This is a genomic window from Pseudonocardia parietis (genome assembly GCF_017876315.1).
Lineage (GTDB): Bacteria > Actinomycetota > Actinomycetes > Mycobacteriales > Pseudonocardiaceae > Pseudonocardia > Pseudonocardia parietis.
In genome coordinates, this window is sequence record NZ_JAGINU010000001.1 from 3354067 (window position 1) to 3411737 (window position 57671).

The 57671-nt window shown below is 70.8% G+C and carries 45 protein-coding genes and 6 pseudogenes (2 of these 51 only partly in view); 27 read left to right on the forward strand and 24 right to left on the reverse strand.

Going from position 1 to position 57671, the window contains the following annotated elements:
* Both JOF36_RS15925 and JOF36_RS15930 read left to right on the forward strand, forming a co-directional pair.
* Positions 1-1348, forward strand: the 3' portion of a protein-coding gene (locus JOF36_RS15925) for a S9 family peptidase (RefSeq protein ID WP_210027648.1). The gene continues 575 nt to the left of window position 1, outside the view; only the last 1348 of its 1923 coding nucleotides appear in the window; its start codon lies beyond the left edge, outside the window; its stop codon occupies positions 1346-1348.
* Positions 1349-1351: 3 nt separating this feature from the next.
* Positions 1352-1675: a DMT family transporter gene (locus JOF36_RS15930; RefSeq protein WP_210027649.1), complete on the forward strand. Its 324-nt coding sequence runs from the start codon at positions 1352-1354 to the stop codon at positions 1673-1675.
* Between the two features lie 662 nt (positions 1676-2337).
* On the opposite strand, the gene JOF36_RS15935 is transcribed toward JOF36_RS15930, so the two are convergent.
* A complete protein-coding gene (locus tag JOF36_RS15935; RefSeq protein WP_245350862.1) occupies positions 2338-3078 on the reverse strand; it encodes a TetR/AcrR family transcriptional regulator in 741 nt (246 codons plus the stop codon).
* Between the two features lie 58 nt (positions 3079-3136).
* On the opposite strand from JOF36_RS15935, the gene JOF36_RS15940 reads away from it, so the two are divergent.
* The gene (locus JOF36_RS15940; RefSeq protein WP_210027650.1) at positions 3137-3871 is read left to right on the forward strand and encodes an SDR family NAD(P)-dependent oxidoreductase; all 735 of its coding nucleotides are present in this window, start codon (positions 3137-3139) and stop codon (positions 3869-3871) included.
* Between the two features lie 854 nt (positions 3872-4725).
* Here JOF36_RS15940 and JOF36_RS15945 read toward each other — a convergent pair.
* The 3 genes and pseudogenes from JOF36_RS15945 to JOF36_RS40895 all read right to left on the reverse strand — a co-directional run bounded on the left by JOF36_RS15945 (position 4726) and on the right by JOF36_RS40895 (position 7129).
* A complete protein-coding gene (locus JOF36_RS15945; RefSeq protein ID WP_245350863.1) occupies positions 4726-5238 on the reverse strand; it encodes a DinB family protein in 513 nt (170 codons plus the stop codon).
* Between the two features lie 527 nt (positions 5239-5765).
* Positions 5766-6524 (reverse strand): annotated as a pseudogene (locus tag JOF36_RS41400) (CPBP family intramembrane glutamic endopeptidase); the annotation flags it as partial.
* The gene (locus tag JOF36_RS40895) at positions 6521-7129 is read right to left on the reverse strand and encodes a DUF3887 domain-containing protein (RefSeq protein WP_307862401.1); all 609 of its coding nucleotides are present in this window, start codon (positions 7127-7129) and stop codon (positions 6521-6523) included. The pseudogene JOF36_RS41400 and the gene JOF36_RS40895, both read right to left, overlap by 4 nt.
* Positions 7130-7403: 274 nt before the next feature.
* Here JOF36_RS40895 and JOF36_RS15960 point away from each other — a divergent pair, with 274 nt between their 5' ends.
* From JOF36_RS15960 to JOF36_RS15975, 3 genes are all read left to right on the forward strand, one after another.
* Positions 7404-9053, forward strand: a complete 1650-nt coding sequence (locus JOF36_RS15960) for a gamma-glutamyltransferase (protein ID WP_245350864.1) — start codon at positions 7404-7406, stop codon at positions 9051-9053.
* Between the two features lie 19 nt (positions 9054-9072).
* Positions 9073-10296, forward strand: coding sequence for a metal-dependent hydrolase family protein (locus JOF36_RS15965; protein ID WP_210027653.1), 1224 nt, complete (start codon positions 9073-9075; stop codon positions 10294-10296).
* A gap of 288 nt (positions 10297-10584) precedes the next feature.
* The gene (locus JOF36_RS15975) at positions 10585-11274 is read left to right on the forward strand and encodes a prolyl oligopeptidase family protein (protein ID WP_307862402.1); all 690 of its coding nucleotides are present in this window, start codon (positions 10585-10587) and stop codon (positions 11272-11274) included.
* 236 nt (positions 11275-11510) lie between these two features.
* On the opposite strand, the gene JOF36_RS39040 is transcribed toward JOF36_RS15975, so the two are convergent.
* From JOF36_RS39040 to JOF36_RS15985, 3 genes and pseudogenes are all read right to left on the reverse strand, one after another.
* Positions 11511-12128 carry a response regulator transcription factor gene (locus tag JOF36_RS39040; protein ID WP_245352023.1) on the reverse strand — a complete coding sequence of 206 codons (618 nt, stop codon included), beginning with the start codon at positions 12126-12128 and terminating at the stop codon, positions 11511-11513.
* Positions 12129-12554: 426 nt separating this feature from the next.
* Positions 12555-13229: pseudogene (locus JOF36_RS40900) on the reverse strand (histidine kinase); the annotation flags it as partial.
* 59 nt (positions 13230-13288) lie between these two features.
* Positions 13289-13531, reverse strand: a complete 243-nt coding sequence (locus tag JOF36_RS15985) for a hypothetical protein (protein WP_210027660.1) — start codon at positions 13529-13531, stop codon at positions 13289-13291.
* Positions 13532-14055: 524 nt separating this feature from the next.
* Here JOF36_RS15985 and JOF36_RS15990 point away from each other — a divergent pair.
* The 3 genes and pseudogenes from JOF36_RS15990 to JOF36_RS40160 all read left to right on the forward strand — a co-directional run.
* A complete protein-coding gene (locus JOF36_RS15990; protein ID WP_307862403.1) occupies positions 14056-15483 on the forward strand; it encodes an alpha/beta hydrolase in 1428 nt (475 codons plus the stop codon).
* A 179-nt stretch (positions 15484-15662) separates the two neighbouring features.
* Positions 15663-16580 (forward strand): annotated as a pseudogene (locus tag JOF36_RS15995) (prolyl oligopeptidase family serine peptidase); the annotation flags it as partial.
* Between the two features lie 137 nt (positions 16581-16717).
* Positions 16718-16906: pseudogene (locus JOF36_RS40160) on the forward strand (prolyl oligopeptidase family serine peptidase); the annotation flags it as partial.
* Between the two features lie 129 nt (positions 16907-17035).
* Here JOF36_RS40160 and JOF36_RS16000 read toward each other — a convergent pair.
* Positions 17036-18361 (reverse strand): MFS transporter, encoded by a 1326-nt coding sequence (locus JOF36_RS16000; RefSeq protein WP_210027663.1) that lies wholly within the window; start codon positions 18359-18361, stop codon positions 17036-17038.
* A gap of 175 nt (positions 18362-18536) precedes the next feature.
* On the opposite strand from JOF36_RS16000, the gene JOF36_RS16005 reads away from it, so the two are divergent.
* On the forward strand, positions 18537-19739 hold the full coding sequence (locus JOF36_RS16005; RefSeq protein ID WP_210027664.1) for a PucR family transcriptional regulator: 1203 nt from the start codon (positions 18537-18539) through the stop codon (positions 19737-19739).
* Positions 19740-19850: 111 nt separating this feature from the next.
* On the opposite strand, the gene JOF36_RS16010 is transcribed toward JOF36_RS16005, so the two are convergent.
* The 4 genes from JOF36_RS16010 to JOF36_RS16025 all read right to left on the reverse strand — a co-directional run bounded on the left by JOF36_RS16010 (position 19851) and on the right by JOF36_RS16025 (position 26892).
* Positions 19851-21848, reverse strand: coding sequence for a S9 family peptidase (locus JOF36_RS16010; RefSeq protein ID WP_210027665.1), 1998 nt, complete (start codon positions 21846-21848; stop codon positions 19851-19853).
* A gap of 90 nt (positions 21849-21938) precedes the next feature.
* Positions 21939-22724: an alpha/beta fold hydrolase gene (locus JOF36_RS16015; protein ID WP_210027666.1), complete on the reverse strand. Its 786-nt coding sequence runs from the start codon at positions 22722-22724 to the stop codon at positions 21939-21941.
* 15 nt (positions 22725-22739) lie between these two features.
* Positions 22740-24797: a prolyl oligopeptidase family serine peptidase gene (locus JOF36_RS40905; protein ID WP_210027667.1), complete on the reverse strand. Its 2058-nt coding sequence runs from the start codon at positions 24795-24797 to the stop codon at positions 22740-22742.
* Between the two features lie 796 nt (positions 24798-25593).
* On the reverse strand, positions 25594-26892 hold the full coding sequence (locus JOF36_RS16025) for an NAD(P)/FAD-dependent oxidoreductase (RefSeq protein ID WP_210027668.1): 1299 nt from the start codon (positions 26890-26892) through the stop codon (positions 25594-25596).
* Between the two features lie 332 nt (positions 26893-27224).
* Between JOF36_RS16025 and JOF36_RS16030 the strand changes: the two genes are divergently transcribed.
* Together JOF36_RS16030 and JOF36_RS16035 are read left to right on the forward strand one after the other, a co-directional pair.
* On the forward strand, positions 27225-27479 hold the full coding sequence (locus JOF36_RS16030) for a hypothetical protein (protein ID WP_210027669.1): 255 nt from the start codon (positions 27225-27227) through the stop codon (positions 27477-27479).
* Positions 27476-27964 (forward strand): cytochrome P450, encoded by a 489-nt coding sequence (locus JOF36_RS16035; protein WP_210027670.1) that lies wholly within the window; start codon positions 27476-27478, stop codon positions 27962-27964. Before JOF36_RS16030 ends, JOF36_RS16035 begins: the two co-directional genes overlap by 4 nt.
* A gap of 401 nt (positions 27965-28365) precedes the next feature.
* Here the strand turns inward: JOF36_RS16035 and JOF36_RS16040 are convergent, their stop codons facing one another.
* Both JOF36_RS16040 and JOF36_RS16045 read right to left on the reverse strand, forming a co-directional pair.
* The gene (locus JOF36_RS16040) at positions 28366-28587 is read right to left on the reverse strand and encodes a hypothetical protein (protein WP_210027671.1); all 222 of its coding nucleotides are present in this window, start codon (positions 28585-28587) and stop codon (positions 28366-28368) included.
* A 375-nt stretch (positions 28588-28962) separates the two neighbouring features.
* Positions 28963-30663 (reverse strand): phytoene desaturase family protein, encoded by a 1701-nt coding sequence (locus tag JOF36_RS16045; RefSeq protein WP_210027672.1) that lies wholly within the window; start codon positions 30661-30663, stop codon positions 28963-28965.
* Positions 30664-30744: 81 nt separating this feature from the next.
* On the opposite strand from JOF36_RS16045, the gene JOF36_RS16050 reads away from it, so the two are divergent.
* Positions 30745-31407, forward strand: a complete 663-nt coding sequence (locus JOF36_RS16050; protein WP_210027673.1) for a helix-turn-helix domain-containing protein — start codon at positions 30745-30747, stop codon at positions 31405-31407.
* 282 nt (positions 31408-31689) lie between these two features.
* On the opposite strand, the gene JOF36_RS40910 is transcribed toward JOF36_RS16050, so the two are convergent.
* The 5 genes from JOF36_RS40910 to JOF36_RS16075 form a co-directional block, all read right to left on the reverse strand.
* Positions 31690-31935 (reverse strand): abortive infection family protein, encoded by a 246-nt coding sequence (locus tag JOF36_RS40910; protein WP_307862404.1) that lies wholly within the window; start codon positions 31933-31935, stop codon positions 31690-31692.
* Between the two features lie 129 nt (positions 31936-32064).
* A complete protein-coding gene (locus tag JOF36_RS16060) occupies positions 32065-32388 on the reverse strand; it encodes a DMT family transporter (RefSeq protein ID WP_210027674.1) in 324 nt (107 codons plus the stop codon).
* Positions 32389-32391: 3 nt separating this feature from the next.
* A complete protein-coding gene (locus JOF36_RS39070; RefSeq protein ID WP_210027675.1) occupies positions 32392-33327 on the reverse strand; it encodes an alpha/beta hydrolase family protein in 936 nt (311 codons plus the stop codon).
* 40 nt (positions 33328-33367) lie between these two features.
* On the reverse strand, positions 33368-35653 hold the full coding sequence (locus JOF36_RS16070; RefSeq protein WP_210027677.1) for a S9 family peptidase: 2286 nt from the start codon (positions 35651-35653) through the stop codon (positions 33368-33370).
* A 62-nt stretch (positions 35654-35715) separates the two neighbouring features.
* Positions 35716-37005, reverse strand: coding sequence for an MFS transporter (locus JOF36_RS16075; protein WP_210027678.1), 1290 nt, complete (start codon positions 37003-37005; stop codon positions 35716-35718).
* A 1875-nt stretch (positions 37006-38880) separates the two neighbouring features.
* On the opposite strand from JOF36_RS16075, the gene JOF36_RS16080 reads away from it, so the two are divergent.
* The 5 genes and pseudogenes from JOF36_RS16080 to JOF36_RS39080 form a co-directional block, all read left to right on the forward strand.
* Positions 38881-39456, forward strand: coding sequence for an alpha/beta hydrolase family protein (locus tag JOF36_RS16080; RefSeq protein ID WP_307862406.1), 576 nt, complete (start codon positions 38881-38883; stop codon positions 39454-39456).
* Complete coding sequence (locus JOF36_RS40165) at positions 39438-39557, forward strand: prolyl oligopeptidase family serine peptidase (protein WP_307862407.1); 120 nt, start codon at positions 39438-39440, stop codon at positions 39555-39557. Before JOF36_RS16080 ends, JOF36_RS40165 begins: the two co-directional genes overlap by 19 nt.
* Before the next feature lie 1030 nt (positions 39558-40587).
* Entirely contained in the window at positions 40588-41640 is a 1053-nt protein-coding gene (locus tag JOF36_RS39075) for an NAD(P)H-dependent amine dehydrogenase family protein (RefSeq protein ID WP_245350867.1), read from the forward strand.
* A gap of 98 nt (positions 41641-41738) precedes the next feature.
* Positions 41739-42066, forward strand: a pseudogene (locus JOF36_RS16090) (helix-turn-helix domain-containing protein); the annotation flags it as partial.
* Positions 42067-42309: 243 nt separating this feature from the next.
* Positions 42310-42366: pseudogene (locus tag JOF36_RS39080) on the forward strand (hypothetical protein); the annotation flags it as partial.
* Between the two features lie 36 nt (positions 42367-42402).
* On the opposite strand, the gene JOF36_RS39085 reads toward JOF36_RS39080, so the two are convergent.
* Positions 42403-43047, reverse strand: coding sequence for a helix-turn-helix domain-containing protein (locus JOF36_RS39085; RefSeq protein ID WP_307862408.1), 645 nt, complete (start codon positions 43045-43047; stop codon positions 42403-42405).
* Here JOF36_RS39085 and JOF36_RS16100 point away from each other — a divergent pair.
* Positions 43041-43343 carry a DUF6506 family protein gene (locus tag JOF36_RS16100; RefSeq protein WP_210027679.1) on the forward strand — a complete coding sequence of 101 codons (303 nt, stop codon included), beginning with the start codon at positions 43041-43043 and terminating at the stop codon, positions 43341-43343. The two genes, JOF36_RS39085 and JOF36_RS16100, sit on opposite strands and share 7 nt — an antisense overlap.
* On the opposite strand, the gene JOF36_RS16105 is transcribed toward JOF36_RS16100, so the two are convergent.
* From JOF36_RS16105 to JOF36_RS16115, 3 genes are all read right to left on the reverse strand, one after another.
* Positions 43298-44794, reverse strand: a complete 1497-nt coding sequence (locus JOF36_RS16105) for an undecaprenyl phosphate translocase family protein (RefSeq protein WP_210027680.1) — start codon at positions 44792-44794, stop codon at positions 43298-43300. The genes JOF36_RS16100 and JOF36_RS16105 overlap by 46 nt on opposite strands.
* An 81-nt stretch (positions 44795-44875) precedes the next feature.
* A complete protein-coding gene (locus JOF36_RS16110) occupies positions 44876-46120 on the reverse strand; it encodes an LCP family protein (RefSeq protein ID WP_210027681.1) in 1245 nt (414 codons plus the stop codon).
* A gap of 44 nt (positions 46121-46164) precedes the next feature.
* Positions 46165-46515 (reverse strand): ArsR/SmtB family transcription factor, encoded by a 351-nt coding sequence (locus JOF36_RS16115; RefSeq protein WP_210027682.1) that lies wholly within the window; start codon positions 46513-46515, stop codon positions 46165-46167.
* 86 nt (positions 46516-46601) lie between these two features.
* On the opposite strand from JOF36_RS16115, the gene mgtA reads away from it, so the two are divergent.
* The gene (gene mgtA, locus JOF36_RS16120; protein WP_245350868.1) at positions 46602-49286 is read left to right on the forward strand and encodes a magnesium-translocating P-type ATPase; all 2685 of its coding nucleotides are present in this window, start codon (positions 46602-46604) and stop codon (positions 49284-49286) included.
* Entirely contained in the window at positions 49286-49522 is a 237-nt protein-coding gene (gene tatA / locus JOF36_RS40170) for a twin-arginine translocase TatA/TatE family subunit (RefSeq protein WP_281071444.1), read from the forward strand. The genes mgtA and tatA overlap by 1 nt, the downstream gene beginning before the upstream one ends.
* A gap of 64 nt (positions 49523-49586) precedes the next feature.
* Here the strand turns inward: tatA and JOF36_RS16130 are convergent, their stop codons facing one another.
* Positions 49587-50492, reverse strand: coding sequence for a LysR family transcriptional regulator (locus JOF36_RS16130; protein ID WP_210027683.1), 906 nt, complete (start codon positions 50490-50492; stop codon positions 49587-49589).
* A 119-nt stretch (positions 50493-50611) separates the two neighbouring features.
* On the opposite strand from JOF36_RS16130, the gene kdgD reads away from it, so the two are divergent.
* The 6 genes from kdgD to JOF36_RS16160 all read left to right on the forward strand — a co-directional run.
* A complete protein-coding gene (kdgD, locus tag JOF36_RS16135) occupies positions 50612-51538 on the forward strand; it encodes a 5-dehydro-4-deoxyglucarate dehydratase (protein ID WP_210027685.1) in 927 nt (308 codons plus the stop codon).
* 36 nt (positions 51539-51574) lie between these two features.
* Entirely contained in the window at positions 51575-53188 is a 1614-nt protein-coding gene (locus JOF36_RS16140; RefSeq protein ID WP_307862409.1) for an aldehyde dehydrogenase (NADP(+)), read from the forward strand.
* Between the two features lie 261 nt (positions 53189-53449).
* Entirely contained in the window at positions 53450-54193 is a 744-nt protein-coding gene (locus tag JOF36_RS16145) for an ABC transporter permease (RefSeq protein ID WP_210027689.1), read from the forward strand.
* Between the two features lie 17 nt (positions 54194-54210).
* The gene (locus tag JOF36_RS16150; RefSeq protein WP_210027690.1) at positions 54211-55227 is read left to right on the forward strand and encodes an ABC transporter substrate-binding protein; all 1017 of its coding nucleotides are present in this window, start codon (positions 54211-54213) and stop codon (positions 55225-55227) included.
* Positions 55228-55247: 20 nt separating this feature from the next.
* Positions 55248-56027, forward strand: coding sequence for an ABC transporter ATP-binding protein (locus tag JOF36_RS16155; RefSeq protein WP_210027692.1), 780 nt, complete (start codon positions 55248-55250; stop codon positions 56025-56027).
* Between the two features lie 25 nt (positions 56028-56052).
* On the forward strand, positions 56053-57671 hold the 5' portion of the coding sequence (locus tag JOF36_RS16160) for a M24 family metallopeptidase (RefSeq protein WP_210027694.1). 40 nt of this gene lie beyond the right edge of the window; the window shows 1619 of its 1659 coding nt (coding positions 1-1619); it begins with the start codon at positions 56053-56055; the stop codon falls past the right edge of the window.

Sequence of the window (57671 nt, forward strand, 5' to 3'; positions counted from 1 at the left end):
CCTGCTGTCGGACTGGAACGACGGCGACCCGCGCCTGATCACCCAGTTCTCCGGGCTCGACCACGTCTACGGCGTCTCACCGTCCGTGCCCACCCCGGACGGGGCGGGGCTGTGGATCGGTTCGTCGCGCGGCTCGGACCGCACCCGTCTGGTACGAGTCGATCTCGACACCGGCGAGCAGGTGGGGGTGGGCAGCCACCCGGTGTTCGATCTGGACACTCCCCGTCCGGAGGCCGATCAGCGGTTCCCGTCGTCGCTGATCGTGCACCCGGGCACCGGGGAGCTGCTCGGCGCCCGCTATCTCGGCGTCCGCCAGGAGATTCACGCCCTCGACCCGCACTTCGCCGAGGTCCTGCCCCGGCTGGCCGAGCTCTCCGACGGCGACCTGGCCCACGTGTCATCCGACGCGACGGCCCAGCGCTGGGTCGTGGACTTCACCCACGACCGCGACCACCGCGCCACCTGGTTCTACGACCACACCACCGGCACCGCCCGCCGGCTGTTCCGGCCCTACCCGCACCTGGACCCGGCGCAGCTCGCCCCGGTCAGCCCGGTCACGATCACCGCCCGCGACGGCATCGCCCTGCCGTGCCACCTCACGCTGCCGATCGGGACCGAGCACCGGGACCTGCCGACCGTGGTGCTGCTGCACGGCGGGCCCTGGTACCGCGACAGCTGGACCTACGACCCGGAGGTGCAGCTGCTGGCCAACCGCGGCTACGCCGTGCTCCAGGTCAACTTCCGCGGCTCCACCGGCTACGGCAAGGCGCACATGCAGGCCGCGATCGGGCAGTTCGCCGGCCGCATGCACGACGACGTCATCGACGCCCTGGACTGGGCGATCGCGCAGGGCTACACCGATCGCGGCCGGGTCGCAATCTACGGCAGCTCCTACGGCGGCTACGCCGCGCTCGTCGGAGCCGCGTTCACGCCCGACCGGTTCGCCGCCGCGATCAGCTATACCGGAATGTCTGACCTCACCGACCTCGCTCGGTCGGTCGTTCCGTTCGCGCGGCGCGCGGTCGTCAACAGCTACGGCCGCTACATGGGTGATCCGGACGACCCGGCGCAGGAGGCCGACATGCTCGCCCGTTCCCCGATCAGCCGGGTCGACGACATCACCGCTCCGATGCTGCTCGTCCACGGCAGCCAGGACGTGCGAGTCGTCCAGCGTCATTCGGACCGGGTCGTCGAGGCGCTGCGCGCTCGCGGCGCCGAGGTGGAGTACCTGCTCAACGAGCGCGAGGGCCACTGGTTCGTCAACCCGGCCAGCAACATCGAGCTCTACCGCACCCTCGAACAGTTCCTTGCCCGCCACATCGGCGGACGGGTCGCGGAAGAGGGCTGACCCGTGGCCTACCTGCTGCTCGCCGGCGCGATCGTCCTCGAGGTGATGGCGACGATCAACCTGCGTCTGTCCGAGGGCTTCACCCGGCTCGTCCCCTCCGTCCTGGTGGTGATCGGTTATCTCGGCGCTTTCGGCCTGCTCTCGCAGGTGCTGGCCGCCGGGGTACCGGTCGGGGTCGCCTACGGGATCTGGGCCGCCGCCGGGGTCGCGCTCGTCGCGATCATCGGCGCGGTTCTGCTCGGCGACACCCTGACCCCGGTGCAGTTCGGCGGCATCGCGCTGGTCGTCGCCGGCGTTCTCACCCTGGAGCTCGGCGCCGCGCACTGACCCGTCACGAGTCGTCCGCAACCGGCGGCACCCGGACAAGGAGAAAGGTCCCCGTCGCAGCGGTTCCGCTGCTCGGGGCCTCTCTCACCCCTGGTGGTGGCCTTGCGCTCAGCCGGTCGTAGCACTTGATCTTGGGGGTTCGGCGGGACAGGATGCCCGCCGTGCGCGAGAACGGCCAACATCGCCTACCTGCACAGATTCGGGTCGCAAGGGTTGTTCGGGTCGCAAGGGTTGGTCGCCCGATGCTTGCGACTGCCTGGCGGTCAACGGATCAAATGCATGCCCTCGCCGGGCGGGCTGGTCTCCGGGATGGGGACAGCCATCCCGGAGACCTCCCTCCGGGCTGCCACACGGACGACCGTGGGCGGAGCGTGGCGAGGTCGGCCGGCGGTTGCGTCGAGGGCCGCCCACGGTCGTCCGCGCGGTCGGCTTGCAGCAGCTGTCGACGGGATGGCACTGGCAGGCGTGGGGGAGTGCCCCTTGGGGCACATCTGGGGCACATGCGGCGCACAACAGCACAACATCCGCCGACACGACGCGGCAGTAGACGGACTGGTCAGCGGGATGCTCAGCGTGAACACGCAGGCTGGTGAGACGTCAGGTTCGCGTTAGGAGAGCGGGTCTCGTGGCGGGCGGGCGTCTGGGGCGCAGTGGGCGCGGTCTCACTCGGCCATACCGCTCCGGCCTCGCTGTGTCGTGGTGCGCAAGCTTTCCAAGGCGTCGTAGACGTGTTGCTGGGTCAGCTCGTGCGCCGGGAATGGACGGTGGGCGGCCTCTGCGCGCAGACCGTCGAGGAGGAAGGCGGCTTGGCGTCGCCAGGCGGTGGGAGCGGCCTTGGCGGTCGCGCGGGCCAGTAGGGCGTTCGCGGCGAAGGTGAATACCAGGTCCGCGTTGGTGAAGTCGGGTCGGAGAGCGCCGGATTCCCGGGCTCGCGTGACGATGCGTTGCGCAGCGTCCTGTGTCCGGCCGCAGGTGGTCATGAGGCGCTCGGCGCCCGGATAGCGACCAGTGACCACGTCGGCGACGGCGGGGTCGGTGGCCTGGAGCTCGCAGAGCGTCTCGACGTAGTAGGCGAATCCCTCCCAGGCGTCCTCGAAGGAGAGGGCCTGCTGTGCGACCTCGCCCAGGATATCCGCCGCCCGGTCGGTCACGACCTCGTCGATGAGGGCCTCACGGGTGCCGAAGAGGTTGTAGAGCGTGCCGTGGCTCACCCCTGCCCGCCGTGCGATCTCTTTCAGCGGTACCTGCAGTCCCCGCTCCCGGAAGAGCTCGGCGGCTGCAGCCCGCAACTTCTCCGCGTTCCGCTGCGCGTCCGCTCGCATCTGTTCATTCCTCTCCTGGTGGTCCGGTCCGGCCTCGTCACGCCTGCCCGCACGGAACTTGACCCTGCGGTCAGCCTGCATGCTACCGTCATGACTGAAGTTGACCGATAGGTCAGGATGACCGTGAGGAGTACCCGGAATGCCCAAGGTGATCGCCGTACTCGGTGCAGGAACCGGACTCGGCACGTCCGTGGCCCGTCGATTCGGTCGCGAAGGCTTCCGCGTCGCCCTGGTGGCCCGTCGCCGTCAACAGCTGGATGCGCTCGTCGAGCAGCTGGCGGCGGACGGCATCGACGCCGCGGGCTTCACCGCCGACCTGTCCCGGCCCGCCGACGTGCCGGCGCTCATCGCGAGCATCCGCGACCGCTTCGGTCGCATCGACGTGATCGAGTACGGGCCGTTCAGCACCGAACAGAACCTTCTACCGGCCGTCGAGGTGGACGCCGAGGTGCTAGAGAAGGGCATGCCGATGTTCGTGCTGACGCCGGTGGAGGTGGTCCGCGCCGTACTACCGGAGTGGACCGAGCGGGGAGACGGTGCATTCCTCCTGACCTCAGGGGTCACAGCAGTCCACCCCGCACCCGGGCTCAGCGGCCTGGCTCCCCTGGGGGCCGCCGCGCGCAACTACCTCTTTTCGCTCCACGACGAGGTGGCCGACGCGGGCATCTACGCCGGGACCCTCTCGGTGGGGGCGGGAATTGAGCGCAGCGAGTTGAGCGCGCTCCTCGCTCGGCTCGGAACCGACGCGGGGGCGACCCCGTATCCGAGCGTCGACCCCGACGAACTTGCCGAGCAGTACTGGGACATGTACACCAAACGCGACCGGATCGAGCAGATCTACCCCAGCTCTGAGATGTCCGGTGCGCGCGAGTGACTATCTGAGTGACAACCACGAGACCACTGGCCGGACGGCCCTGGACTTCATCGGACGTCTAACCAGGAGAAACCGGAGGCTGGCAGCTCGTCACGGCGTCATGCCAGTGCCTGGCAGGCAAAGGGTCAACTACATGCCCTCGCCGGGCGGGCAGATCTCCGGGATGGGTGCACCGTGCCATCCCGTCGACCTCCCGGAGGGCGTACCGCACGGACGCCCCTGAGCGGAGCGTGGCATGGTCGGGTGCGGCTGCGGCGAGGGCCGCTCACGGGCGTCCGCACGGTCGGTCTGGCGACACTGTCGACGGGATGGCACTCGGAAGGCGTGGGGGAGCGGGCTCGCCCCCGGGTTCCCCCCGGAATTCAACGGAAAGAGCCCACGAGGGACCGTCGCCCGTGGAAGACGCGGCAGCCAGTTTATGCAGCGCACGAGGGGCAAAGACGAACGTCGGGCATCGCCGGAAGTAGTGGATCGTGTCTCCGCGGGTTCCGGGTTCGACCCCCGGGAGGCCCACCTTCCTTGCAGGCCAACCGGCCGGGTCAGCATCGCCCCCCAAGATCCACCCCCGGATTACCTTCAGGATTGCTGAACTGCTCCAGGACGCCCGCGGCGCCGGTCCGGGCGACCTTCCGGCCGAACCGACCCACCGGTGGCGAGTCCACGACCACCGACGAGTCCCGGGCGCGTCGCCTGGCTCACTCCCGACGAGGTGCGCGAGCAGATGGACCCTGCCTATGCGGTCCCAGTCCTCGACGCCCTTACTGATGTGTCGCCACTAGCAAGGCGGAGCTGGCGCAGCGAACCGGAGCTCGGGGTGGACCGCGACGTGATCGGCGCGCGCCGTCGCAGTCTGGTCAGACGCCGGTCGTGCCGTCGATGCGCTCGCGGATGAGATCGGCGTGCCCGGCGTGGCGGGCGTACTCGGCGATCATGTGAGTGTAGATCCACCGCAGCGTGACATCGCCGTCCATGAAGGGACTGGTGTCATCGAGGGCGCGGGTGGTGCAGTTGTCCCGAGCGTGGGCCACCTCGGTTTCCCATGTCGCTCGAGCTGTGTCGAATGTGGCGTCATTGGCGAGGTCGAATCCACCGTCGTGACCGTTGGTCGCGGCGTCTTGGTCGTAGATGGGTGCGGCCGGCTCGCCCAGCAGGACACGACGGAACCAGTTCCGCTCGACTTCGGCCATGTGCTGCACCAGCCCGAGCAGCGTCAGTGGGGACGGTGACACCGCGGCGGTCCGCAGCTGTTCGTCCGTGAGTCCGTCGCACTTCATCACCAGCGTGGATCGGAAAAACTCGAGCCAGCTTGCCAGCGTCGTGCGCTCGTCAGCATGGAGCGGCGGCATGGCGCGCTCGGTCATCACCATGGTCAGGGATAGTGTCATACCGCGCTGCGCAGCACTGAGCGCTTCCAGAACCAGGCCCAGCGCGACTCGCCGCGCTGAGCCGCTCTGGGTCCGATGGAGACCCCGCGCTATGGGATTCCGACCGGTTGTAGTTCGTCCCGGTGGGCAGCGTAGAACGCCTGCTCGTACTCGGCCGGCGGCTGGTCCCTGAGGTAGCCGTGCAGGCGCTGCTGGTTGTGCCAGTGCACCCAGCGGTCGCACCCACATGAGCCACCGAAGACGTCCACGTCGTCGACTACGGCCTGGCATGGGCCGACCGCGCCGTAGTCTTCGCCGACGAGGTCCGCGGCCGACCGGAGCTGGCCGACCGGGTGAACCGACCGGTGGCGACGAGCACAACGACCAGCACCAGAGGCAGAATCCAGCCGCTCCAGCCGAGGATGGTTGCCTGCGTGGTGTCGACGGTCGCGCCGGCCTGGGCGAAAAGCAGGTACGACCCGGCCGTGGCGTTGAACGCCGAGTGCCCCAGCGCCGCGGGCCACAGACCCGGACCGCAGCCGTAGCCAGCCCAGGACGGCGCCGACCAGGATGCACATCGCCGACATCGAGGCGACGGCGAGCCAGCCCGGGGCGTGCGGGTAGTTGTAGCCGAGCAGCAGGACCGGGGTGTGCCAGGTCCCCCAGACGACACCGGAGACCAGGATCGCCGGCAGCGGGCCGAGCGGCATCAGCTTCGGCAGCAGCCAGCCCCGCCACCCGATCTCCTCACCGAGCGCGGGCAGGACCCCGACGAACGCCGCCACCGGGATCAACGCGAGCTGCGCGGCGACGAGCACCCCGACCGACCCGGGTACTTGCCCGGGCCCCACCTGGTCCTGTAGCGCCTGGCGGAATCCGGACAGGCCGGTGAAGTCGGCCGGATAGACCCCGAGCAGCGCGCCTACCGGTAGCGCGAGAAGGACCATCGCCATGGACACGGCGATCCCGGCCGCGACCCAGCCGGACAGCCTCCCCAGCGGACGCAGCGGCCACAGGCCGAGTGCCCGCGCCCGGTGCAGGGGTCGCTCCACGAAGAACACAACCAGGACGGCGGCGATCGACGGGGTCGTCATCATCAGCATGGCCGTCGGGGTGAACGCGGGATCGGCGAGACCGTCGCCGATCCACAGCGGCAGCGCGACGAGCCAGGCGAGCCCGAACGCCAGGACGAGGAACGCGGCGATCGACCGCAGGTCGGGGCGATCGATGCGCCCGGTGCGGCCGACGGCCGGGCTCGTGCCCGCCCCGCTGCCCGAGGTGGAGGTCATGACGTCTCCTTCGGGAGAATGAACAGGCCGGCGATGCTGCGGTCGTCGCGGTAGCTGATTCGGGCCGTGTAGTCACCCGCCTCCAGACAGAGTCGGGTGTCGGTGACGGTCACGTCCCCGGCGCGTGCGACCTCGGGCACCCCGTGCGCCTCGAACGCGCCGGACAGGCCGACGATCTGAGCCCACGCGGCGGCGAGCGAGTCCTCGGACAGGCCGTCGCGCATCGTCGCGTCGAACCGGGCGGTGACCTGCGACCAGCGCCCGGCAGCCAGGTCCTCGACGGTCGCGACGGCCAGGTCGGCGGCGTCGGGCAGCGGGACGGTGTTCATGGGTTCTCCTGTTCGGGGGTCGAGCGGCTTGCCGTAGCGCTGGAAGGCCGCCTGCCGGGTCACGCCGAGCGCGTCGCCGATGCTCTGCCACGTCGCGCCCGCCTGTCGGGCCTCGTGCACCACAACGCGCACGACGTCCTCGGCGGCGGACCGGACGTCGAGGGCGTGGGCGATAGGACCCGCCTGGTCCCCGTCCGCGGTCAGGACGCGAGCTGCGAGCAGGGCGTCGGTGCGAGCCCGAAGCTGCCCCACCGCGTTTGTCAATTCTAGCTTCACGTTGTCAACTCTAGCTTGACATAACATCGCTCGCCATCAGTGTCTTAAGTGGCGCACGTCCCGACGGCTTGACCCGCCCGCGACGGCACGGCCTGGACTTCGGCCGCCCCGGGCATGAGAAGGAGCTGAAGTTGCGCTTCCGCAGCACGCGTCGTCAGGGAGAACGGGCGGGGGTGGGGCCAGCTACCCCCTTCGACAGACGTCGCACGAACGCAACGGTCGGCGCTACGGTTGCCCCTGGCCCGACCCGATCTCTGCGGGCATCGTGACCCGCATGGTCATTAGCGGACGGGGCCGCGTCGGCCCCAAGTCTCCGATCACCGGTTCGCACGCGGTCGCGTCCAGTCAACATGCCGTCGTCACCGACACGATGCTGGACACCATGCGGGACGGCGGTAACGCCGTCGACGCCGCGATCGCCGGGTGCATGGTCCAGGCGGTTGTCCAGCAGGACATGACCAATCACGCGGGGACGGTCACCGCGCTGGTGCACGAGGCGGGCAGCGGCCGGACGTTCGAGCTCAACAGCGGTGGAACGATCGTGCCGGGCCTGCCGCGGTTCGCGCCGGTTCCGATGGGCAAGGGCCTCTACGCCCCGGCGCCCGGCGTGCCGATGGCGGTGATCCCGGGATTCATGCCCGGGATCAAGGCGCTCTACGAGCGGTTCGCCACGAAGCCGTGGGCGCAGCTGTGCGAGTCGGCCGTCGACCGGGCGGAGCAGGGGCACGAGGTGACTTCGTTCGAGCACCTGGTGATGGCCCAGACGGTCGAATTCTTCCTCTACACCGAGTCCGGACGCCGCCACTTCACCCCCGACGGGCACCTGCCCCAGGTCGGCGACCGCTGGGCGTCGGCCGAACTCGCCGCCACCATGCGCAAGGTCGCAGCCGAGGGCCCCGACCACTTCATCACCGGTGAGTGGGCCGAGCAGTTCGTCGCCAGGGCCAACGCGCTCGGCTGGGCGATCAAGCCCGAGCACATGAGCGAGATCCCGCCGCGCTGGTCGGACCCCTACACGTGGACGCACAAGGGCCACACGATCGTGCAGCAGTCGCCGCCGGAACGTCAGGGCGTGTTCTGCCAGATCGTGCTCGGCATGCTCGCCGAGCTCGACGTCACCTCGCTCGGACACTGGTCGGAATCGGCGGAGTCGCTCTACTACCTGGCCCATGCGCTGCGCCGGGCCGGCCTGGAGACCGGCCTGCTCAACGACCCGACCGTGTTCGGCGACGCCGGCGCCGCCATGACGACGCCCGAGATGATCGCCGGTTTCGCCCGGATCCTGCGCGACGCACGCTCACACACCGACCTGACCCAGCACATCGCGCTCACCCGCGGGCTCCCTGCCGTGGCGGCCTCCGGTGCGTCCAAGCAGCCCGCCGGCAGCTGTGAGCTGTCCATCGTGGATCAGCACGGCAACTGGGTGCAGATGATGAACACGCTGCAGGGCAGCGGGATCCCGGGCGAGGTGGTCGGCGGCGTCCCGATGGTGGGCAGCCACGCCATGAACGGCCTCACCTCGGGGATCGAGGGCTGGCACGTCGGAGGCGGACGTGTCCGGTCGATTCTGTCCAACACGATGGTGCTGCGCGACGGCGCCCCGCGGCTTGCGCTCGGGTCCCCCGGCAACGTGCACTGCACCGTCCCCCAGGTGCTGTCCAACATCCTGGACTTCGGGATGGATCCCTACGACGCCGATGACGCGCCGCGCTGCCTGCCCTACTCCGACGACCACACGATCTCGATCGAGAGCCGGGTGTCCCCGGAGGTGCCCGACGGGCTGGCCCGGATGGGCGTGCTGCTCAACCCGTTGCCCGCCTACGACTATCACATGGGTACCTACCAGATGAGCTGGCGCTCCGACGACGGTGTCCTGCACGGCTGTACCGGACCGCGCCGCGAGGGCGTGGCGGCCGGGTTCTGAGGAGAGAAGGAGAGCTCACATGTGGTTGATCGGTGCCACCGTCGTCGACGGCACGGGCAGTGACCCGCAGACCGGCCGGGCCGTGCTCGTCGAGGACGGCCGGATCGCGGCCGTCGGCGACGCCCCGCCTTCCGGGGCCGACGCCGTCGACTGTGCCGGGTTGACGCTGACCCCGGGCCTGATCGACGCCCACGTCCATTTCGGATTGTCCAGTCCGATCGATGCCAGCGTCACGCACGGGGTGTCGGTCGCGGAGCTGGCCGCGGACATGTTCGAGAACTGTCGCCGGACCCTGGCGTCCGGGTTCACGACGGTGCGCGACACCGGGGGCATCGACGCCGGCCTCGTGGGGGTCGTGGCCGCCGGGAAGGTCGCCGGGCCGCGGATCTTGTGTGCCGGCCCGGTGCTGTGCCAGTCCGGTGGGCACGGGCACATGGCCCCCGAGTGGGAGCCCACCGCCGACTGGTCCGACCACGACATCCCCGGACTGCGCGCGCTGTCGCTGCTCTGTGACGGGCCCGAGGAGATGCGCAAGGGAGCCCGGGAGGCGTTCCGTCGCGGCGCGGACTTCCTCAAGCTCTGCGTCACCGGCGGGGTGGTCTCCCGCCACGACAAGCTCACCGACACCCAGTTCGGCGTCGACGAGATCGCGGCCGCGGTCGCGGAGGCGAGCGCGCGCGGCACCTACGTGACCGTGCACGCGCACAACAACGACGGCATCCGCAACGCGATCGCCGCCGGCGTCCGCTGCGTCGAGCACGGCTCGCAGATCGACGACGAGACCGCCGCTCTGATGGCCGAGCACGACGTCGCCCACGTGCCGACGCTCGCCGTTGTGGAGGCCCTGCTCGAGGACTCGACCGATGCCGGCCTGCCGGCGAGAATCGCCGACCGGGTGGGCGTCGCGAAGCAGGGCCAGATCGACGCGATCCACGCCTCCCGCCGGGCCGGGGTGCGCATCGGCTCGGGCTCGGACCTGATCGGCCCCGGTCAGGACAACCGCGGCCGGGAGCTGCTGCTGCGCTCCGAGGTCGAGTCGCCGATGGCAGCACTGGTCTCGGCCACCAGCGTCAACGCCGACATCCTCGGCATCGGCGACGAGGTCGGCACGGTCGAGGCCGGCAAGCGCGCCGACCTGGTCGCCTTCCGGGACAACCCGCTGGAGGACCCGAAGGTGTTCGCGGACCCGGGCGCCGTCGCGCTCGTCGTGCAGGGCGGGCGCGTCGTGCGCGACGAGCGCTGACCACGCAGGCGCAGACGCGCGTGTCACCGACGACCTCGACGTGCTGGCCGGCGTCGAGTTCCCCGATCCGTACCGCTGGCTCGAGGGTGACGGGCCCGAGGTGGACCGCTGGCAGGACGAGCAGGGCGAGGCCGCAGCGGTGTACGTGCGGGACTGGCCGCACTTCGAGCGGCTGCGCGAGTCGGTGGCGCGGTTCTCCACCGCGCGCTTCGAGCCACTGCCCCGCGAGGCAGCGGACCACTGGTTCCGCACCAACACCCCGGAGGGCGCCGCCCAGGCCGGGTGGTGGTGGCCGACGAGCCGTACGGGCCGGGGCGGGTGCTGTTCGACCCGGTCACCGAGGACCCGGACCGGCCGCCGTTCGTGTCCTGGATCTCTCCGTCACCGGACGGCTGGACCCTCGCGGTGGGGGTGTGCTCCGGCGGCAGTGAGCAGAACACGATCCGGCTCGTCGACGTCCCGACCGGCGCCGTGCTGCCCGGTGCGCCGCCACAGACGCTGATGGACAACTGGACCGGCGGCGCGCACTGGCTGCCCGACTCCAGCGGCTTCTACTTCGCCGCGATCGAGGGTGCCGCGATCGACCTGTCGAACCGCGTCTGGGTGCACCGCGGGGAATCGACGACCGAGGTCGGAGTCGACTGGCTCCCTGGCAACGACTACCGCATGGTCGTCGTGTCCGGCGACGGTCGGCACGCGGTTGCCGTGCAGCGGATCATGAACCCGGTCCCGGTGGCCGTGGCACGCCTGGACGGCGGCGATCTCGAGTGGCGCCCGTTCGTCACCGGGGTCGATGCCACCGTCGCCGGGCACCTGTGCGGCGACGCGTGGATCGCGGTCACCGACGTCGACGCGCCCCGCGGACGGGTGGTGCGATCCCATTACGCGGGCCCCCGATCCCCGGCCAGGGCGATCACGTCAGCGTTGCGGGGTGCGCACACGACGGCCGCGACTCATCCGCTGAGCGCGGCGTCCTGATTGCAGAATCAGTGCGACAAGCGAGCCTCTTCGTGGTGCGTCTGCGGCCGGCGTGAGCGCGGTCACGCGGGTCGACGAGCAGGCAGCGGTGTGGCCGCGGCCATGAGCTGACTCTCCGGTCCGCTCTTGCAGACCCGAGCCGCGCGTTGCGGTACTCGACCCGTAGTGACCGCCTACGGGGGTGACCGCGGTCGTGTGTACATCGAAAAGGTGACGTGCCGCGCTTGCGCGAGGTATCACAGCCAGCCTCGTTCGCGCGCGAGTCGGGCGGCGTCGTGCCGGGTCCGGGTACCGGTCTTCTGCATCGCGCTGGAGAGGTAGTTGCGCACGGTGCCGGGGGCGAGGTGCAGTCTGCGTGCGATGTGCCTGACCGAGTAGCCCTCGCGGGTCTCGAGCAGCGTGTCGAGCTCGCGGTCGGTGAGCGGGCAGTCGTCGACGACGGAGGCCTCGAGGACCTCGTAGGCGATCCAGCGTCGCCCGGCATGCAGCTCGTGGACGACCCCGACGATCTCCTCGGGATCGGCGCTCTTGCTCATGAACCCCTGCACACCGAGCTTCAGCGCCCGCCGCAGGACACCTGGCCGGGCGTGCCGGGTGAGCATGAGGACGGTCTGGCCGGGGCGCTCGTCGGTGATCGCGGTGACTGCTTCGAGGCCGTTCATGCCGGGCATCTCGAGGTCGATGACGAGCACGTCGGGGCGGTGCCGCAGGGTCACGTCCACCGCGTCGGCACCGTTCTCGGGCTGTGCGACGACCGTGATGGTGCCGTCGAGAGGAAGTAGCGATGCCAGTGCGGCGCGCAGGAGGTTCTCGTCGTCGGCGAGGACGATCCGGATCGGGTCATCGCCGGTCATCACGCCCCCCGTCGTGGTCGGCGGGCGACAGCGATGAGTCAGCGGCGCACCGGGGGGCGAGGTCCGCGGCGACGCGAAGTGTCCCGGCGTTCGTGTGATCCGCAGGGAGCCTCCGGTGGTCTCCACCCGGTCGCGCAGGCGGGCGAGCCCGCGCAGGTCGGGTTCCCCCGCCGGCTCGGCGGTCACTCCGTCGTTGGCGATCTCCAGCCGGGTCGGCGACGTGGTGATCGATACGATCGTCGGGCGGGCGTGGCGGAGCAGGTTCGTGGTGGCCTCGCGCAGCACCTGGGCCAGGAGCGGGTGTGCGACTGCTCGGTTGCCGGGGTCGTGGTGGGCCTCGACGGCGATCCCCGTCGCCTCGCAGATGCGTGTGGCGTTCTCGAGTTCGGTGGCCAGATTCAGCTCGTGGCGCGCGTAGGCGAGCTCTCTCGTCTTGGCGATGGCGTCATCGACGAGCTGCCGGATCTCGACGAGTTCGGCATCGGCACGATCGGGATCGGTGCGGACCATGGTCTGTGCGTGGGCGGTCTTCAGCTTGATCACGTGCAGGGAATGCCCCTGGATGTCGTGCAGGTCGCCGGCGAACCGCACTCGCTCGCGAGCGGTGGCCAACTCCGCTTCCGTTCCCTGCGCGCGTTTCAGGCGTCGCACGATGAGCCACGCCTGCTCGCTCGCGATGATGACGCAGGCGACGAACAGCGTGCCCACGGCCGGGAGGACGACGTAGGCGCTCGCGAGCGACCAGGCCGGCGGGTGGGTGAGCAGCGCTGTGGCACCCATCAGAGCGACACCCAGCGAGAAGGCGACGACGGAGAGCAGCTTGCGGTTCGGCAGCCGTGCCAGTAGGAGCACTCCCACCAGAGCGAACGGCACGAAGTTGATCGGGCTGCTGGTGGTGAGGGCGCCGACGAGCCAGTTGGCGCCGGTGAACATGAGGGCGAAGACGGCGCGACGCGGATACCCGTCCAGATTCCATTCCCTGAGCACACCGAGGGCCAGCAGCAACCCCGTCGCGATGATCAGCCCCTCCCACCAGGAGGTCGCCGTGAGCGCGACGCCGACGATGCACAGTGGAGCGATCGCGGCGACCGCGCTGATCATCGCGATCCGTCGTACGCGCCCGATCTCCGCTGCGCCGTCCGGGCCGTGGTCGTCGACGATCAGACTCGACTCCTTCCGCCCTGCCGCTTGATGGCCCTGCCGACCGGCGCCTTCGCGACCAGCGCCACGACGAGCACGACCAACGCCACGTACAGCAGCGACGGATACTGCAGGAAGAACGAGGTGATCGCCTCGGGCAGGACGGTGAACAGCCCGGTGTCGAAGTGCAGCCCGACGTAGGCGAGAACAACGGCCACGGCGAGGATCGTCACGAGGTTGAGGACCACGTCCAGGAACTTCATGGCGTGAACGATTCCCTATGCCCTCCGGCCGGGGTAGTGACACCACGTCACACATGTGAGTGACCTCTTGCCACTGCGCCGCACACCCGCACTGGGTTGCAATAGACACCACCAGGCCGAACATCAAGCCTGGTCAGGGCCAGGTGCGCTGTCCGAATGCTCCCCAGAACACCATTGGGTGCCGTCCGGGCCGAATCCTTGACCATGCCGTTACGGCACTTGGTGCAATTCGAGCCGGTTAGGCGGAGCTCGTTCCGCCAGCCGCTAGCAGGAGGTGCAGGATCGTGTCTTCAGGCCTGAAGTCGGCCGGCGACGTTCCGACGAGAGGGAGCCGGCCACCCAGCGGTGGCCGGCGGAAAGCCGCATCGAAGGGCATCGCGATTCTCGCCGCATCGGCCATTGCGCTGACCGGTTGCGCGGGTGCAGCGCCCACGGCGTCGGCGCAGCCCGGTCCGCCTGCACCGGCTCCCGCCCCGATCGCCTGGAGCGAGTGCGGGCCGAACCGCGACTGCGCCACCGTCGAGGTGCCGTTGGAGTACACCGAGCCGGAGGGAGAGCAGATCCCGATCGCGGTGATGCGGCACCGGGCCACCGATCCCGCGCAGCGCATCGGGAGCCTGTTCTTCAACCCGGGCGGGCCGGCGGTCCCGGCCGTCCAGCAGGTGACGTCGATCGACGCCGCCACGGGCGCTGGTATGTTCTCACCGGCCGTGCTCGCGCGGTTCGACGTCATCGGCATGGACCCGCGCGGCGTCGGTGAGTCCGGCGAGGTCCGGTGCCTCACCGACGAGCAGCGGGCCGCGCGTGCGAGTGCCGATCTCGACCCGACCGTGCCCGGCGGGAAGCCACTCGCGGAACTGCAGGCGGACGCCACGGAGCTGGCCGAGGGCTGCCTGGCCCACCAGAGTCCCGAGTTCCTGGCGAGCTTGTCCACCGACAACGTTGCCCGCGACATGGACCAGGTCCGTGCCGCGATCGGCGAGGAGAAGATCACCTACTACGGGGTCTCGTACGGCACGGTGCCCGGCCCCATGTACGCCACGCTGTTCCCCGACCGCGTCCGGCAGATGGTCCTGGACGCGCCCGTCGACACCGAGCTCTGGCACAACGACCGGCTCGCCCTGCTCGACGACGTCGACCAGGCCAACGAGACGACCCTCGCCGCGTGGTTCGACACCTGCCGCACCGAGGGGGTGCAGGTGTGCCCCTTCGGCGACGGTAACCCGGAGGCCGCCTTCGACGCGCTGATCGCCCAGCTCGAAGCACATCCGCTCCAGGTCGCGCCGGTCGAGGGCCTGGCACCGGGGGGCACGCTCGACGGCGCCGTGGCGCTCGAGGCCGTCCGGTCCGGTGCCGGCGCGCGGTCCTTCTGGCCGATCCTCACCGCGGGCCTGATGAGTGCGCAGCAGGGCGACGGCACCGCCCTGCACTTTTTGATGTCGATCGTCACCGTCGCGCCTTTCGGCGCTCCACTCGCCATCTATCAGGAGGCCCACAACGCGGTGCGCTGCGTGGACTGGCAGGCACCGACCGACATCGCGGCGCACACCGCGGCCGCCACCGAGATCACCGAACGCGGCGGGCGGATGGGTTACCGCGCTGCCTACAGCGCACTGAACTGCGCCGCGTGGCCGGTACAGAACGACGACCCCGTCACCGGGCCCCTCACCGGCGCAGGCGCCCCGCCCATCCTGGTAGTCGGTGGACGCCTGGACCCTGTGTCCCCCCACCATTGGGCCGAGGCCACGGCGAACGACCTGGAGTCCGCCGTCCTGCTCACCCGTGAGGGCGTCGGCCACGGCTCCTACCGCACCAGCGGCGCGTGCATCGACACGGCCGTGGACGCCACGCTGATCGACGGGGACCTTCCCGCCGACGGCGCCGTGTGCACCCCGGAGGACCCGACCACGACCAAACCCGCCGCGGGCCCCGGCGGGAACACCGGGCAGTAGCCCAGCGCCCCGGTCAGGGAACGTTGGTGCGGGAATCCGCAGCTCGACCGCGGAACTCGTCCGTAGTGAACGTCGCTCGACGGCCGCTCGGCCAGAAGGGCACGATTCAACTACGCAACGACTACCGCATGGTCGTCGTGTCCGGCGACGGTCGGCACGCGGTTGCCGTGCAGCGGATCATGAACCCGGTCCCGGTGGCCGTGGCACGCCTGGACGGCGGCGATCTCGAGTGGCGCCCGTTCGTCACCGGGGTCGATGCCACCGTCGCCGGGCACCTGTGCGGCGACGCGTGGATCGCGGTCACCGACGTCGACGCGCCCCGCGGACGGGTGGTGCGGATCCCGCTCGACAGTCCGGACCCGGACGACCCGTCGGCCTGGGAGGAGATCGTCCCGGAGGCCGAGGCCCTGCTGCGGTCGGTGACACCGGTCGGGGACGTGCTCTACCTCGCCGAGCTCGTCGATACCTACGCCCGGGTCCGGATCGTCGACCGATCCGGGGAACCGTGTGGGGAGGTGCCGTTGCCGGGCCGGGGCGCCCTCGTCGAGCTGCCGTTCCCGATGATGAACATGGCGACCGCGGCCCCGACCGGTGCGTACACGTTCGCGTTCTCGACGCTCGCGTCCTCGGCCGGCACGTATCGGCACCACCCGGGCGCCGATGGCCTGGAGGTCCTCCGCGAACCTGGCGTGTCGATCGAGGACGGCGTGGTCGAGGACCACTGGGCGACGTCGGCGGACGGCACCCGGGTCCCGTTCCACACCGTGCGCAGGGCCGAGGCCACGCTGGACCGACCGCGTCCGGCGATGATCTACGCCTACGGCGGTTCCAACGCTCCCTGGGTGCCGTCGTTCCCCGGGCCGATGGCCGCATTCGTCGCGGCGGGTGGCGTGTTCGTGCACGGCCACCTGCGCGGCGGCGCGGAGTTCGGCCGTGACTGGTGGGAGGGCGGCCGGCTCCGGAACGAGCAGAACAGCTACGCCGACCTCTACGCCATCGCCGAGACACTGATCTCCGACGGCGTCACCGACCCGTCGCTGCTCGCCGTGACCGGAGGCTCGAACGGCGGCCTGATGGCCGAGGTGGCCGCGACCCAGCGCCCCGGCCTGTGGGCGGCGGCGATCCCCCGCGTCCCGCTGCTCGACGTGGTCGGCGCCTGCCGGGACGGCTACGGGCGCGGCGGGTGGTCCAGGCCGAGTTCGGCGATCCGGCCGACCCGGACGAGGCGCGTCGGATGGCGAGCTTCTCCCCGTACCACCTGGTCTCCGACAACATCGCCTACCCTGCCGTGTACCTCGACTCGGGCGACACCGATCCGCGCTACCCGCCGTGGCACGCCCGCAAGTTCACCGCCCGGATGCGGGCCGCGAGCAGGGCCAGCACGCCGATCCTGCTGCACATCTGGCGCAACGTCGGCCACGGCTGGGCCACCGACAAGGACGTGGCGCTCATCGAGAACACCGAGTGGCTGGCCTTCACCATGAAGGTGCCCGGCCTCGAGCTGAGGGGAGGCGCCGACCGGCTCGGTCGGCGCCTCCTCTCCGTGCTGTCCCTACGACGTGACGACACCGGTGCGCAGGTCGCTCCCGCGCGTCTCCGGAATGGCCCGGAAGATCACCGGCAGCGCGATCAGCGCCAGTGCCGTGGCGTAGAAGGCCGGGGCCAGCAGGCTGCCGCTGGCATCGACGAGCGCCTGGCTCACCAGCGGCGCGGTCCCGGCGAACAGGGCGTAGGCCACGTTGTAGGGCAACGCCATCCCGGTGTAGCGCACGTCGGCGGGCAGCATCTCCAACACGGCCATGCCTCCGGCGCCCAGCAGCGACACGACGATGAGCAGGGCGAGCATCGCGAACACGATCGCCACCATGCTTCTCGTCCCGATCAACAGGTAGGCGGGGACGAGCACGACGACCGCACCGACGGCCCCCGCCCGCACGAGGGGACGCCGGCCGACCCGGTCAGCCACCGACCCGAACACCGGCCCCACGAACGCCGCGAACAACGTCAGGCCGGTGATGACCGTCAACGCGGCGCTCGAGCTGATACCGCCCGCCTGCGCGAGGTAGGTGGGCATGTAGCCCAGGAACATGTGCGTGATCACCCCGACCACGCCGAAGAAGCACAGCAGCACCAGCATCGTCCGCCAGCGCTCGCGCAGCATCCGGCCGAGCCCCGGGCGGCGCGCCCCGCCGTCCTCCTTGAGCTCGGTGAACACCGGGGTCTCGTCCACCCCGAGCCGCAGGAGCAGCCCGACCAGCGACAGCAACCCGCCGAACACGAACGTCCAGCGCCACGCGCCGGCGGCGAAGGCGTCGCCCGCCACCGTCTGGAAGACCACGATGGTCAGCGTCGCCCCGGCGGCACCGAGCATCGTCGAGCTGCCGACCACTGCCATCCAGAGCATGCGGCGCCGGGGCGGGGCGTGCTCGAGCCCGAACGTCAGCGCCCCGGTGTACTCGCCGCCGGCGGAGAACCCCTGTGCCAGCCTGCAGACCATGAGCAGGATCGGCGCCGCGATGCCGATGGCCGACCAGCTGGGCAGCAGCCCGATCGCCGCGGTCGCCGCGCCCATCAGCAGCACCGACGCACTCAGCGCGGTGCGCCGGCCCATCCGGTCACCGATGCGGCCGAACACGACCGCGCCGGCCGGACGTGCGACGAACGCGACACCGTAGATCGCGAACGTCGCGAGCAGCCCCGACGAGCCGCTGTCGGCGGGGAAGAACGTCGCGGCGATCACCACGGCGGAGAACCCGTACAACGTGAAGTCGAACCACTCCACGAAGTTCCCCGACGCCCCGGCCAGCATGATTCGTGCCGGCGACTGTCGTCGCCTCGCACGCACCTCGTCACCGTGCTCGGAAACGGTCTCCGTCATCGCAGGCCCTCCTCGGTTCGCACGCCACGGCGCAATCGGTGCACAGAGCATCGCCGTCCGGCCGGCGTGGGCAGAGAGCCGGATGTCACCGATAGCGCGATGTCAGTGCGACACCTGTCGAACGCCGGGCGAGCTGGCACGATGATCGTGCCGACGTGGATGGAGGATCGTGCAAATGGCGGACGACGCCCTGCAGGAGATCGTCGACGAGCTGGCCGAGCGGCTGCAGAGATCGGTCGCGATCGACGATCCGGCGATCCGCCTGCTGGCCGCCAGCCGCCATTTCGGGGACGAGGACCCGGTACGGGTGACGTCGGTCCTCAACCGGTCGGTGAGCTCCGACCTCACCGAGGAGGTACTCGGTCACGGCATCGCGACATGGACGCAGCCAGGAAGCGTGGTCCTGCCCTCCGAGAACACGCTGCCCAGGCTGTGCGCTCCGGTGCGCTGCAGCGGACTGCTGCTGGGCTACCTGTGGCTGATCGACACCGACGACACGCTCGACCTAGAGAAAATCGCGCTGACCGAGGCCGCCGCCGCCAGGGCCGGGGTCGTGCTCTACCGGCGACTGATCCTGCACGAGCGCTCCAAGGCGCGCCACGAGGCAATCCTGCGCGAGCTGGTCTCGTCCGACCACGCCGCTCGCGTCCAGGCCGCCGAGGATCTGCGTGCGGAGAACCTGTTCCCCGCACGGCCCACGTCGTTCGTCGTCGTCGGGGCCCAGGTCGACGGCGGCGACGACGCGGCGGCCGTCGCGCTCGAATCCGCCGTCGAGGAGGGGCTACGCGCCGGCGACGACGTCCACCTCACCGTGGCGAACCGTTCGAGGGCCTGGATCCTCTACGCCGCGCCCCCTGCAGAGGTACCGGTCGACGCCGTCAGCAACCGGATCCTCGCCCGGTTCCGGTCGCTGGCCGGTGACGTGCCACAGGTGGTGATCGGAGTCGGCTCCACGGCCGAGGACCTCGAGTCCGTAGTGGACTCCCATCGCCACGCGTTCCTGGCTGCCCGTGCCGCCCTGCTTGTGCCCGCGATCGGCACCGTGGCCCGGTGGGGCGAGCTGGGCCCCTACGAGGTACTGCTCAAGCTCCCGGTCGACGACCTGCTGCACGCATCACAGGTCCCCGCCCTAGCGGAACTGGAACGGAACGATCCGCACGGCGTGCTGATCGACACGCTCGAGGCCTACTTCGACCACGCGGGCGACGTCCGGAGTACCGCCGATCTACTGTGCGTCCACCGCGCGACGCTCTACCACCGACTCAAGCGCATCGAGACCCACACCGGCTGCCGGCTGAACCGCGGAGACGACTGGCTGACGCTCCACCTCGGACTCAAGCTGCGCACACTCGCTGCGGCCTACCGGCGCCGGGCCTGAGCGCCCGGCGCCAGCCAGCATATCCAGGCTACAAGGATCTGCGCGGCGAGCCGGCAGTTCACGCCATGGGCCGGTCATCGCGCTGTGACCGGCCGCCGGTAATCCACTCGATCAAGAGCGCCGCGCCGGCATGTACCGCCCGAACCAGTCGAGCGTGCGGGTGAGGAAGTCGATCAGAGCGGGGTAGGCGCGTACGCCGTGACCCTCCTCCGGGTAGATGACCAGCGCGGAGTCGACGCCGTGGGCGCGAAGGGCGTGGTGGAACTCCCGCGCCTGTCCCGGGGGTGTGCACCGGTCCAGTGCGCCGGCGACGTTGAGGCATGGGGTGCGAACGTTGCCGGCCTGCAGCGCGGGGCTGCGGGTCTGCGCCTGGGTTCCGGGCGACACGAGGTCTCCGCCGAGCAACGACAGTCCCCACTCACTGATGTTGCTGGTCAGGGACTGGCTGTACCAGTCGGTGACCGGCGAGACCGGTACCGCGGCGGCGAAGCGCCGGTCCTGCGTGACCAGCCATGACGACATGAAGCCGCCGTAGCTGCCGCCGATCAGTCCGACCCGGTCGGGGTCGACGACACCCTGGGCGACGAGCGCGTCGATCCCGGCGAGGTAGTCGTGGGTGTCTGCACCGCCCATGTCGCCGACGACACGGCCGGCGAACTCCTGGCCGCGCCCGCCGCTGCCGCGCGGGTTGGGGTTGAGCACCGCGTAACCGCGCGAGACCAGCAGCGGCACCCACGCGTGGACCATCGACCAGGTGTTGCGGAACGCCCAGACCGGGCCGCCGTGGATGTTGACGACGAGCGGGAACGATCCGTCCCCCGATGGGGTGCACAGCACGCCGTCGATCTCGAGTCCGTCCGGCGCCGACCAGGTCACCGACCGCGCGGTGCCGGCCACGGAGGACAGGAAGTCGGTTCCGGGATGGGCGACCGAGGCCAGCACCCGATGCTCCTCACCGGCGGTGAGCACCACCTGGTGCGGCAGCTCGTAGGAGTCCTCGATCACCACGACGCGCCCGTCCGCGGTGAAGGTCGCGTAGGGGTATCGCGGCCCGCCGCAGGAGTGGGTCCAGTCGAGGACCTCCCGTACCCGGCCGGTGGCGACGTCGACGATGCCGGCCACGGAGTTCAGGCGCCGCTGGCCGACGTAGCCGAGTCTGCCCTCGTCGATCCACTGCAGGCAGGTGACATCGGTGCCGGCGGTCTCGACGGCAGTCCGTTCACCGGAGCCGAGGTCGATGAGCGTGATGTCGCCGGCCACGATCCCGCGGTCGCTGCAGACCGCTTGGACGACGGCGACGTACCTCCCGTCCGGCGACCCGGCGGGCAGGCCGAGCTGGACCTCGCTGCGCAGGAGCTCACGATCGCCCTCGTCGCCGATGCCGCCGCCCACGGCCAGGAGCCGCAGGGCGGCGCCGTACCACAGGTCCTCGCTCGGGCCGTCGGAGGCGACGACCACCACCCGGTCCGGTCCGCACCACTCGGCCTCCCAGCAGTTCGTTCCCTGCGGGGAGAGTCGGGTCAGCTCGCCGGTCCCGACCGTGTACGCCCACAGGCTGCGCCACGCGTCGTCGTCCTCGCCGGTCTCGACCAGAGGCTGCCAGCTCTCCGGTGCGGTCGCCGCCGCCGCCCCGACCGTGCCCGAGCCCTGTGCGCCCGCGAGGTCGGCGCCGAGGCCGGCGACACCGAGAAGTACGCGCCGGCCGTCGGGAGACCAGTGCGCGTACTCGACGGTCCCGAGTACTTCGGGGGCGGCGACGGCCTCACCGAACCGTTCCTCGAGCAGGTAGAGCTGGAACACCCCACTCGTCTGCCGGTCGGACAGGAAGGCCAGGACCGAACCGTCGGGGGAGAACCGGGCGCCGTGCGCCGACGATCCGGGCAGTGACGAGACCGGTTGCAGCTCGCCGTCCACTGCTGTGTACACCGCCGTCCGCGGGAGCCCCTGGAGCGCATCGAGGACCGTGCCGGTGACCACCACCCGCGCGCCGTCGCTCGTCGCGTGCGGTCCGCTCAGCGCGTGCGGGCGGCCGAAGCCAGGCTCGTGGAGCTTGCGCAGGTACTCGGTGACAGCGATGTACTCCGGCGTGTCGCGCAGATCCGCGTTCATGGGCTCTCCTTCGGTGTGGCTCGGCACGGCTGACTCCGACATCGGTTCGAGCGGTGCCCTCCCGGTCGTCATGTGGCGCAGCGGCGGTGGTCAAGACGCCGTTCGCTCACCGACCACTGCTCGGTCCATCCAGTCGCGTAGCAGCGGGACGACGACGTCGGGTTCGACGCCCCCCAGGTGGTCCAGCCCGTCGAGGAGGTGAACCTCCCACCCCAGGTCCTCGAGCTCGGGACGGGTATCGGTGACGATGCCACCGATACGGACGACGACGTCCCCGGCGACGATGACGTCGTCGGTTCCTGCGAAACACAGGCGCGGAAGCTTGAGCTGCTTGTTGGCGTCCCGGTCGTCGAAGTCCTGCAGTGCCTCGTAGTAGATGGCGGACTGGCGCATTTTCTCGATCATGGTGGTCTTCTCGACGGAGATGCCGAGATCGTCGAGATGGCTGGGTTGAGCGCTGCCGAGGGTGATTTGCAGCATCTCGTGGTAGGGGCCGTCGAGAGGCGGGAAGCCGGTCATCGCGAGGCCGGTGAGCCGATCGGTCCGCAGGGCCAGCTGGAGTCCGATCACTCCACCCCAGGAGTAGCCCCACCAGGTGAAGTCGTCCAGGCCGGCCGCGTCTGCGACGGCCAGCAGGTCGCTGGTGACGTTCTCCGGTGTCATGGTCTGGAACGGGTGGGCACCCGGATAGGAGAGCAGAACGATCCGGTGCCTGTCGGTCAGTCCTTCCCGCAGCCCCGTGCACAGGCGCCGCATCAGGTCGGCTGCGGGTGCGTCCACGGGGAGGTTGGGGTCGGCGTAACAGACGAGGGCGGGTCCCTCGCCGTGTACCTCGAAGTAGATGTCATCGCCGTTGTGGGCGCGAGCAGTGGGCATGGGTGAAGTCCTCTCTCAGTGGGGCGGTTCGATCCCGAGCTGTCGGCATACGAAGGCGAGCCACTCGGCCGCCTGCTCCAGGGCGACGTCGGCGGCGGTCGCCCAGCCGTGTCCGACGTTCTCCCAGACGTGGAGCAGGATCGGAGCCTCGCCCTGTTGGGTGTCCTGGAGCGCGGCGGCGAACTTGCGGGCGTGCCACGGGGAGCAGCGCGGGTCGGTGTCGCCTGCGTCGAGGTACACCGCCGGGTACGTCTGCTTCTCGACCAGCTGGTAGGGCGAGAAGGTCAGCATCCGCCGCACGTCGGCGGGATCGTCGATGTCGGCGAGTTCGACGGCCACGGCGTAGCGGCCGTACGGCTCGCGGCACGCTCCGACGAGGTCGATCAGGGGAGCTCTCGGGACCACAGCCGCCCACAGGTCGGGGCGTTGGGTGATCGCGACGCCGGCCATCAGACCTCCGTTGGAGCCGCCGGTGACGCCCAGTTGCCCGGGACTCGTGCGGCCCTTGTCGAGGAGGTCCTCGGCGACCGCGTAGAGGTCGTCGTAACAGTTCTGCTTCGTCTGCTTCCGGCCGCCCAGCCACCACGAGTGGCCGAACTCCGAACCTCCACGGAGATGGGTGTGGACGAAGACGCCCCCCGCGGCGACCAGGGCCGCCTGCCCACCGGGGTACTGCGGGACCCACGGGGCGTTGTAGCCGCCGTAGGCGTAGAGCAGCGAGGGTTGCGGAGCAGTCGGATCGACGTCGCGACGGCGGACCAGGTGGTAGGGGACTTGGGTTCCGTCCCTGCTGGTCGCCCAGTGGTCCTCGACGACGGCATCGGCCACGATCACCGCGGGTGCCTGCAGCTCCTCCACCTCGGTCGCACCGGGCCGGTGCCTGTAGGTGCCCCACGACGACGTGAGGGTGGAGAAGGGGAACCAGAACTCCCCGGGGTGTCCGCGGGGCACCAGGTTCGGATACGGGTAGCCGTGCTCGCCGATCGCGCCGCGGCCGGGCAGCGGTACCTCGCCGAGGTGCGTCCCGGACCGGTCGTAGATCTGGACCCGCGCGTAGGTGTCGACGAACTCGGAGACGTAGAGCAGCTCACCCACCACGGTCAGGGTGCGGAGTACCGCCTCGGACTCCGGCACCAGGGTGGCCCAGTCGGCCGGATCTGGCCGGTCCACGTCGATCGCCACCAGCCGTCCGCGGTCGGCATCCAGATCCGTGACGGCGATGAAACGGTCGCCGACGAGTCGTCCGGCGACCGTGGCGTCCGTGTCGGCCACGAACGGGCGCCAGGTCGCGTTCCCGGCGGCGTCCAGGTCCGCGATCGCCACGGGGCACGGGGTCAGCAGGCGCTCGATCGCCACGGCCCGGGTTCCGGACGCGTCGGGCAGGACCATCCGGTACTCGCTCGCGGCAGCGAGCCACGGGACCTCCTGCCGGGTCGTCGTGGCGTCGATCAGCCGATGGAACCAGACCTGGTAGGACGCGTCGTTCGGGTCACCCTGGAGTGCGGTGAAGAAGAACCCGCTGGAGTCCGGGAGCCAGTGCACACCGCCGCTCCAGGCGTCCATCAGCCGTTGGCGTGGCGGGTTGTCGAGCCACGCCCGGGTGTGCAGGTCGAACAGGTGGATGCCGTTCTGCTCGCTGCCGTCGTCGCACAGTCCCACCGCGAGGATCCGGCCGTCGGGCGAGGGCGCGAACCAGGACAGGAACGGTGCCGTCCCCTCGCCGTCCGGCTCCGGGGAGTACACCGTGTCACCGTCGCCGTAGGGCTCGTCGGCGGCGACGACTCCGGCCTGCGGGTCTCCCTCGGCCGTCACCGACCGGAACCACCGGCCGCCCGCGAAGGTCGGCGCCGATCCGAAGCGCTGGGCCGTGTGACCCTCGACGAGCTCGCGGAGAGCGTCGAAGCCCGGCCACGACCGGACCGTTTCCGACGCCAGCTTCGCCTGCTCGCCCTGCCACTGCCTGACATCGTCAGCCTTGGCGTCCTCCAGCCACCGATACGGGTCGAGGCTACGGACGCCGGCGAGCTCGTCGACATCCTCGCCCTTGCGGGTCGGGGGGTACTCAATGGTCACGGGCTCTTCTCCCTGGTTGGCGGATCCGGTGCGGGCCGCACGTCAGCGTTCGTCCTTGACGATTCGTCCGTTCTGACGCCGAGCGGGCTCCGGTCGGGGTCGAAGGTGCTCGGGTCGTCGAGCGGATTGCCTCCTGAAGAAGGTTTGATGTGCACGTTTGCCGGGTTCGACCGTGCCGACCTCGTCGTCGATGCGGAGCACACGCGGGGTGTTGTCACTGGTCGCCGAGACGGGGGCGGTATCGGGTCCTCGATCCGGGAGCGCGAGGCGAGGTCGTGCCCATTGTCGATCTCCCGGATGCGTCCGTTGCTGACCGGTTCCGAGCGACCGGACAGCGGATCCGGCCCCCGTGCCGTCGACAGGTACGACGCCTGCGATCACACCGGCTTCGTCCTTTCTTCCCGGAGATGTCGGTAGTGGCAGTTTCGTGGTTTCGATTCCGGTCGACCACCGACATGCGTGGCGGTTTCGGCCCGGGCATTGCAGGAGATCGAACGGGACACGATGTATGTGCTCTGATGGCTCGTTTACGGGTACGGGCGCCCGCTGGTCGGGCCCGGCCAGGCCGGCGACGCCCCGATATTTCTCACCTGATGAGCCATCTGCGCGTCGAGCGGGTCGTGCGGACAAGGCCGACTCTGCACGCGCGATTCGGGCCCACCTGCGTGACCGCCACATCGTCGCCGTCATCCCGGAACCGTGCGACCAGCAAGAACATCGGAAACTCGTCCCTGACCTTGCGGCGGGATCGCCCTCAAAGCGGTCGTCACCTGGCTATCCGCATGAGGAGTCATCCCTAGCCCATCACCGTTCCGGAGGACGCCCCGGTGCCGACCTTGCGGCGTCGGGAGAACGCGCCCAGGTCGATCGTCCGACCGGTGTACTCCCCCAGGAACTGCACGGGATCGGCGTCGTGGTCGCGTCCACCCTCGACCTGCTCGATGATCGTGGCCAGGAACTTGCCGGCCAGCGGCGCGTTCTTGAACTGGTTGCCGCTCGTGCCGATCGCGACGTAGAAACCGTCCAGCTCGGTGCGGTCGTAGATCGGGGACCAGTCGTCGGCGACGTCGTAGACGCCCACCACACCGCGGGGTCGGCTCGGGACGGCCAGCTCGGTCAGCCGCCTCGCCGCCCGCGTCACCTGCGCGTCGAACACCGCCGCCGTGGCACGGGGGTGCGCCTCGTCGGGATCGTCGAGCCAGTCCAGGGGGTCGCACTCGGGTTCGGTGCCCCCGATCAACAGGTTACCTCCGACCTCGCCCCGCATGTACGTGCCGAGGTCCATGTCGGCGACGCTGATGCCGGGTGAACCGGCCGGGGCGAACCCGGCCGGCGCGGTGGCGTGCGCAACCTCCTGCCGCAACGGGCGCACGCCGATCGTGAAGTCCGACCCGACACCGGCGAGCCCGTTGAGCGCTCCCGACCACGGCCCGGCCGCGTTGACCACGGTGCGGCACGGGACGGTGCTGCCGTCGTCGAGCCGGACTCCGGTCACCCGCCCGCCTTCGGTGTCGAGCCCGACCACGGCGGTGCGGAGCCGGAACTGCGCGCCGTGGTGAGCCGCTACCGTCGCCAGGTTCTGGGCGGCGAGCTGCGGATCGCCGACGTAGCCCGCGTCGGGCGTGTACACCGCACCGAGTTCGCCGTTCGGCGCGTCCCAGAACCGCTCGTCGTCGATCCGCTTGGGCGGCCAGTAGCGGCCGGCGTCGATGCCCGGGATCCGGCGGCGCAGCGTGTCGCTGTCCCACTCCTCGTAGGGCACGCCGACGTCGTCGAACAGGTGCACGTACCCGGCCCTGGGCGCGAGCTCCACGTCGAGCATCGCGAGCCCGCAACGCACGAACCGGACCGGCTCGCCGACATCGCAGCCGAGGTGATCGCCCCAGTGCTGCCAGCAGTGCTGTGACTCCCACGCCGTGGCGACGCCGGCACGGGTGGAGAAGTTGAACCGCACCACCGCACTCGACGAGCTCGTCGAGCCGTGCCCGACACCGCCCGCCTTGTCGACGACGAGCACCTTTCGGCCCGAACGCGCGAGTTCGAGCGCGATCGACGCTCCGATCACACCGGCTCCGACGACGACATCCACGTTCATGCGCCCAGTCTGGCCAGCTCACCCTGCCCGTACATCCGCCCGACGCCGAACACCGAAACCGTTCGATACGACAGATGTCGTGTGCTGCCGAGCCTGCGCCGCTTCCCGGACCGCGACGCCGCGCAGGCAACGAGGCCGGCGGATGTCGCGCTGTGGTGCCCGCCGCGCGGACCCACTGCCCAGGGTTTATGCGACGGCTGTCGCCGACACGAGGCCTACGTAGCGACGCAATGTCTCGGACGGTGAGTCACGCGCACCGGATTCTCAGGCTCGTCGCGCTACAGCTGCCCCTCGCGGTGCTCACCGAGCTCGTCGGGTTCTCCCCACACATCGTGGAGCAGTTCCGCGAGGTTACTGAGCAGATGTGGTCGGGCCTCACTGCCGAGGGTGAAGCCGTCGACTTCGCCGGCACGTTCGGGCAGCTCTCCGAGCTCATGGCAGCCGAGCTCGCCGCGCACCGCAAGCACGGCGCCGACGATTTCGTGACGACGCTGCTCAGCGCGAAGGTCGACGGCCGCGAACTCGACAGGACGAGCGCACCAGCATCCTCGTCACCTTCGCGGTGGCGGGTCACGAGACGATCATGAACTCGGCGAGCACACTGGTGCACCTGCTGCTCGAGAACCCGGAGCGCCAGGATCGGATCGACCGCAATCCGGGCTTGGCGCCACGCTATGTGGAGGAGCTGCTTCGTCACCGCAGCCCGACGCAGAACTTCGCCCGCCGCGCGACATGCCCGACCGCGATCGCGGGGGCAGCCGGTCGACGAGGGCGACGCCGTGCTGCTGTCGATCGCCGCGGCCAACCGCGACCCGGCGCGGTTCGCCGACCCGGAGCGCTTCGATATCACCGCGCCACGCGCGGCCACCTCGGGTTCGGTTTCGGGGTCCACCAGTGCCTCGGCGCCGCACTGGCCCGCGCCGAGCTCTCGATCCTGCTCGCCGCTCACCCACCCCTGCACGCCGCCGGGGAGATTCGCTGGAGCGGGTTGCAGGGCGGCAATCACCTCGAGCCGAGCGAGCTGCACCGACTGGCCGTCGCGGCCCGTCACGCGCTTGGACGTCTCGCATGAGGAGGGATGTCTGACTGCGGGTTTGCCTCAGTTTGAGTGGCAAGAAGCGGCCAACAACGAGCGGGTGTCGTTGCCACTCGAACTGAGGCACTCGCAGGTCAGAGCAATAGCGATGCCTCATGATCAACGGAGCAGGACAGTCATGCCCAGAACAACTGGTGTTGCAGGGCCCCTCGAGTGGGCGCTCGGTCCATTCGCCGGGGGTTTGCCGTGCGCATCCATCCTCCGGGACACGCGTCGAGCACGGTGCGTGTCCGACCGGTCGGGGCGGGTGGGTCGGCGAGCTCAGGCTCGACCGGTGGGGCGGGCTCGGCGGGGACGAGCTCGGCGTGCACGTCCGCGGCGTCCCATGGCGTGCGCGACCAGGACGCCGAGGATGACGCCGCCGACGATCAGCCGGCTCACTGTGCACCGCCGAGCAGGCGCCGCCACGGCAACAACTCCGCCCGGTGGGGGTGGGCATCGGCCGGTTCAGACCCCGATGCGCTGCCACCAGGGCAGCCGGTGCCACGCGCGGTAGAACCCGTCGTGATGGTGACCGTGTCGTCGTGATCGCCTGCGTCGTCGAGGCTGAGGTTCTGCTCGCGCAGCGTGGCGATCCGCTGGCGCTCGAGCAGCGACAAGTAGCGATTCGCCCGCTCGGTCTCGACCAGCGCCAGCGGCGCCAGCCCGCCGCGCTCGGCGCGCCACCGTAACCGGTCTTACGGCCGACCCCGACCATCCTCGCCGCCTCGACCACTCCGACGCCGGAGAGCACGAGATCCCAGTAGCGAGCTTCGACGTCCAGTTGGCGCTTGCGTTCCTCGACGAGCCATCAAATACCCCGATGATCTTGCAGGTGGGTGTTGCGACAAGGTCTAGAACCCGAGCGGCGCTGACGGGCGCAGACCGAACTCCCGCCCGGCCAGGTCCCAGTGATGTGCTGGTCAGGGCGTTGCCGAGGAGCAGCGGACCGGCCGGTGCGGCCTGGCGGCGCGCTCGACCCTGGTACCGCGGCTCTACCTCCCTGGTCTGTCGGGCAGCGCTGCCACCGCTCGCGACGTGGAGTCGATGAGCGCCTTGGCGACCGCCCGACCGGATACTCCGTTGATTCCGGGGCCGGGCCACGTTGCGGCGCCGATCAGCCACACGCCCGGCACGGCGGTCCGGTAGCCGCCTGCGTGTGCGGGGATCGGACGCTGGGTGAGGGTCTGGGCGAGCGAGTTGTGGCCCGCGCAGCTGTCGCCGGGGCCGGCGTTCGGGCTGGCCTCGGCCAGGTCGGCGGGCGACACCAGGTGCCGTTCCCGTACGAGGCCGGTGAGCCCGGGGGCGTGCAGCTCGGCTTCGGCGAGCACGCGGTCGGCGAAGGCTTCGGTGGTCGCGGTGTCCCATCCGCCGGCGCCGTACCTCGTCCCGGCCGCGTCTGCGCGGGGGGTGTGTGGGACGTCGAGCACCTGCAGTCGAAGGATGGCCTGTCCGTCAGGAGCCCGGGTCGGGTCGACGGCGGTCGGTTCGTGCCACGCCATCGACGGGTGCTCCGGCAGCAGGCCGTCGTCGGCCTGGCGTATGGAGGTCACCAGGGCGTCCAGGCCACGGCTCACGTTGATCGCGCCGCCTGCGTCGAGACGGGTGTCCCGAAAGTGCGGCCGCGCCGACAACGCGAGGTTCATCTGGAAGCAGCCCCGCCTGAACTGGTAGGCGGCCGCCTGTTCCCTTACCCCGGACGAGACTCCCGGCACCTCACGCAACAGCCGCCCGTACAGCTGGTCCGGAGTGGCAGAGACGATCACCGCTTCGCCCGCCTCCACGGTCTGGCCGTCGGTGGTGCGCACACCGACGGCGCCTCCGTCATGCACCACGATCTCATCGACGCTCACACCACAGACCACATCGCCGCCGCGTTCGGTCACGAGGCCGACCAGCGCGTCTGCGAGGCGGCCGCTACCGCCGACCGGAACCGGGATGCCATTACCGAGCGCCGCCAGGGCGAACACCACCCACATGGCGCTGGCCGGGTCCTCGGGCCCGGAGCCTAGATGCATCGGCCACGGCGCCGCGAGCGATCGCAGTTCCTCGGTCGCGAATCGCCGGCGAACGAGATCGGCGGCGTTCCCCGCAATCAGCTGGCTGAACGGCAGCGCGCCGTCACGGCTTCCCTGGACGAGGCCGGCGAGCGACGCCCTGGCCTCGAAGCTGTCAAGGCCTGTGCCGGTCAGCTCGAACAGCGTCGGCAGATACCGGCCGATGTTCTCGAAGAGGCGGTTCCACCTGCTGCTCTCGCCAAGCCGCTCGAGCTCGGCTGCGAACGCCCGCGGATCGACGGGGGCGATGGCCGAGCGGCCGTCGGGCAGCGATGAACCGGTGGCCAGTGGGGCGGTGACGTACTCGAGCCCGTGGCGGCTCAGGTCCGGCCCCAACTCCGCCCAGGCCGGGCCGCCGACGAAGGCCGGGTGCATCGAGGAATAGCGGTCGTAGTGGAAACCGGGGATGCCGAGCTCCACCGTCTGCATCCAGCCGCCGGGCTGCGGCATCTGCTCGAGCAGAACGACGCTGCGCCCGGCGTCGAGCAGGTAGGCGGCGGCGACCAGGGCGTTGTGGCCGGCGCCGACGAGAATGACGTCGGCGCGCTGTGGAAGATCGTTCACGGTTGCCATCGTAGGAACGAAATCGAGGAGACCGTGCGGATCCGACCGCTGAGCGGTCAGCGTCGCCCAGATCATGCTGGGAACCACCGTTCAGAGCGGTCATCTGCACTCTCCGGAGGTGCCGATCCGGCCGTATCCCGGTGGCACACTGCTGTCATGGCCGTGATCGACCCTCGCTACGAGGCAGATGGCCCACGTGCAGTCGTCCGGAGCGCCTTCGGCTTGTTGGGGGCGCTGCGGGCGCTGGGCTCCGCCCGGGTCAGCGAGCTGGAGCGCGCCAGCGGGCTGCCACGAACCACCGTGCATCGACTGCTCAACCAGCTCCAGGAGGTCGGCGCCGTCGAGCGGTCTTCGGGACGCTGGCGCCTCGGTCCGACGCTCGTCGAGCTCGGCGCCGGAGTGCCCGCTGAGCCACGGCTACGGTCGGTCGCCCGTCGCCCGCTCCTGGATCTCGCCAACGAGACCGGCGGGCTCGTCACACTCAGCGTGGAGATGGCCGGACAGGCCCTCGTCATCGAGGTCCTGCCGGGGACCCGCCGCCTCGCGAAGGAACCCGACGCCGGGTCGCCGCTCGCTCCGAAGACCGCCGCGCTGCGCGCGCATGAACAGGCGCGCCGCGGGGACATGCGGCCGGTCATCGAGGCCGGGACCGTCGATCCCAGGATCAGCTGCGTCGCCGCTCCGCTCCGGCTCTCTCCGGTCGATGTGGGCGTCGTCGGGGTAATGGTCCCAGGCAACACAGGGGTCCGGGCGACAGCGGCGGCCGCCACCCGCCACGCCGCCGGCCGTATCGCATCGCAGCTGTCGCTGCTGCCCTGAGCCGTCCCCGCCCGCCGAACCGGCGTGCGGGTTGTTCCCGCACCGGGCTCTCCACGTGTCCCGATGGGCTAACTGACGAGTTCGGAGACCTGTCCGACGAAACCAACATCGTCGTGACCTCTGCGGCGGAAGCGAGCTCCCGCGCGGTCATCCACGAGCCGTCCGACCAGGGGTGTCGGTAAGGAATGTGTCACCGGCCGCCACTCGCGGAGCTCGGTGATGAGTGTTGCTCGTCGTCGGGAGGTGCCTCTCTTACGACGCCGTGTTCGCGGTGCGCGAGCGCTAGGGTGCGTTGGTGTCGGCGAGGGTGTTGAGAATCAACTGACACCAGGTCACGGCTGCGTTGACCGCGAGCTGTGCGTGGCGTGAGTGGAGGCCGACGCGGGCCCTGCCTGCGCCGTGGCCGGTGGCGTAGCCACGGTTGCGCAGCTCGCCCAGCCGACGACCCGGTTGGCGAACGCGTCGCGCACGCTGGCCAGCCACAGCACGCCCACCCTCGATGACCAGGGACGACAGACCCGAGAACACCAGCTTCAGAAGTTGATCAGCCTCGCACGAGGCTCACACTGGCACGGCTCGTCATGGTCGACCGCAACTGACACGCACCGTCACCACCGAATGTGGGGCAGAGCCGTTGATCGGACAGTCCCTCCAGGCTCAGTGTGCGGCCCCGAGTTCCAGGGCGAGGACTCCGGCGATGACGAGGGCGATCCCGCCGAACTGGATCGGGGTCAGGGTGTCGCCGAGGAACACTGCGCCGATGATCGCGACCAGCGCCACCCCGGCCGCGGCCCAGATCCCGTAGGCGAGCCCTACCGGTACACCGGCTTTCAGTACCTGCGAGAGCAGGCCGAACGCCCCCAGGTAGCCGATCACCACCAGGGTGGACGGGACGAGCCGGGTGAAGCCGTCGGACAGGCGCAGGTTGATGGTCGCGAGCACTTCGAGCGCGATCGCGCCGGCTAGGAGCAGGTAAGGCATGGCTCAGTTCCCCTCGGTGATGCGCCCGTCGAGATGGCGGGCCAGGAACCGCACGAGGGTCTGGTAGAGCTCGATGTTGCTGTCGGGGTTGACGAACCAATGCCCTTCGCGCTCGTTGAGCAGGTACTCGACTTCGGCGCCGCGGGCACGCAGTGCCTCGACGACCCGGTCGGAGTTGCTGCGGTGGACCCGCAGGTCGTTCGCCCCGTGCACGAGCAGTACCGGGGCGGTGATGTCGTTGACCCGTGTGATCGGGGACCGGGCGCGCATGTCGGCTTCCTGCTCCGGGTCGTCCGGGTCGCCCATGTAGCGCACGTAGTTGTTCACGAGCGAGCGCCGGGCGAAGGGGACGACTCGTCTACTGAGATCGACGAGGTCGGACATGCCGGTGTAGCTGATCGCTGCGGCGAACCTGCCCGGGGTGAACGCGGCGCCGACAAGTGCGGCGTAGCCACCGTAGGAGCTGCCGTAGATCGCGACCCGGGCCGGGTCGGTGTGGCCCTGGGTGATGGCCCAGTCCAGGGCGTCGATGACGTCGTCGTGCATGCGTCCGGCGAACTGGCCGATCGCGGCCTGGGTGTGGGCCTTGCCGCGGAGGTGACCCGCCGGGCGGCCGGGTCGTCCGCCGCGGCGGTCTGCGGCCAGTCGCCGTCGAGGTCGCGGACGAACACGTTGAGCCGGTTGCGCCATGGGGCGAGGTAGGCGACCTTGAGGCTGTCTGGGGAGATGCGGGCGTCGATGCGGGCGGGCGGGCCGAAGAAGTCCTCGACGCTGATCAGCTCTCGTGCGGTCGTCATGTGTGGCCTTTCGTGCCATTCTGCGGATAGTCGAATCGGTTGATCGGTGTCGCCGGCCGAGTCGTGGTCGGGGTGTGCGTCGAGCGCTGTGCGGATCGGGTGGGGTCGCTGTGCCGTTTCTCGACGCGCGGCGGGGAGCCATCGCTCCCCGGCGATGGCCTCGCCGTCGCTCTGGTGCCGGTTCAGCCGGACGGGTGGACGGCCCAGTCGGGCATCGGGGGGAATGGCGCGAGGCGGTAGGCCGGAGGTTCGGTGCCGCGCAGGTGACGAGCGAGGTAGTCCCAGGTGCGCCGTGTGACGTAGTGGAAGCGGCCGTGGAAGTTGTGCTCGACGCCGGGGATGACGAGCATGTCGACGTCGGCGTCGGCCTCGATGAGCGCGTCGACCAGACGCATGCTCTGGTGGGGCAGGACGTTGTCGTCGAGCTCGCCGTCGATGAGCAGGAGCTTGCCGCGCAGGTTGCCGGCGTGCACTGTGTTGATCAACGCTCCACGGTTCTCTGCGGTGATCTGCCCGTGGTGCTGTTCGACCCAGAACGGCAGGTAGGTCGAGAAGTCGTGTGCGCCGGCCTGGGCGACGCCCACCGAGTAGAAATCCGGGTGGGTGAGCAGGGCCCGGGCGGTGAAGAACCCGCCGCCGGAGTGGCCGGTGATGCCGACCCGGTTGGTATCGAGCCAGGTGTGGCGTCGGCCGAGTTCGCGGATGGCGGCGACGTGGTCGTCGAGCGCCGCTGACATCCCCAGATCACCATAGGAGTGATCGAAGAACGCCTTGCTACGCACCGGGGTACCCCGGCCGTCGAGGGCGACGACCGCGAAGCCGAGCGCGGCCAATGCTTCGGCCTCCCCGGTGAACAGGTCCCCGAACGCCGGTGACGCCCGGTGGATGTTGGGCCCGGGGTAGGTGTGGTCGACCACGGGATAGCGCCGGGCCGGGTCGAAGCCGTGCGGGCGCCACAACAGACCGTAAATCGCGGTGCGCCCGTCGGCGGCGGTCGTTCGGAACCGCTCGGGCGAGCTCCAGCCGGCCGCCTCCAGCGCCGTCGTGTCCGGAGCTTCGAGCTCGACCAGCACCTGGCCGTCGTCGCCGAGAATCCGCGTGCGGGGTGGGAGCGCGACGGTCGATGCGCGGTCGACGACGTAGTCGCCACCTCGAGGTGGGGCGACGGCGTCGTGGTCGAGATCGTCGTCGGTGATCCGCACGAAGCCACCGCCGTCGAGGTCGACCCGGCAAATCTGGCGGACATAGGGATCGTTGTTCAGCCCGCACGCGAGAAGCCACACCTGGCGGCGGTGCTCGTCGACCCGCAGGACTCGGCGGACCAGCCACTGCCCCGCGGTGAGCTGCCGGAGCTGTTCGCCGTCGGCCGAGTAGAGGTACAGGTGGCCCCAGCCGTCGCGTTGGGACCACCACAGGATCTCGCCCGAGTCCAGAACGCGCATCAGTGGTGGGACGTGCAGGTACGGCGAGGGATCCACCCGGGTCTGGCCGGTCTCGGTGATCAGCGTCGTCATCGCACCGGTGCCGGGGTCGAGGCGGCGCAGCTCGAGAGCGCGGCCGTCTCGGGACTGGTGCAGGACGTGCACCGCTTCGCCGTTCTCCCCGGTCCACCACCGCCGGTCGAGGGCGTAGGGGGCCGTCAGCACCTCTGGTCCGCCCGCGACTGTGATGTTCTGCCCGGTGCGGACGTCGAGAACGTGCCACGTCATCGTTGCCTGGGTCTCGTCACCGGGCATCGGGTAACGGATGTGGTGCGCCACGGGCCGGCCGCCGCCCTTCGGGGCGGCCTCCACCAGGACCTGCTCGGGCAGCTCGCGCTGGTCGATCCGGTGGGTGATCAGCCGGGTGGAGTCCGGCGACCACGCCGCCACGAGCAGCGACTCGACTCCCAGCAGGGGCAGCTTCACCTTGGTCGCCGCCTCGAGCACCCCGCCGTAGTCCCAGCCGGGCTCGGCGTCGTCGGTGAGCGCGTACTCCTGCTTCCCGTCCCGGCTGCGGACCCACACGTTGCCGTCGCGCCGGAACGCCACCCACGACCGGTCCGGAGACTCGATCTCCCCGGGGCCCGGTGGGGGACCGTCCTCGACCGTGAGGCACTGCCCGGTCTCATCGGACCACTCCCACCGTGTGTCGAACGCCGAGAAGCGGATCGTGTCCGGGCTCCGGTCGGGAACCTCGAAGTCCACCGAGCCCGGGGGTAGGTCGTCGGCCTCCACCGCCCGCCCGGACGCCTGAGACAGTTCCGCGGCGAGCCGCTCGTGGTCGAACGCGTCGCGCCGGAGACCGGATGCCGGTTCGACCAGGATGTGGCGAGCTCCGGACCGGTACCAGAACCGCGCTCCGTCGCCGGACCACTGCGGTACCACCGTGGCGGTCGGGATCAACCGATCGCGGTACGGCGCGAGCATCCGCTCGGCACGGGCGTAGTCGGTGTCGGTGAGGGGAACGTACTCAGACGAGTGATTCATGGGTTACTTTTCAGTAGGAGTAGGCGGTGGCAGGGTGAAACCGGGCGAGCGTGGGCGCCCGGTCATGGCGCTTGCGCCGGAGGGCGGATCGGTATGTCTCGATCAGTGGCAGACACCTCTCCGAGGGCGCGGAACGCTGGGGCGATCAGGGCGAGCAGCGCGGTGAGCACGGCGGCGCCGGCGAGCAGTGCGCCCGCGGTGCCGAGCCCGGCGGCAGAGGCGACCGCCGCAACCGGTGCGGTGGTCAGCGCCGGCGCAGCGAGCAGCAGGGTGTTCTGCGCGCCGAGCACCCGTCCGCGCATGGCATCCGGCGTCACCTCGATGATCAGCACGCCAAGGACGGCGGACACCGGCGCGTTGGTCAGCCCGACCAGCGCGGCCGCGGCCAGCACCACCCACGGGGCGGCGAGGCTGCCGAGCAGCGCGAACCCGGCCCCGAACCCGGCCATGCCGATGACGAACCAGGTCCGCCGCGACACCCGCCTGATCAGTGCTGCGTAGAGCGCGGATCCGGCGATGCTGCCCGCGGCGAGCGCGCTCAGCGTCAGACCGGTCAGCGCGGGCAGCCCGGCGGCGGTGAAGTACGCGGGCATCAGGGTGGTCTGCACAGCGGCGATGATGGCGACGAGCACCGCCGACACCAGCGTCGCACCGAGCACGAGCCGCGAGCGCGCGAGAAACAACCACGACACCACCAGGTCGCCGACGGCACGGCGGACCGCTCCCCCAACCGGTCCGGGCCCGCGCACCTCGATCGCACCGGCCCGCGGATCGATCGCCAGGGTGGTGAGCGCGGCGAGCAGGCTCGTCGCCGCCGTCACCAACAGCACCGACGACGCCGGGCCGAGCAGCGCGACCAGCAGGCCACCGACGCCGGGACCGGCGAGCACCAGCACGTTGCCGACGTTCTCCCGGGCCGCGACCAGCCGGTCGAGGCGGCCGGGGCGCGGGTCGCCGAGCCGGGCCAGGACCGGCAGCAGGGCCTCCTGCGCGGTCATGCCGGGCAGCCGGGTGACCGCGCCGAGCACGCCCAGGACCAGGAACCACGTCATGTCCAGGCCCCACAGGGCGTCGACCAGTGGGAGCGTCGCCGTCGACGCCGCGCCGAGCACCCCGCAGACCGCGGCGACCGCGCGCCGGTCGACCCGGTCGACCAGCAATCCCGACACCAACCCGGTCGCGACCGACGCCGCCGCGCTCACGGTGGCGAGCAGCCCGGCGGCCAGCACGTCGCCGGTGCGCGCCAGGACCAGCAAGGGCAGGACCGCCGCGGCGATCCCGGAGCCGAGCAGGGACAGCCCGTAGGAGACGAACCACAGCACCGGGCTCGCCCGCAGAGGTGTGCGGGTCATCGGGCCAGCCGCTTCGTGCTCGTGCGGAGCCCGCCCTCATCGGTGTGTGTCGCTTCCTCGCGCAGTCGCTGCCCGGTCATGGTCACGCCGTCCTCGATCAATGATGTGTGCTGTCCTGAGGAGACGCTGTGCCGTTGCGGCAGAGTCAAGCCATGGAGCCGGATCGTGTGATCCACCTCCGCACTGTGTTGACCATCCCGCGACGGCACGGTGTACGTGGCATCGGGGACCGCTGGTGGGTTCCCCAGCCCGGATCTGCGACGGGTGTGGCCGAGTCATCGGGTCGGCATCAGCCCGTTCTGCAGGCCCAGGCAGGGATCCCCACCCGGTTGCGCAGGCCGAGGCGGTCCCGGCTGCGGCCGAGATGGGGCTGCACGGTGCTGACGGCCAGGTCGGTGGAGGGCCTCGCCGGCATCGAAGCCGAGCGGCGCATGCAGTGGCGCCCACCGGAGTGGTGTGTGACCCGGAACAGGATGACACGGCCCGACCGCGTTCGTCCGCCTTCGGATGAGGTGGTCATGCCCTCGCCGGGCGGGCAGGTCTCCGGGATGGCGGCACCGTGCCATCCCGTCGACCTCCCGGAGGGCGTACCGCACGGACGCCCGTACGGTCGGTCTGGCGACAGATCGACGGGATGGCACTCGAAGACGCAGAGGGTCGGGCTCGCCCCCGGGCATCAACGCCAGAAGCCGACGATGGACCGTCGCCCGTGGGATACGCGGCAGCGAGTCCGTGCAGCGCCCGAGGGGTAACGGCGAACATCGCGCATTCCCGGAAGTAGTGGATCTTGTCTCCGCGGGTTGTGGGTTCGATTCCCACGGGGCCCACGTATTCCCAGGTCGCGAAGCTGTTCGTCGTCGCCGCCAAGGTCGGCCCCCGGCGTACCCCCGGCTTGGATGACTACTCCAGCGTGACGATGAGCCGCTCGTCCTCCATCGGGGCTTGCACCGCTGGGAAGCCGAGCGCGACCATCTTGACGGCCACGGCCAGGACCCCCTCATGCGAGTCGTCACGACGACTAGACCGTCGACACCTGGAGCCCCGGCGCCGGCTGGCAGCGCACCGTCGACCGGGCCCCCGTGTCTGGGTTCAGATGATGTGGGACTCGCCTCGGGCATGGGCTTGGGGCCCGAATGTCGTTCACGACAACTGCCGTCTTGACCTCGTCGCCCCGCTCGACGACCGCATCGGGACAGATCACCAGGCCACCTGGCAGCGAATGACCCCAGCCCGGCTGAGCGGAGCGCAATCCCATGAGCGATCCGATGCCCGTCGTACTCGAAGCGGGTCTACAGGACGCCGAGATCACCGTACGAGTCCGCGAGGATCACGACGAACTGCTCGACGATCTCCAGGTCGAGCAGCTCCGCGGGTCACGCGTCATGGAGTTCTCGGCCGCGTCGACGCTCGAGGTGCTCTCAACGAGCCTCCAGACCTACGGCCCAATCGGCGGCGCGGTCGTCGGCGGAGCCATCGGAGTCCGTTCGATACCGAAGGCAGCGTGGGAGGCGTTCGGCTGGCCACTCGCTGCGACAGTTCGCGTTGACCTTCCGCGGCAGAGTCGTACTGGAGGCAATCGTCACCTGGCTACGCGCGTCGGGAGACGCTCCCCAGAGGGGGCCGATCGTCGGCTGGATGTGCTTCTCGATCTTGCTGACATGCCCGGCGTGGGTCTTGCGCTCGACGTAGATGACGTCGAGCCAGCGGTACGCTCCGCCGACGGCCGGGGTCGCACAGACTCCTACCGCGAGACCTTGCGCGTACGACGGCGTCAGCGATCCCCGGCCGGTGCACTCGACCGCCTCTCCCCGGAGGGCCTGAACTGCTGGGAGGCCGGCTGGTGCGGGCCCGAGCACGTCGCGGCCATCGCTGGTCGTGAACATCCACGGAGGCCCGAGCTGGGCGTTCCGCGACCGGTGGTCGATGAAGCACCAGTGGATTCCCCTGCTCGTCTCCCGCGGGTACGCGGTGCTCAACCCCAACCCTCGCGGAAGCAGCGGACGCGGCCAAGATTTCGCGAGCCTGGTGGTGGGGGACATGGGCGGTGCCGACACCGACGACTACCTGTCCGGTATCGATGCGCTCGTCGAGCGCGACGTCGTCGACCCCGACCGGGTCGGCCTGATCGGCGGGAGCTACGGCGGCTTCATGTCGCCGTGGCTGGTGACCCAGGACCGGCGGTTCGCCGCCTCGGTGCCGATCTCCCCGGTCACCGACTGGTACAGCCAGAGCTTCACGAGCAATATCGGCGCCTGGGGCAACCGGTTCCTCGACGGCGATCCGGAGCGGCACGGCACCCGCGTCCTTACCCGCAGTCCTGTCCTGCACGCCAGCAAGGTCCGCACCCCGTGCCTGAACGTCGCCGGAGCGCTGGACAACTGCCCACCACCCGGGCAGGACAGGAGTTCCACCAGGCCCTCCGGGTACGCGGCGTGCCCTCGACACTGGTGATCTACCCGCAGGAGGGCCACGGGGTGCGGGCCTATCGGGCGCAGATCGACTTCCTGGCCCGGATGCTGGACTGGTTCGAGCGCTACATGCCGGCGGGGTAGGCCGGCTCGGCCTTGTCGGCCACACGGCACGAATGCCCTCGCTGAGGATGTCGGCCATGACGGAGTGGTGGCCCTTGCCCGGGAAGATCCGGGTGACGACCGTCAAGGACGGGTACTGGCGGACGAGCAGGGTTTCGGCCATCAGGAGGGCCGAGCTGAGCAACCCGAAGGCGGCCAGGTGAGGTTGCCCGGTCTCCTGCTCGCCGGCCCCGAAGAAGACGTTAGCCTGCATGTCCGTGTTGGCGGCGGCATAGTCCGCCTCCAGTCGGAAGGCCGCCCGGTCCGAGGCGTTGCTCGACGGGCTACCGATGATGTAACGACGAAATGCGCCAGGTCGGGCGAAGAGGGCGTAGTTGGTGAACCCGCCGCCTGCCGAGTGGCCGAACAGGCCGTGGTCGTCCTCCATGCGGTAGTCGCGCTGCAACGCCGGTCGCACGTCATCGACCAGGAAGTCCAACAGGTCGTCGGCCTGGCGCGGTGCATCCTCCTCCAGCGGCATCAGCTGCCGCAGGACGTCACCGCCCGGCCCGTCGAAGAACGGCGTCTCGCCCGGCGGCCAGAGGTCGATCAGCCGGCGGCGCCCCGCTTCGGCCCAGCCCTCTTCGCCTGCGCATCCGACACCGACGATGATCAGCTCAGGTGCCAGACCGCCGATGGTCAGCGTGCTCATGAGGCCGACGGCCAAGTGGAGCAGCTGGGGCCCGTCGGTCAACCAGAGCACCGGGTACTGCGTCTCCGGGTTGCTCCCATAGCCCGCCCGCAGTGCTACCTGGACCTCGTAGTCCCAGTCGAACGCGGTACTGCGCATCGCGATGGCGGGCTCGATCGACATCGTCGATGCCACCCCCGGGGTCCTCGGTCGCGTGCCACGCCGGAACCGATGCTCCACCCGGGGCGTCGAGCCGGCGGACCGGGGAGATCCAGAGGAACCACCAGCGGCGTGCTGCCGGGACCGAGGACCCGATCGCAGGTTCCGACCAGCGGAACCTCTGCATTCGCTGCGGTCATGTCCTGGGTCACGCTGGAAGGTATGACTCCTCTGCGGATCGTCCAGTGGTCGACCGGCAACGTCGGCGGCCGGTCTCTGCGTGCCGTCATCGAGCACCCCGACCTGGATCTCGTCGGCGTCTATGCCCACTCCGCGACCAAGGTCGGCAGGGACGCGGGTGAGCTGTGCGACCTGCCCTCGACGGGGGTGAAGGTCACGGCGGACCATGCCGAGATCGTGGGGTTGAAGGCCGATTGCGTGCTCTACATGCCCTTCCGCGCCGAGTCGGACGTCCTGGTGGCGCTGCTCGAGGCCGGCACCAACGTCGTCACGACGTTAGGGGACTTCCAGAACCCGGACTTCGTCGAGCCCGGCCTCCGTGCACGGATCGAGGAGGCCTGTGCCACCGGTGGCTCCTCGATCTTCTCCACGGGCAGCAGCCCCGGCTTCGTAACCGATGCCCTGCCGATCGTGTTGTCGATGATGTCCCGCCGGATCGACCGGCTGAGCGTCGACGAGTACTCCGACGTCACGACCCGGAACTCCCCGGACATCGTCTTCACCGCGATGGGCTTCGGGCGCCGGCCAGCGGATGCCGACTCGGCCGGTCTCGCAGCGCATCTCAAGCGCAGTCGGGAGCGGTCCTTCCATCTGCTCGCGAACGCGTTCGGACTGCCGCTCGACAGCGTCGAGACCAAGGCCGAGATCGCGTTGACCCGCGAGCGCACCGAGATCGCGGCGGGGGTCGTCGAGGGCGGCACAGTCGGCGGTACCCGGCTGACCGTGTCTGGCATCCGCAACGGCGAGCCACTCCTGCAGTTCCGGGCGAACTGGTACTGCACGCGCGATCTCGAGACGCCGGAGGGGGAGGATTGGGACCTGCTCTACTCGGGCTGGCGGATCGCGTTGCGCGGTGACACCCCGATCGACGCCGTGATCACCTTCCCGGTCGCGGAGGAGGACTACGCCGCGTTCAGTCCCGGCCTGACGGCCCACCCGGCGGTCAACGCTGTGCCCTACGTCTGCGCGGCCCGTCCCGGGATCTTGCGCTCGCTCGATCTCCCACATCTGGTCCCCGCGTTCACCGGCCGGTGACCCACGGGCGGACACGCCTTGGGATGATCTTGATGTGAGGGGAGGGCCTCCGAGTCCGGTGTGGATTGCGACATCGACGCCGTTCCCAGGAGGTCCTCGTGTCCCACGGTAACGCCCCCGCTGACCCCGACCGGCCGACTGCGGCTGGCCCGCTGCGTCGTCGACGATGAGTGGCCGCTGCGCCGCGCCGCGGAACTGTTCCAGGTCGCGGTCACTACCGCCGTCCGTTGGGCCGGCCGCTACCGCGAGGACGGCGAGGCCGGACTGGAGGACCGTTCCGGCCGGCCCCGACACAGCCCGGCCCGTACACCAACCCGTACCGAACGCCGGATCATCAAGATCCGGGTGCCCCGCCGCTGGGGCCCGGACCGGATCGGGTTCCTGCTCGGCGTCGCCGCCTCGACCGTGCACCGAGTCCTGGCTCGCCCACCTGACCCCTGACCCGGACAGCGCCGCGGCGCTGTCGACGGCCCTGGACCGCGTCAGTGCAGGCACCCACCCGACGCGCTGGTCCTGCCCGTGTCCGCGGCGCAGCACCTCGACCTGGGCGGCCCGCGGGTCCCGCTCTACGTGCCCTTCGGCGGGCGTGCGGTGCTGGACCGACTCGCCACGCTCTTCCCGGTGACCACCGTGCTGGATCTCGCGGCGCTCGCCGTCGGAGCGGTCGTGGTGCCGATCTACCCGACGTCGTCGCAGGTTCAGATCGAGCATGTGCTCGCGGACTGCGGGGCCCGGTGGGTGTTCGCAAGTAGCCGGTCCCGCCTATGGCGCGGAGTAGTCGATGATCAGGAAGTAGAGCGCCTGGCTGTCACCGGGGTTCGAGATCCGGTGTGGCAGGTCGCCGACGAAGCTGACGGAGTCACCGGCGTCCAGATCGATCACTTCGGGGCCGACCCTGACACGCAACCGACCGCGTTCCAGGGCCAGCCATTCACGAGATCCCGTGGCGTGCGCCGGGAACTCCGGGCCGTCGCTGCTCGCCGGTGCGACCGCTCTGATGAACTGAGTGGTGCGGTCGGGAAGTGCCGGAGACAGCAGGCGCCACGTCCACTCGTTCTCCGTCTCCACCCGTTGCTCGCCTGCCCGGATCACCACGGCCGGCTCGCTGTGGTGTTCGTCGAGTAGCTGCGCCACCGATGACCGCAGTGCTGCGGCGACGCGGTCGAGCACGAGCACCGTCGGCACTTTCGCGCCCCGTTCGATCTCGGAGAGCATGCTGCGGCTGACCCGCGTGGCGTCGGCGAGGTCCTGCAGGGTCAGACCGAGCCTCTGCCGCCCCTCCCGGACGCGACGGCCCAGCTCGCTGATCGGCAAGCCGTTCGAGAAGCGGTCGACATCAGCGCTCCTCTTTGGTGGAATCACTCCACCATAGTAGAACGAGGAGCAAGGAGAGGTACCACATGGCACTCACTCACTGGGGCTTCCTCTACACGGCATCCGGAGCCGACCCCGAGCGTGATGTCACCGTCGTGGACACCGGCTCCTGTCGCACCGTCCTCGTCGGAATGGAGCGCCCCGAACAGGGCGTCGACGCAGCGAGGGAACTCGTCGAGCAACACGGCGTCCAGCTGATCGAGCTGTGCGGCGGCTTCGGGCCCACCTGGACCGCCCGGATCCTCGACGCGATCGGGCACCGGGTCCCGGTCGGCGCGGTCGCCTACGGCCCGGAGTCGGTCGACGGGGTCCACGAGATCTTCTCCTGACCGCCCACCGATGTCCTCGGCTCCAGGCGGCGTTCCAGCACCATGATCCCGGCGACCAGCGCAGCACCCAGCAGTGCCGGGACCAGCATCGCGTACCAGCCGGGGTCGGGGGCGAGGGCGCCGCGAGCGGCGTCCTGCCACGGCCACAGGGCCCGCAGCGCGCCCGGCAGCACGCCGACCATGACCACCATCAGGGTGCGGCGGTGATGAGCGAGCAGCCACTGGAGTAGCGAGACGAAGGTCCCGAGCCCGAGCACCGCGCCCACTGCGAACGCGGCCAGGTAGGCGAGGTCGAGATCGCGGACCGCCCGCAGGGTCTGCTCGTAGAGGCCCAACACCAGCAGCAGGAACGATCCGGAGAACCCCGGCAGCACCAGGGCGCACACCGCGATCGCGGCCGCGAGGCCGACCAGCAGGTTCGGCGGGCGGCCCTCTCCGGCGGCCGGGGGGAGGCCGCTCACGACGACGGTCCCGGCGAACGCCACGACGACGATCGCCCACTCCTTCGCCCCGCGGATCCTTCCGGTGATGCGCAGTGGAACCGCCACCGAGGCGGTGACCATCCCGAAGAACACCGCCCGTGCGCCGACCGGGTGCGCCTCGATGAGGCCGGGGAGGAACTGCGAGGCCAGCACGACCGCCAGCACCATGCCCGCCGCGACCGGAACCAGGAGCCCCCAGTCGAGCCGGCGCAGCTCTTCCCGAGGGCGGACGCCGCGACCTGCGCCGCCGGGCAGCAGCGCGCGCACCGCGCCGACCAGGTGCCCGGCCTGGGCGATCAGCCGTTCGTAGATCCCGACGACGAGCGCCATCGTCCCGCCACTGACCCCCGGGACGGTCTCGACGACGCCGATCGCCGCGCCCCGAACGAGGTGGAGTCCCGACATGCGCGGCGACAGGGCCGGAATCGCGACGGGCGCCCACGCCACTGCCCCGGCCAGGAGCGCGACCCCGAGCAGCGTCCAGCCCAGAATGCCGAACGCGTACTCGAACTTCTCGGCTGCCTCGCGCAGCAGGTAACCGGCAGTGACGTGCAGCGTTGCCCAGGCCGTCGCGCCGACTGCGACGGCAGGCAGGAACCGGCGCAGCGGCAGCTCGGAGGCCCCCGCAGCGGCAGGTGTCATCGTCCGCACCACCGGCAGGAAGCGGGCGAACAGCACCGCCCACGAGCCATGGCGACGCAGCGTGCGGGCGGCCTCGTCCCACCTGTCCTGGCCCATCCTCCTGATCAGCCTGCCGTCGCGGATCCGCGACCCGAGCCTGCGGCCGATCGTGTAACCGATCATGTCCCCGGCTGCTGCGGCAGCTGCAACGACCCCGATGACCAGCACCGCTGCCGGCGCATCGGGTACGGCCATCGCGGCCGCGATCAACACGGTCTCGCCGGGCAGGACCAGGCCGATCCCGAGTGTGCTCTCACCGAGCGTGATCACACCCGCGACCAGCACCACCACCCACAACGGGACGGAGCTGAGGAACTCGATGATCTCGGGAATGGAAACTCCTCGGTTCGTGGGCGTGCCGAGCCCGGGTCAGTCCACACACGGCACTCCATCGGCGGTCAGGTCGGGTGCGGGGACGATCTGGGATGTCGGGGCCGGGTCCGGAACCGCATCGACAAGGGGGTCGTCATCTCGATCCGCACCGGAATCGTCGGTGGGTGGCGGATCGTTCGGGATGGTGAGTCCGGAAACGAATGCGGTCACCTCTGCCTGGTCCACCTGGACGGCGATTCCCTCACCGTCGGTCCGGAGATCCGGCCGGCCGGTCGGGATCGTGCGGAACTCGACGCGGTCGCCGCGCAGCCGGCCGGCGTGTGCGATCAGTGATGTGAGGTCCCACCCCTGATCGAGGACGACCGCACCGTTGACTGCGCGCAGCAGGCCCGCGACGGCGCTCGGATCGGCCGTCGTCCCGGCCGACAGCAGTCGATGGGTCAGCCCGGCGAGGAACGCCTGCTGACGGCGCATCCGATCGAGGTCGCCCTCGGGGAGGCCGTGCCGTTGGCGCACGAACGACAGCGCTTGCGCGCCCTGCACGGTCTGCGGGCCGGCGGCGAAGTCGGCGCCCGAGTAATGGTCCGCGACCGGCGCCTTCAGGCAGACCGGCACCCCGCCGAGCGCACGGGTGACCTCGACGAAACCTGCGAGGTTGACCTGGGCGTAGTGGTCGACCGAGGCACCGGTGAGCCGCTCGACGGTGCGCACCAGTGTCCGGCTGCCGGCCTCGTTCGCCGCGCGCTCCAGCTCAGGTCCGGTCAGCCCCTGGCGCCGGAGCGCCGGGCGGGCGAGCGCCGCACCTCGGGCCAGCGCGGAATTGATCTTGTGCCGGCCCAGCTCGGGGACCTCGACCCAGGCGTCGCGCGGGATGGACACGGCGGAGGCGCCGAGCGCCGGGTCGTCCGGGATCCGGACCAGCATCAGCGTGTCGGTGTTGGCCTGGCCGTCGGCGTCGCCGGCGTCGAGTGCGTCGAGGATCTCGCGGGGGAGTGGGTCGCCGTGGGCGTCGACCCGGGAGTCGCTTCCGACGAGCAGGATGTCGGTCGCACCGTCGACGACGGTATCGCCCGTCACGTCGGCGGTGACCAGCCCGCCGTCGCTGCCCAGTGTCGCCCAGGCTGCACCGGTGGCCAGGAAGACGGCCGCCGACAACACCGCCGCCCACTGCCGCGCCCGGTATCGGCGGCGTGCGGCGCGTTGCCGGGCGTGCGGCCACGGTGGTACCGCCGCGACCGGGTGCAGTGGCGTCGTGCGCGCCGTGGCGACGGGCTCGCCCACGGCGCCGTTGGCAGCCCAGTGACCGGCGGCTCGGCGGCTCGGTGTCACGCGCTTCCCCGCGCCGCCGGCCCTGTCCCCGGACGGCGACGCGCTTGCTGTGTTCTCACGACCGAACGCACGACCTCGACTACGTCCGGGTCGTCGATGACATAGATCTGGCGGCGTCCCTCGCGGCGTGCCCGGACGAGCCCCGAGAGTTTCAGCTTCGCGAGATGCTGGCTGACCGCGGCGACCGGTTGGTCGAGCGCGGTGGCGATCGTGCCGACGTCGCAGGGGCCGTCGGCGAGCAGCCAGACGATCTGCAACCGCGAGGTGGCGCTGAGGATCCCGAACGCCGCAGCGGTGTCGGCCAGCAGTTCGGGCTCGAGCAGCTGCGGTTCCGGTCGCTCCCGCATTACACCTCCAAGACACTTGCGTCATTCGCGCAACTGTTACGGTACGGGACGGGTCCCCGCCCGGGGCCCGGGACCCGAGGAGCGCGATGGACCGGATGACCGAGGTGACCGCCGCGGCAGGTCACCCGCCGTCCCCGGACCCCGACCCGCCTGCCGCACACGGCGAGCCGGCCCTGCGACACTGGGCCGGCGCGGACGCCTTCGCGCTGCTGCGGGGCCTGGAGACCTCCCGGCGTGGCCTCACCGAGGACGCCGCCGCGGCGCGGCTCGCCGAGTACGGCGAGAACGCCTCCGTCGCCGAGCGCTGTCCGACGGTGTCCGCCCGGATCCGCGGCGCCCTCGCGAGCCCGTTCGCCGGGCTGATGGCGGTGCTCGGCGCGCTGCTCGCCGTGGCCGACGCCCCGGCGAGCGCGGCTGTCGTGCTCGTGATCGCCGGTCTGGGTGTCTCGCTGCGGCTGTGGCACGTGGTCCGCGTCGACCGCGCCGCGCGGGTTCTGCGCGCCCGGGTGGGCACCACCGTCACCGTCCGGCGACGGCCGGCGCCCGGCTCCGCCCCGCAGGAGCACGAGGTGCCGCCCGAGGACCTGGTGCCGGGTGATGTCGTCCTGCTGCACGCCGGCGACCCGGTCCCCGCCGACGCCCGGCTGCTGCGCGCACACGATCTGCTGGTCGACCAGTCGACGCTCTCCGGGCAGCGCCTCCCGGTGCCCAAGGCGTCGCCGGGCACCGGTCACCGGCAGTGCCGGTCGCCGAACGGCCCGCAGTCCGCGCACCCGGTGACCGGGCTGGGATCACTCGTGTTCGCCGGCAGCACCGTCACCCGTGGCGAGGCCACCGCCGTCGTCCTGGCCACCGGTCCGGCGACGCACACCGAGGAGCTCGCCGGCCGGGCGCACCGCCCTCGCCCAGAATCCGCGGTGGACCGCGGCGTGCGGTCGGTGAGCTGGACGTTGGTGCGGTGCATGCTCGTCGCCGCGCCGCTGGTGCTGGTCGTGAACGGGACGGTGTCCGGAGACGTGCGGCAGGCGCTGCTGTTCGCCGTCGCGGTGACCGTCGGGCTGACACCGGAACTGCTCCCGGTGATCGTCGGGACGACGCTGCTGCGTGGGGCGGGCAGGCTGCGCGAGGCCGGCGCGCTGGTGACCCGCCCGGAGGGCATCCACGACCTCGGCGCGATCGACGTCGCCTGCCTGGACAAGACCGGCACGCTGACCGAGGACCGCGTCGTGTTCACGCAGTCGACCGATCTCGACGGTCGTCCCTGTCCCGAGCCGGGCGAGGCCGCTGCGGTCGCGGTGCGGTTCCAGACGGTCCCGCGGGACGGGATCGACGAGGCACTCGCGGACGCGGGCCGGGACGGCTCCGCGGTGCTCGCCAGGGGACTGCTGACCCCGATCGACGAACTGCCGTTCGACCACGTCCGGCGGCGCGCTGCCATCGTACTGCGGGACGGTCACCGGGCCGGGGAGCTGGTGATCGTCCGCGGGGACCCGGACACCGTGCTCCCGCGCTGCACGCACGCGGTTCGCGGTGGCGAGACCGTTGAGCTGACCACGGCACTGCGTACCGCGGCAGCCGATGCGGTCGACCGCCACCGTGCCGGCGGCATGCGGGTCGTCGCGGTCGCGACCCGGCGCACCCCGGCCCACGACCCCGACCCCGAACACGACCTGCTCCTGCTCGGTTTCGTCGGCATGGTCGACCCGGTCCGGGACTCCGCGGCCACCGCGGTCCGGCGGTTCCGGGACCAGGGGATCGCCGTGAAGGTCCTGACCGGCGACGACACGACGGTCGCCGAGCAGGTCTGCGCCCGGGCGGGCATCGAGGTCGAGGGCGTGCTCGACGGGCCGGCCCTGGATGCGCTCGACGATGCCGCGCTGGTCCGTGCCGTGCAGCGCACCACGCTGTTCACCCGTCTCGGCCCGGTGCAGAAGGAGCGGGTGGTCACCGCCCTGCGCGCTCGCGGACACACCGTGGGCTTCCTCGGCGACGGAGTCAACGACGTCGGTGCACTCCGCGTGGCCGACGTCGGCATCAGCGTCGACGGCGCCGTCCCGGCGGCCCGGTCGGCCGCGGACATCGTGCTCGGCGACCGCGGGCCCGACGGCGTCGTGACCGCCGTCGAGGAGGGCCGGCGCACGCTCGGCAACGCCACTCGCTACCTCACGGTGGCCGCGGCGCTCAATGTCGGCAACGCCCTCTCGGTGGTGATCGCCTCTGCGGTGCTGCCGTTCCTGCCGTTGCTGCCGACACAGCTGTTGCTGCAGAGCGTACTGTTCGGCGTGGCCGCGCTCTCGCTTCCGTTCGATCGCGTCGAGCCCGGATGGACCGCCCGGCCGCGGCGCTGGGACTCCCGCGGGATGTTGCGGTTCATGGTGGTCCTCGGGCCACTGTCCTCGGCCTTCGATCTGATCACCTTCTGGGTGGTCTGGCGCCATCTCGGCCTGGACACCCCGGCCGAGCAGGCGATCTTCCAGACCGTCTGGTTCATGGAAGGGGTCCTGTCCCAGGTGCTGGTGCTGCTCCTGCTCCGCACCCACGCCGGTCGCCCCGCTCGGCCCGTGGTGCTCACCGTGGCCGCGGTCGTCGCCGCGGGGCTGGCGCTGCCGTTCACCCCGCTCGCTCCCGTGTTCGGGATGACGGCGCCGCCCGCCGCGGTATGGCTGCTGCTGGCTGCGGTCGTAGCGCCGTTCCTGCTGTGCGCGGCCGCGACCCGATCGCTCTACCTCCGTCACGTGTTGAGCATCCACCCCGCAGACAAGGACCGATGATGACACCGCCTGGGCCGACCCAGCTGCTGATCGTGCTGCTCGTGCTCGTGCTGCTGTTCGGCGCGAAGAAGCTCCCGGACCTGGCCCGTTCGGTCGGCCGGTCGAGCCGGATCCTGAAGTCCGAGCTGAACGCGAACGACCGGGACGACCGGGACGACCGGGACGACCACAGCAATCCGGGCGAGGTCCGACAGCCGTCTCCGGGCGCTCGGGCGCCGCGCGAGCCGGAGCGCTGACCGCCGCTTCCCGGCGGCTCAGGGCCTGGCGAGCCGCTGATCGGACGGGCCGACGCCGGCGCGGTCACGCACGGCGGTCCGGTGCGGCCGTCCCCAGTACGATGTCACGGACCGCGTGCAGGGCGGGGTTCTCGTCGCCCGCGCGCCAGGCGGCGACCAGCTCCACGGGCTCCCCGGTGATCCCGCCGACCGGTCGCAGCACGACGCCGTCGAGGCCGAGCGCGGTCGCTGCCTGCGGGACCAGCGCCAGCCCGAGTCCGGCGCGGACGAGGGCCAGGATCGTGTGCACCTGGCTGAGGTGGTGGACGTAGCGGGGGGCGATCCCGGCGCCGCGGAACACCCCGACGAGCACCTCGTGGAAGTAGCGCGCCTCGGTCGGCGAGTACATGACGAACGGCTCTCCGTCGAGGTCGCGCAGGTGCGGTGCGCGGTCGGGGGCCGCCAGCGGATGGTCGGCCGGGACCGCGACCAGCAGCGCCTCACGGTGCAGCGGCCGGTGCTCCAGGCCGGCGACCGGCACGGGGGGCCGGACCAGGGCCAGGTCCAGCTCTCCGGAGTGGAGCTCCTCCAGCTGCGTGCCCGACACCCGCTCGCGCAGCACCAGATCGACACCCGGTAGCCGCGATCGGATCGCGCCGACCACCGCGTCGAGCACGGAGTGCGCGGAGGAGGCGGTGAAGCCCAGGGCGACCGTCCCGACCTCGCCGGTGGGCACCCGCCGCACCGCGAGAGTCGCCTGGGTGGACAGACCGAGAATGCGGCGGGCGTCGGATAGGAACGCCCGCCCCGCGGCGGTGAGCCGCACGGTCCGTCCGGTTCGGTCGAACAGCTCGACGTCCAGCTCCCGCTCGAGCAGCTGGATCCGCCGGGTCAGGGGCGGTTGGGTCATCGACAGCCGCTCCGCGGCGCGGCCGTAGTGGAGGGTTTCGGCGACCGCGACGAAGCTCTCCAGCTGGCTCAGCGTGAACACCGATCCATTCTAGGCATCGTTCAATGCCAAACTAGTGTTGGACGAGCATCGTTCTGCTTTCTAGTGTCGGTCCCGGTTGCAGCCACCGCCGACCGACATCCCGCAGGAGGAACCCGCCGATGCCCGCCATCGCTCCCACCGAACTCGCAGAGCATCTCGGCTCGGGGCTGCTGTCCTTCCCCGTCACACACTTCACTCGTGACCTCGCGTTCGACGAGACCGCGTACCGGGACAACATCGCCCGACTCGGCAAGTACGAGGTGACCGGTCTGTTCGCGGCCGGCGGGACCGGCGAGTTCTTCTCGCTGACGCCCGACGAGGTCGGCGGTGTCGTCCGCGCCGCGGTGCAGAGCGCCCCGGACGACACCCCGATCCTGGCCCCGGCCGGGCACGGAACCGCCCAGGCGGTGGCGTTCGCCCAGGACGCCGAGGCCGCCGGCGCCGACGGGTTGCTGCTCTTCCCGCCGTACCTGACCGAGGCCTCGACCGACGGCCTGGTCGCACACGTCCGTGCGGTCTGCGCGGCCACCTCGCTGGGCGTCGTGCTGTACAGCAGGGCCAACGCCGTGTACACGCCGGACGCCGTCGTCACACTCGCCGAGGCCTGTCCCAACCTGATCGGTTTCAAAGACGGGGTCGGCGATCTCGAGGCGATCACCCGGATCCACTCGCGGCTCGGTGACCGCCTGGTCTACATCGGCGGCCTGCCGACCGCGGAGACGTTCGCGCTGCCCTACCTCGAACTCGGGGTGACGACCTACAGCTCGGCGATTTTCAACTTCCTGCCGGAGTTCGCGCTGACGTTCTACGGCGCGGTCCGGGCGGGGGACCGCGCGACCGTGCAGCGGCTGCTCGACGACGTCGTGCTGCCCTACACCACGATCCGGGACCGGAAACCGGGCTACGCGGTGAGCATCGTCAAGGCGGGCATGGACCTGTCGGGCCACCCGGCCGGGCCGGTCCGACCGCCCCTGACCGACCTGGACGAGCGGGAACGTGCGCTGCTGACCGACGTGATCGAGGCATCCCGTCCGGCCGCAGCCTGAGCGCCGGCCCCAGCGACGATGCCGAAGGAGACGAACGTGACCGCTCCTCCCACCCATCACCCGACCGGGTCCATGATCATCGGTGCGAAGCCCGTCACCGGAACCGGCGACGAGGTCCGTTCCACCGACCCCCGGTCGGGCGCGGCGCTCGCGCCCGGCTACCCGGCGGCGTCTGCCGAGGAGGTCGACCGGGCCTGCGCGCTGGCCGCGGTGGCGTTCCCGGCGTTCCGGGCGACCACCGCGGAGGGACGTGCCGCGTTCCTCGACCGCATCGCGGACCTGCTCGACGAGCGCCGCGACGCGCTCGTCGAACGTGCCCACGCCGAGACCGCGTTGCCCCGGCCGCGGCTCACCGGCGAGGTCGGCCGCACCAGCGGCCAGCTGCGGCTGTTCGCCGCGGAGCTGCGGGCGGGGGTGTGGCAGGGCGTCCGGATCGACCCGGCCCGTCCGGAACGCACCCCGCTCCCGCGGGCCGACATCCGGCAGCGCCGGATCCCGCTCGGCCCGGTCGCGGTCTTCGGCGCGAGCAACTTCCCGCTCGCGTTCTCCACCGCGGGGGGCGACACCGCGTCCGCTCTCGCGGCGGGCTGCCCGGTCGTGGTCAAGGCGCACCAGGCGCACCTGGGAACCGCGGAGCTCGCGGCGCGGGCGATCGCCGACGCCGCCGCCGACACCGGTATGCCGGAGGGCGTGTTCTCCCAGCTGGTCGCCAACGGGACCGCGATCGGTGCCCGGCTCGTCGCCGACCCGCGGATCCGGGCCGTCGCCTTCACCGGGTCGCGCCGTGGCGGGCTGGCGATCGCCGCGGTCGCCGCGGCCCGCCCGGTGCCGATCCCGGTGTACGCGGAGATGAGCAGCATCAACCCGGTGTTGTTGCTGCCCGCGGCGCTCGACGCCCGTGGCGCCGGGCTCGGGGCCGCCTTCGCCGGGTCGCTCACCCTCGGGGCCGGCCAGTTCTGCACCAATCCCGGGCTGCTGCTCGCGATCGAGGGTCCTGGGCTCGACGCGTTCACCTCCGCCGCCGCCACCGCCGTGGCGGCCGATCCCGGGGCGACCATGCTCACCACCGGGATCGCCGACCACTACGCCGGGACCGGTGACGCGCTGGCGGCCCGGCCCGGGGTCACGGAGCTCGCCCGCGGCACGCGGGAGGGCGGCGCCGCATGCGGCGGTGCCCGGCTGCTGACCGTGGACGGCACCCGGTTCGTCGCCGACCCGTGGCTGCAGGCCGAGGTGTTCGGCGCGACGTCGCTGCTCGTCCGGTGCACCGACACCACCGAGCTGACCGCGGCCCTGGCCGCGCTGGAAGGACAGCTCACCGTGACCGTCCATGCCGACGAGACCGACCACGACCTCGCCGGGGAGCTCCTGCCGATGCTCGAGGAACGGGCCGGGCGCATCCTGTTCGACGGCTGGCCCACCGGTGTCGAGGTGGGCCATGCGATGGTCCACGGTGGTCCCTTCCCGGCGACGACCGACCCGCGCAGCACCTCGGTCGGGACCCTCGCGATCGAGCGGTTCCTGCGGCCCGTCGCCTACCAGGACGTGCCGCAGGCACTGCTGCCCGCCGACCTGCGCGACGACAACCCGCAGAATCTCCTGCGGCGAGTCGACGGCGAGCCCGGCCGGGATCCGCTGCCCGCCGGCTGAGGCCGTCCGTCCCGCCCCTGGGCGGCCACCGGCCGCGCACCTTCCAACGCTGTGAGGACCTCATGACACCGCCCCCGTCACCACCGGCCCGAGCCGGAACCGGCCCCGTTCCCGTCACCGCCCGCCGTCCGCAGGGGAGCGCCCGCCATGGCCACGCCTGACGTCAGGACCACGGACGTACCCGAGGCGTCCCCGGCGCGCCGGGGTCCCGCCGGTTCTGCTGCGGCGCCCCACCGACGGGGCCCCCGCCGGGACACGGTGGTGGCGGGGGTCAAGGCCGTGCTGGGCATCCTGGGCCTGTTCGCCCTGTGGGAGCTCGTGGTCGCCGTGCTCGATCCACCGGAGTACCTGCTGGTCGGCCCGATCTCGGCGTTCGCGGAGTTGCTCGAGCGGCCCGGGTACTTCGCCGAGAACACGTTCATCACGCTGCAGGAGGCGCTCGCCGGGTTCGCGCTCGGCACCGCGCTCGGCGTGCTCTGCGGCGCCGCTCTGCACTACTCACCGACCGTGCGGAGCTTCCTCTACCCGGCCTTGATCGCGATCGACACGATCCCGAAGGTCGCACTGGCCCCGCTGTTCATCGTGTGGTTCGGGTTCGGCTTCGAGTCCAAGGCCTTCGTGGCGATGGCCATCGCGTTCTTCCCCCTCGTCATCAACACCTACGACGGGCTGAGCTCGGTCCCGCACGAACTGCAGGAGCTGGCTCGGATCAACAAGGCCTCGCAGTGGAAGAAGATGACGAAGATCGAGTTCATCTACGCGGTCCCGTCGATCCTGTCCGGTGCCAAGATCTCGATCTCGCTGGCCGTCGGAGGCGCGGTGGTCGGTGAGTTCATCGCGGGGTCCAAGGGCCTCGGGTACGTCATCATGCTCGCGAACAGCCAGGTCGACCTCCCGTCGATGTTCGCGGCGTTCATCGTGCTCGCCGCGATCGCGCTGGCCCTGTTCTTCGTGGTGGATCTCGCGGGGCGCAAGCTCGTGCCGTGGAAGCGGCACGCGAAGTGACCGGCCGGAGGCGCACCATGTTCCGCCGGGCCGTCGCCGCCCTCGGGACCCTCGCACTGCTGGTCCTCGCGGGCTGCGGGAACCCGAGCGGCCGGGAGGAGATGTCGCTGATGCTCGACGTCGGCTGGCTGCCCAAACACGCACTGTTCATCTCGGCGGTGGAGCGGGGCTTCTTCGAGGCCGAGGGCATCGACCTCACGGTCATGCCGGGCTCCGGCTCGACCAACACGGTCACCTCGGTGGACGTCGGCCGGGTCGACGCCGGATGGGCCGACTACGGTGCCACGGTCGTCAGCCAGGGTCGTGGGGCCGAGGTCAAGCAGGTCAACCTGCTGCAGGCCCGCTCGGCCTACGCCGTCGTCGCGCTGGCCGGCACGGGCATCGACGGGTGGGAGGACCTGCCAGGCAAGACCGTCGCGACCGAGGGCGCCGGCGCGATGACCGCCATGTGGCCCTACGCGCTGAGCAAGCTGGGGCTCCCCGAGAACGGCGTGAACGTCGTGCACGCCGCCAGCGCGGCGAAGATCCCCGGGCTGCTGGCCGGCCAGTGGGACGCCAACCTCGCGCTCTACGTCTCCGACCAGCCCGCGATCGACGCGCTCGACCGGGAGGCGACCGTCCTGAAGTGGTCGGACCTGGGCATCGACCTCTACGGCAACGGGATCGTGATGTCCGACGAGAAGCTGCGGACGAACCCCGGCCAGGTCGAACGGTTCAACCGGGCGATGCAGAAGGGCTACCTCTGGGCCTGCGAGCACCCGCAGGACGCTGCGAAGGACTTCCAGGCCGAGGTCGCCGGGTTCGAGGAACGGACCATCGTGCTCGCGATCGACGAGCAGTGCGCCCTGAACTGGGGGGCCGGGCAGGCGGCGGACGACTTCGGCGTCATGGACGACGCGAACGTCCAGAAAATGATCGACATCGCGCACCAGTTCCTGGGACTGGACCCGGAGAGCCGCCTCGCTCCCGCAGACGTGTACAGCAACGACCACCTCGCGCCGCTGCACCGCGGCGATGCCATCCAGGCGCCGTGACGGCCGGAGGAGAGCACGACATGAACCACGAGTACGCCATCTCGGTGAACAACGTCGGCAAGACCTACCGGTCCCGCGACGGCCAGGACAACACGGTCCTGCAGGGACTCGACTTCCACGTCGAGCCCGGTCAGTTCGTCTCGATCGTCGGGCAGTCCGGCAGCGGCAAGACGACGCTGCTCAAGACGATCTCCGGTCTGCAGGAGCCCACCGAGGGCGAGATCCTGGTGAAGGGCCGTCCGATCAAGGAGGGGCTCGAGGACATCGCGATGGTGTTCCAGAGCCCGGTGCTGCTGCCGTGGCGGAACAACCTCGACAACGTGCTGCTGCCGCTGGAGTTCCGCGGCACCCGCACCGAGGAGGCGAAGGGCTTCGCCCGGGAGCTGCTCGAGATGGTCGGCCTGGGTGATCGCGCAGGGCGCTACTCCTACGAGCTCAGCGGAGGGATGCAGCAGCGGGTGGCCATCTGCCGCGCGCTCGTCTCCCATCCCGAGCTGCTGCTCATGGACGAGCCGTTCGGCGCACTCGACGCCATGACACGGGACTCGATGAACGTCGAGATCCAGCGCATCTGGCACACGACCGGCTGCAGCGTCCTGTTCGTCACGCACAGCATCCCGGAGGCGGTGTGGCTGGCCGACCGGGTCGTCGTCGTGGGGGACCGGCCGGGACGCATCGTCGCCGACATCGAGATCGACCTCCCGCGCCCCCGCGGCAAGGAGCACCGCTTCTCCCCGGGCTTCTCCGAGTACGTGACGGAGATCGAATCGCACATCGGCGTCACCGCCGGCATCAGCTGACCGCCCCGACACCGGAGGACCACCCATGCTGCACCTCACCGCGGACGCCGCACAGCTCGCACGGCACTACGGGCTCGACGCCCACCGGAGCCTGCTGTTCTCGGCGATTCGCCTCGACTCGTTCCCCCTGGTCGCCCCGCTGATCGCGCAGAGCGGCGAGGACCGGTTCCTGCTCGTGCGCCAGCAGGAGCAGGGCAACGCCCTCTCGGCGGGCGTCCCGAAGGAACGGATCAGGTTCTACGCACCGTGGGTCACGATCGATCCCCGCGTGGTGGCCGACACGCCGGCCGCGGCGTCGCTGGCGAGCCTGGTGGCCGAGCTGGCCTCCGACGACGACCGGGTGCACCTGGCCGCCGACGTCGTCCTGAGCCACCACCGCGCCCTCACCGGAACCGGAGCGCTCGAGGTGACCGCCGATGACCGGGCCCCGGCGCCGGTCGTGGCCCACGAGATCGACACCGACGCGGTACTGGCCCGGTTCGGCGGGTGGCGGGCCGAGGGCGTGCGCGTCGCCCGTCGGCTGATCGAGGGGATCGAGCACCTCGACGGTCTGGCCGCGGAACTGTCGGCCACCGAGGACACCCGGTTCGCGGGGCTGACCGCGCTGGCCCGCGAGCGGGCGCTCGACGCGGTGCTGCTCGCCGCGACGCCCAACGTCACCGAGGCGATCGGACATGCGCAGCCGGCCGGGTCCGTCGCCATGTGGCTCCCCGAGGCGGAGCGGCTGGTTCTGCTCGCCCCGCAGGGCACACCCGGGATCCCGGGTGCGGCGGCCGGGACGTACCCGTCGGCCGGGGCCGCCGTGCGTGCGCTGAGCCCCGGTGCCCGGACCGGAGTCGAGGAGGAGTTCATCGGCATCGGCCTGGCCCGGGAGCTGGAGCGCGAGGGCGCCGAGCTGGTCGGGGTCTCGTCCGACCTCGGCCACTGGCGCGACGTGCGCGACCACGAGGACCTCGGGTTCCAGGTCGTCGCCGCCCGGGCCAGCGTGTTCGCCATCGAGGAGGCGCTGGCCTGGGCCGAGGACGGCCTGGCCGCCGGCCGGGAGTTCACCGAGCTCGACATCCACGCCGTCTACCTCGACAAGATCGTCGAGTTCCGTACGGCCCACGACATCCCGTTCGGCATCGAGCCCTACTTCACCAACCTGCACTCGTCGAACCGGATGCTCTTCCCCGGCCCGCCGGTGCACTTTCCGATCAACGCGGAGACGACCTGCATCCAGCTCGACGCCGGCGTGCGGATCGTCGTGGAGGGCGTCACCGTCGCCACGTCCGACATGGCACGGTCGCTGCCCCGGACCGCCGCCGCGAAGCAGGCGTACGGCTTCTTCTTCGACGTCGTACGGGACGGCATCATCGGGCAGCTGCGGCCCGGGGTGGTGTGCGAGGACGTGCACGAGGGCACCCTGCGCTACCTGGCGCCGCACCTCGACCGGATGCGCGAGATCGGGATGCTCGGCACCGAGGTCGACTTCGACACCGAGTACCGCAAGCGCAACGTCGGGCACCTCATGGGCAAGCAGGAGTCGTTCGCGAACGAGCTGCGGCCCGGCTACAAGCACGTCCTGCAGGTCGGTTCCTACGGTGCCGCAGAGATTCCCTGGCGGTACGACGACGCGGCCATCGGCACCGAGGACCTCTGGTA

What these genes read in the sequence shown, in the direction of transcription:
- JOF36_RS15945 (WP_245350863.1), bottom strand. Translation starts at nt 5,238, where the DNA reads ATGGTGATGACCGAGCGCGCCATGCCGCCGCTCCATGCTGACGAGCGC.
- kdgD (WP_210027685.1), top strand. Translation starts at nt 50,612, where the DNA reads ATGCCCGCCATCGCTCCCACCGAACTCGCAGAGCATCTCGGCTCGGGG.
- JOF36_RS16050 (WP_210027673.1), top strand. Translation starts at nt 30,745, where the DNA reads ATGGCCGTGATCGACCCTCGCTACGAGGCAGATGGCCCACGTGCAGTC.
- JOF36_RS16015 (WP_210027666.1), bottom strand. Translation starts at nt 22,724, where the DNA reads ATGCCCACTGCTCGCGCCCACAACGGCGATGACATCTACTTCGAGGTA.
- JOF36_RS16060 (WP_210027674.1), bottom strand. Translation starts at nt 32,388, where the DNA reads ATGCCTTACCTGCTCCTAGCCGGCGCGATCGCGCTCGAAGTGCTCGCG.
- JOF36_RS15965 (WP_210027653.1), top strand. Translation starts at nt 9,073, where the DNA reads ATGTGGTTGATCGGTGCCACCGTCGTCGACGGCACGGGCAGTGACCCG.
- JOF36_RS16025 (WP_210027668.1), bottom strand. Translation starts at nt 26,892, where the DNA reads ATGAACGTGGATGTCGTCGTCGGAGCCGGTGTGATCGGAGCGTCGATC.
- JOF36_RS15960 (WP_245350864.1), top strand. Translation starts at nt 7,404, where the DNA reads ATGGTCATTAGCGGACGGGGCCGCGTCGGCCCCAAGTCTCCGATCACC.
- JOF36_RS39070 (WP_210027675.1), bottom strand. Translation starts at nt 33,327, where the DNA reads ATGGCTCCCCGCCGCGCGTCGAGAAACGGCACAGCGACCCCACCCGAT.
- JOF36_RS16010 (WP_210027665.1), bottom strand. Translation starts at nt 21,848, where the DNA reads ATGAACGCGGATCTGCGCGACACGCCGGAGTACATCGCTGTCACCGAG.
- JOF36_RS16115 (WP_210027682.1), bottom strand. Translation starts at nt 46,515, where the DNA reads ATGCGGGAGCGACCGGAACCGCAGCTGCTCGAGCCCGAACTGCTGGCC.
- JOF36_RS16000 (WP_210027663.1), bottom strand. Translation starts at nt 18,361, where the DNA reads ATGACGGAGACCGTTTCCGAGCACGGTGACGAGGTGCGTGCGAGGCGA.
- JOF36_RS16100 (WP_210027679.1), top strand. Translation starts at nt 43,041, where the DNA reads ATGGCACTCACTCACTGGGGCTTCCTCTACACGGCATCCGGAGCCGAC.
- JOF36_RS15940 (WP_210027650.1), top strand. Translation starts at nt 3,137, where the DNA reads ATGCCCAAGGTGATCGCCGTACTCGGTGCAGGAACCGGACTCGGCACG.
- JOF36_RS15985 (WP_210027660.1), bottom strand. Translation starts at nt 13,531, where the DNA reads ATGAAGTTCCTGGACGTGGTCCTCAACCTCGTGACGATCCTCGCCGTG.
- tatA (WP_281071444.1), top strand. Translation starts at nt 49,286, where the DNA reads ATGACACCGCCTGGGCCGACCCAGCTGCTGATCGTGCTGCTCGTGCTC.
- JOF36_RS16035 (WP_210027670.1), top strand. Translation starts at nt 27,476, where the DNA reads ATGAACTCGGCGAGCACACTGGTGCACCTGCTGCTCGAGAACCCGGAG.
- JOF36_RS15935 (WP_245350862.1), bottom strand. Translation starts at nt 3,078, where the DNA reads ATGCAGGCTGACCGCAGGGTCAAGTTCCGTGCGGGCAGGCGTGACGAG.
- JOF36_RS16150 (WP_210027690.1), top strand. Translation starts at nt 54,211, where the DNA reads ATGTTCCGCCGGGCCGTCGCCGCCCTCGGGACCCTCGCACTGCTGGTC.
- JOF36_RS16005 (WP_210027664.1), top strand. Translation starts at nt 18,537, where the DNA reads ATGGCGGACGACGCCCTGCAGGAGATCGTCGACGAGCTGGCCGAGCGG.
- JOF36_RS16045 (WP_210027672.1), bottom strand. Translation starts at nt 30,663, where the DNA reads ATGATCTGGGCGACGCTGACCGCTCAGCGGTCGGATCCGCACGGTCTC.
- JOF36_RS39040 (WP_245352023.1), bottom strand. Translation starts at nt 12,128, where the DNA reads ATGACCGGCGATGACCCGATCCGGATCGTCCTCGCCGACGACGAGAAC.
- JOF36_RS16155 (WP_210027692.1), top strand. Translation starts at nt 55,248, where the DNA reads ATGAACCACGAGTACGCCATCTCGGTGAACAACGTCGGCAAGACCTAC.
- JOF36_RS16075 (WP_210027678.1), bottom strand. Translation starts at nt 37,005, where the DNA reads ATGACCCGCACACCTCTGCGGGCGAGCCCGGTGCTGTGGTTCGTCTCC.
- JOF36_RS16070 (WP_210027677.1), bottom strand. Translation starts at nt 35,653, where the DNA reads ATGAATCACTCGTCTGAGTACGTTCCCCTCACCGACACCGACTACGCC.
- mgtA (WP_245350868.1), top strand. Translation starts at nt 46,602, where the DNA reads ATGGACCGGATGACCGAGGTGACCGCCGCGGCAGGTCACCCGCCGTCC.
- JOF36_RS39075 (WP_245350867.1), top strand. Translation starts at nt 40,588, where the DNA reads ATGACTCCTCTGCGGATCGTCCAGTGGTCGACCGGCAACGTCGGCGGC.